The organism is Leifsonia sp. HAY1-4F, from assembly GCF_056755275.1.
In genome coordinates this window covers 1-52,238 of record NZ_JBNDHX010000016.1, presented here as the reverse complement: position 1 = coordinate 52,238, position 52,238 = coordinate 1, and the positions used below count along the sequence as shown (strand labels likewise).

General features: G+C 70.0%; 58 protein-coding genes and 2 pseudogenes. 32 read left to right on the top strand and 28 right to left on the bottom strand.

Features of this window, described 5'->3' with window-relative positions; genetic code table 11:
* Nucleotides 1–150: 150 nt before the first annotated feature.
* Complete coding sequence (locus tag ACPYOG_RS05520) at nucleotides 151–1,074, top strand: AEC family transporter (RefSeq protein ID WP_481293243.1); 924 nt, start codon at nucleotides 151–153, stop codon at nucleotides 1,072–1,074.
* A 7-nt stretch (nucleotides 1,075–1,081) separates the two neighbouring features.
* On the opposite strand, the gene ACPYOG_RS05515 is transcribed toward ACPYOG_RS05520, so the two are convergent.
* Nucleotides 1,082–1,597, bottom strand: a complete 516-nt coding sequence (locus ACPYOG_RS05515) for a tetratricopeptide repeat protein (protein ID WP_481293246.1) — start codon at nucleotides 1,595–1,597, stop codon at nucleotides 1,082–1,084.
* Between the two features lie 4 nt (nucleotides 1,598–1,601).
* Nucleotides 1,602–1,772, bottom strand: a complete 171-nt coding sequence (locus ACPYOG_RS05510; RefSeq protein ID WP_481293248.1) for a hypothetical protein — start codon at nucleotides 1,770–1,772, stop codon at nucleotides 1,602–1,604.
* A gap of 50 nt (nucleotides 1,773–1,822) precedes the next feature.
* On the opposite strand from ACPYOG_RS05510, the gene ACPYOG_RS05505 reads away from it, so the two are divergent.
* Nucleotides 1,823–1,948 (top strand): hypothetical protein, encoded by a 126-nt coding sequence (locus ACPYOG_RS05505; RefSeq protein ID WP_481293247.1) that lies wholly within the window; start codon nucleotides 1,823–1,825, stop codon nucleotides 1,946–1,948.
* A gap of 84 nt (nucleotides 1,949–2,032) precedes the next feature.
* On the opposite strand, the pseudogene ACPYOG_RS05500 reads toward ACPYOG_RS05505, so the two are convergent.
* Nucleotides 2,033–2,137, bottom strand: a pseudogene (locus tag ACPYOG_RS05500) (TOPRIM nucleotidyl transferase/hydrolase domain-containing protein); the annotation flags it as partial.
* Between the two features lie 66 nt (nucleotides 2,138–2,203).
* Between ACPYOG_RS05500 and ACPYOG_RS05495 the strand changes: the two are divergent.
* Nucleotides 2,204–2,527: a hypothetical protein gene (locus ACPYOG_RS05495; protein ID WP_481293242.1), complete on the top strand. Its 324-nt coding sequence runs from the start codon at nucleotides 2,204–2,206 to the stop codon at nucleotides 2,525–2,527.
* A gap of 28 nt (nucleotides 2,528–2,555) precedes the next feature.
* Here ACPYOG_RS05495 and ACPYOG_RS05490 read toward each other — a convergent pair whose 3' ends face one another.
* Together ACPYOG_RS05490 and ACPYOG_RS05485 are read right to left on the bottom strand one after the other, a co-directional pair.
* Nucleotides 2,556–3,089, bottom strand: a complete 534-nt coding sequence (locus ACPYOG_RS05490) for a hypothetical protein (protein WP_481293241.1) — start codon at nucleotides 3,087–3,089, stop codon at nucleotides 2,556–2,558.
* Nucleotides 3,090–3,118: 29 nt separating this feature from the next.
* A complete protein-coding gene (locus ACPYOG_RS05485) occupies nucleotides 3,119–3,388 on the bottom strand; it encodes a TetR family transcriptional regulator (protein ID WP_481293240.1) in 270 nt (89 codons plus the stop codon).
* A gap of 82 nt (nucleotides 3,389–3,470) precedes the next feature.
* Between ACPYOG_RS05485 and ACPYOG_RS05480 the strand changes: the two genes are divergently transcribed.
* Both ACPYOG_RS05480 and ACPYOG_RS05475 read left to right on the top strand, forming a co-directional pair.
* On the top strand, nucleotides 3,471–4,400 hold the full coding sequence (locus ACPYOG_RS05480; protein WP_481293239.1) for an aldo/keto reductase: 930 nt from the start codon (nucleotides 3,471–3,473) through the stop codon (nucleotides 4,398–4,400).
* Between the two features lie 103 nt (nucleotides 4,401–4,503).
* The gene (locus tag ACPYOG_RS05475) at nucleotides 4,504–5,712 is read left to right on the top strand and encodes a GDSL-type esterase/lipase family protein (protein WP_481293238.1); all 1,209 of its coding nucleotides are present in this window, start codon (nucleotides 4,504–4,506) and stop codon (nucleotides 5,710–5,712) included.
* Nucleotides 5,713–5,720: 8 nt separating this feature from the next.
* Here the strand turns inward: ACPYOG_RS05475 and ACPYOG_RS05470 are convergent, their stop codons facing one another.
* Complete coding sequence (locus ACPYOG_RS05470; RefSeq protein ID WP_481293245.1) at nucleotides 5,721–6,629, bottom strand: 5'-3' exonuclease; 909 nt, start codon at nucleotides 6,627–6,629, stop codon at nucleotides 5,721–5,723.
* A gap of 116 nt (nucleotides 6,630–6,745) precedes the next feature.
* Between ACPYOG_RS05470 and ACPYOG_RS05465 the strand changes: the two genes are divergently transcribed.
* A complete protein-coding gene (locus tag ACPYOG_RS05465) occupies nucleotides 6,746–7,150 on the top strand; it encodes an NUDIX hydrolase (RefSeq protein WP_481293237.1) in 405 nt (134 codons plus the stop codon).
* An 81-nt stretch (nucleotides 7,151–7,231) separates the two neighbouring features.
* Here the strand turns inward: ACPYOG_RS05465 and ACPYOG_RS05460 are convergent, their stop codons facing one another.
* The 3 genes and pseudogenes from ACPYOG_RS05460 to ACPYOG_RS05450 all read right to left on the bottom strand — a co-directional run bounded on the left by ACPYOG_RS05460 (nucleotide 7,232) and on the right by ACPYOG_RS05450 (nucleotide 11,399).
* On the bottom strand, nucleotides 7,232–8,920 hold the full coding sequence (locus ACPYOG_RS05460) for a phospholipase C (protein WP_481293236.1): 1,689 nt from the start codon (nucleotides 8,918–8,920) through the stop codon (nucleotides 7,232–7,234).
* 69 nt (nucleotides 8,921–8,989) lie between these two features.
* Nucleotides 8,990–10,212: pseudogene (gene efeB, locus ACPYOG_RS05455) on the bottom strand (iron uptake transporter deferrochelatase/peroxidase subunit).
* A gap of 5 nt (nucleotides 10,213–10,217) precedes the next feature.
* Nucleotides 10,218–11,399, bottom strand: a complete 1,182-nt coding sequence (locus tag ACPYOG_RS05450; protein ID WP_481293235.1) for an imelysin family protein — start codon at nucleotides 11,397–11,399, stop codon at nucleotides 10,218–10,220.
* Nucleotides 11,400–11,631: 232 nt separating this feature from the next.
* Here ACPYOG_RS05450 and ACPYOG_RS05445 point away from each other — a divergent pair, with 232 nt between their 5' ends.
* Nucleotides 11,632–11,847, top strand: a complete 216-nt coding sequence (locus ACPYOG_RS05445; protein WP_481293234.1) for a hypothetical protein — start codon at nucleotides 11,632–11,634, stop codon at nucleotides 11,845–11,847.
* Nucleotides 11,848–11,894: 47 nt separating this feature from the next.
* Here the strand turns inward: ACPYOG_RS05445 and ACPYOG_RS05440 are convergent, their stop codons facing one another.
* Nucleotides 11,895–12,542, bottom strand: a complete 648-nt coding sequence (locus tag ACPYOG_RS05440; RefSeq protein WP_481293233.1) for a response regulator — start codon at nucleotides 12,540–12,542, stop codon at nucleotides 11,895–11,897.
* Nucleotides 12,543–12,559: 17 nt separating this feature from the next.
* Complete coding sequence (locus ACPYOG_RS05435; RefSeq protein WP_481293232.1) at nucleotides 12,560–12,943, bottom strand: response regulator; 384 nt, start codon at nucleotides 12,941–12,943, stop codon at nucleotides 12,560–12,562.
* Nucleotides 12,944–13,014: 71 nt separating this feature from the next.
* Here ACPYOG_RS05435 and ACPYOG_RS05430 point away from each other — a divergent pair, with 71 nt between their 5' ends.
* From ACPYOG_RS05430 to ACPYOG_RS05375, 12 genes are all read left to right on the top strand, one after another.
* Complete coding sequence (locus ACPYOG_RS05430; RefSeq protein WP_481293231.1) at nucleotides 13,015–15,984, top strand: PAS domain-containing sensor histidine kinase; 2,970 nt, start codon at nucleotides 13,015–13,017, stop codon at nucleotides 15,982–15,984.
* A gap of 233 nt (nucleotides 15,985–16,217) precedes the next feature.
* The gene (locus tag ACPYOG_RS05425) at nucleotides 16,218–16,448 is read left to right on the top strand and encodes a hypothetical protein (RefSeq protein WP_481293230.1); all 231 of its coding nucleotides are present in this window, start codon (nucleotides 16,218–16,220) and stop codon (nucleotides 16,446–16,448) included.
* A 58-nt stretch (nucleotides 16,449–16,506) separates the two neighbouring features.
* A complete protein-coding gene (locus ACPYOG_RS05420; RefSeq protein ID WP_481293229.1) occupies nucleotides 16,507–16,968 on the top strand; it encodes a hypothetical protein in 462 nt (153 codons plus the stop codon).
* The gene (locus ACPYOG_RS05415) at nucleotides 16,965–18,197 is read left to right on the top strand and encodes an NRAMP family divalent metal transporter (protein ID WP_481293228.1); all 1,233 of its coding nucleotides are present in this window, start codon (nucleotides 16,965–16,967) and stop codon (nucleotides 18,195–18,197) included. The genes ACPYOG_RS05420 and ACPYOG_RS05415 overlap by 4 nt, the downstream gene beginning before the upstream one ends.
* Complete coding sequence (locus ACPYOG_RS05410) at nucleotides 18,194–18,598, top strand: hypothetical protein (RefSeq protein WP_481293227.1); 405 nt, start codon at nucleotides 18,194–18,196, stop codon at nucleotides 18,596–18,598. The genes ACPYOG_RS05415 and ACPYOG_RS05410 overlap by 4 nt, the downstream gene beginning before the upstream one ends.
* Nucleotides 18,585–18,929, top strand: a complete 345-nt coding sequence (locus ACPYOG_RS05405; protein WP_481293226.1) for a PRC-barrel domain-containing protein — start codon at nucleotides 18,585–18,587, stop codon at nucleotides 18,927–18,929. The genes ACPYOG_RS05410 and ACPYOG_RS05405 overlap by 14 nt, the downstream gene beginning before the upstream one ends.
* Before the next feature lie 90 nt (nucleotides 18,930–19,019).
* Entirely contained in the window at nucleotides 19,020–19,508 is a 489-nt protein-coding gene (locus ACPYOG_RS05400) for a DUF4383 domain-containing protein (RefSeq protein ID WP_481293225.1), read from the top strand.
* Nucleotides 19,505–20,476, top strand: a complete 972-nt coding sequence (locus ACPYOG_RS05395; RefSeq protein ID WP_481293224.1) for a glycosyltransferase family 2 protein — start codon at nucleotides 19,505–19,507, stop codon at nucleotides 20,474–20,476. Before ACPYOG_RS05400 ends, ACPYOG_RS05395 begins: the two co-directional genes overlap by 4 nt.
* A gap of 147 nt (nucleotides 20,477–20,623) precedes the next feature.
* A complete protein-coding gene (locus tag ACPYOG_RS05390) occupies nucleotides 20,624–21,661 on the top strand; it encodes an iron-containing redox enzyme family protein (RefSeq protein WP_481293223.1) in 1,038 nt (345 codons plus the stop codon).
* Nucleotides 21,658–21,864 carry a CDGSH iron-sulfur domain-containing protein gene (locus ACPYOG_RS05385; RefSeq protein ID WP_481293222.1) on the top strand — a complete coding sequence of 69 codons (207 nt, stop codon included), beginning with the start codon at nucleotides 21,658–21,660 and terminating at the stop codon, nucleotides 21,862–21,864. The genes ACPYOG_RS05390 and ACPYOG_RS05385 overlap by 4 nt, the downstream gene beginning before the upstream one ends.
* A 220-nt stretch (nucleotides 21,865–22,084) precedes the next feature.
* Entirely contained in the window at nucleotides 22,085–22,591 is a 507-nt protein-coding gene (locus tag ACPYOG_RS05380; protein WP_481293221.1) for a DUF6328 family protein, read from the top strand.
* A gap of 63 nt (nucleotides 22,592–22,654) precedes the next feature.
* Entirely contained in the window at nucleotides 22,655–22,894 is a 240-nt protein-coding gene (locus ACPYOG_RS05375; protein WP_481293220.1) for a DUF6457 domain-containing protein, read from the top strand.
* 156 nt (nucleotides 22,895–23,050) lie between these two features.
* Here the strand turns inward: ACPYOG_RS05375 and ACPYOG_RS05370 are convergent, their stop codons facing one another.
* From ACPYOG_RS05370 to ACPYOG_RS05360, 3 genes are read right to left on the bottom strand one after another with little or no spacing between them, the layout of a single operon-like run.
* The gene (locus ACPYOG_RS05370; RefSeq protein WP_481293219.1) at nucleotides 23,051–24,019 is read right to left on the bottom strand and encodes an AraC family transcriptional regulator; all 969 of its coding nucleotides are present in this window, start codon (nucleotides 24,017–24,019) and stop codon (nucleotides 23,051–23,053) included.
* 1 nt (nucleotide 24,020) lies between these two features.
* Nucleotides 24,021–24,194: a hypothetical protein gene (locus ACPYOG_RS05365; RefSeq protein WP_481293218.1), complete on the bottom strand. Its 174-nt coding sequence runs from the start codon at nucleotides 24,192–24,194 to the stop codon at nucleotides 24,021–24,023.
* Nucleotides 24,195–24,196: 2 nt separating this feature from the next.
* Entirely contained in the window at nucleotides 24,197–24,598 is a 402-nt protein-coding gene (locus ACPYOG_RS05360; RefSeq protein WP_192629762.1) for a ChaB family protein, read from the bottom strand.
* 103 nt (nucleotides 24,599–24,701) lie between these two features.
* Here ACPYOG_RS05360 and ACPYOG_RS05355 point away from each other — a divergent pair, with 103 nt between their 5' ends.
* Both ACPYOG_RS05355 and ACPYOG_RS05350 read left to right on the top strand, forming a co-directional pair.
* Nucleotides 24,702–25,544, top strand: coding sequence for an alpha/beta fold hydrolase (locus ACPYOG_RS05355; RefSeq protein WP_481293217.1), 843 nt, complete (start codon nucleotides 24,702–24,704; stop codon nucleotides 25,542–25,544).
* A complete protein-coding gene (locus tag ACPYOG_RS05350; RefSeq protein ID WP_481293216.1) occupies nucleotides 25,541–26,227 on the top strand; it encodes an esterase/lipase family protein in 687 nt (228 codons plus the stop codon). Before ACPYOG_RS05355 ends, ACPYOG_RS05350 begins: the two co-directional genes overlap by 4 nt.
* Before the next feature lie 9 nt (nucleotides 26,228–26,236).
* Here the strand turns inward: ACPYOG_RS05350 and ACPYOG_RS05345 are convergent, their stop codons facing one another.
* Nucleotides 26,237–26,896 carry a helix-turn-helix transcriptional regulator gene (locus ACPYOG_RS05345; protein WP_481293215.1) on the bottom strand — a complete coding sequence of 220 codons (660 nt, stop codon included), beginning with the start codon at nucleotides 26,894–26,896 and terminating at the stop codon, nucleotides 26,237–26,239.
* A gap of 82 nt (nucleotides 26,897–26,978) precedes the next feature.
* On the opposite strand from ACPYOG_RS05345, the gene folE reads away from it, so the two are divergent.
* Both folE and tal read left to right on the top strand, forming a co-directional pair.
* Nucleotides 26,979–27,629 (top strand): GTP cyclohydrolase I, encoded by a 651-nt coding sequence (folE, locus tag ACPYOG_RS05340; protein WP_481293214.1) that lies wholly within the window; start codon nucleotides 26,979–26,981, stop codon nucleotides 27,627–27,629.
* Nucleotides 27,630–27,687: 58 nt separating this feature from the next.
* A complete protein-coding gene (gene tal, locus ACPYOG_RS05335; protein ID WP_481293213.1) occupies nucleotides 27,688–28,791 on the top strand; it encodes a transaldolase in 1,104 nt (367 codons plus the stop codon).
* Between the two features lie 44 nt (nucleotides 28,792–28,835).
* On the opposite strand, the gene ACPYOG_RS05330 is transcribed toward tal, so the two are convergent.
* Nucleotides 28,836–31,085, bottom strand: coding sequence for a PEP/pyruvate-binding domain-containing protein (locus ACPYOG_RS05330; protein WP_481293244.1), 2,250 nt, complete (start codon nucleotides 31,083–31,085; stop codon nucleotides 28,836–28,838).
* Nucleotides 31,086–31,163: 78 nt separating this feature from the next.
* Here ACPYOG_RS05330 and ACPYOG_RS05325 point away from each other — a divergent pair, with 78 nt between their 5' ends.
* Both ACPYOG_RS05325 and ACPYOG_RS05320 read left to right on the top strand, forming a co-directional pair.
* Entirely contained in the window at nucleotides 31,164–31,502 is a 339-nt protein-coding gene (locus ACPYOG_RS05325; protein ID WP_481293212.1) for a PadR family transcriptional regulator, read from the top strand.
* The gene (locus ACPYOG_RS05320; RefSeq protein WP_481293211.1) at nucleotides 31,484–32,047 is read left to right on the top strand and encodes a permease prefix domain 1-containing protein; all 564 of its coding nucleotides are present in this window, start codon (nucleotides 31,484–31,486) and stop codon (nucleotides 32,045–32,047) included. Before ACPYOG_RS05325 ends, ACPYOG_RS05320 begins: the two co-directional genes overlap by 19 nt.
* A gap of 11 nt (nucleotides 32,048–32,058) precedes the next feature.
* On the opposite strand, the gene rimK is transcribed toward ACPYOG_RS05320, so the two are convergent.
* A complete protein-coding gene (rimK, locus tag ACPYOG_RS05315; RefSeq protein WP_481293210.1) occupies nucleotides 32,059–33,258 on the bottom strand; it encodes a 30S ribosomal protein S6--L-glutamate ligase in 1,200 nt (399 codons plus the stop codon).
* A 26-nt stretch (nucleotides 33,259–33,284) separates the two neighbouring features.
* On the opposite strand from rimK, the gene ACPYOG_RS05310 reads away from it, so the two are divergent.
* Complete coding sequence (locus ACPYOG_RS05310) at nucleotides 33,285–33,806, top strand: ATP-dependent zinc protease family protein (protein ID WP_481293209.1); 522 nt, start codon at nucleotides 33,285–33,287, stop codon at nucleotides 33,804–33,806.
* Nucleotides 33,807–34,196: 390 nt separating this feature from the next.
* On the opposite strand, the gene ACPYOG_RS05305 is transcribed toward ACPYOG_RS05310, so the two are convergent.
* Nucleotides 34,197–35,075 (bottom strand): hypothetical protein, encoded by an 879-nt coding sequence (locus tag ACPYOG_RS05305; RefSeq protein WP_481293208.1) that lies wholly within the window; start codon nucleotides 35,073–35,075, stop codon nucleotides 34,197–34,199.
* Nucleotides 35,076–35,127: 52 nt separating this feature from the next.
* Here ACPYOG_RS05305 and ACPYOG_RS05300 point away from each other — a divergent pair, with 52 nt between their 5' ends.
* Nucleotides 35,128–36,015, top strand: a complete 888-nt coding sequence (locus ACPYOG_RS05300; RefSeq protein WP_481293207.1) for a DNA-methyltransferase — start codon at nucleotides 35,128–35,130, stop codon at nucleotides 36,013–36,015.
* Between the two features lie 97 nt (nucleotides 36,016–36,112).
* A complete protein-coding gene (locus ACPYOG_RS05295) occupies nucleotides 36,113–36,937 on the top strand; it encodes a phosphatase PAP2 family protein (RefSeq protein WP_481293206.1) in 825 nt (274 codons plus the stop codon).
* Between the two features lie 99 nt (nucleotides 36,938–37,036).
* Here the strand turns inward: ACPYOG_RS05295 and ACPYOG_RS05290 are convergent, their stop codons facing one another.
* Nucleotides 37,037–37,567 carry a DoxX family membrane protein gene (locus ACPYOG_RS05290; RefSeq protein WP_481293205.1) on the bottom strand — a complete coding sequence of 177 codons (531 nt, stop codon included), beginning with the start codon at nucleotides 37,565–37,567 and terminating at the stop codon, nucleotides 37,037–37,039.
* Nucleotides 37,564–38,010 (bottom strand): DM13 domain-containing protein, encoded by a 447-nt coding sequence (locus tag ACPYOG_RS05285; protein ID WP_481293204.1) that lies wholly within the window; start codon nucleotides 38,008–38,010, stop codon nucleotides 37,564–37,566. Before ACPYOG_RS05285 ends, ACPYOG_RS05290 begins: the two co-directional genes overlap by 4 nt.
* A gap of 143 nt (nucleotides 38,011–38,153) precedes the next feature.
* Between ACPYOG_RS05285 and ACPYOG_RS05280 the strand changes: the two genes are divergently transcribed.
* Together ACPYOG_RS05280 and ACPYOG_RS05275 are read left to right on the top strand one after the other, a co-directional pair.
* Entirely contained in the window at nucleotides 38,154–38,858 is a 705-nt protein-coding gene (locus ACPYOG_RS05280) for a response regulator transcription factor (protein WP_481293203.1), read from the top strand.
* A gap of 13 nt (nucleotides 38,859–38,871) precedes the next feature.
* A complete protein-coding gene (locus ACPYOG_RS05275; protein WP_481293202.1) occupies nucleotides 38,872–40,002 on the top strand; it encodes a sensor histidine kinase in 1,131 nt (376 codons plus the stop codon).
* 100 nt (nucleotides 40,003–40,102) lie between these two features.
* Here ACPYOG_RS05275 and ACPYOG_RS05270 read toward each other — a convergent pair whose 3' ends face one another.
* Nucleotides 40,103–40,960 carry an alpha/beta fold hydrolase gene (locus ACPYOG_RS05270; RefSeq protein ID WP_481293201.1) on the bottom strand — a complete coding sequence of 286 codons (858 nt, stop codon included), beginning with the start codon at nucleotides 40,958–40,960 and terminating at the stop codon, nucleotides 40,103–40,105.
* A 12-nt stretch (nucleotides 40,961–40,972) separates the two neighbouring features.
* Nucleotides 40,973–42,226 carry an MFS transporter gene (locus tag ACPYOG_RS05265; protein WP_481293200.1) on the bottom strand — a complete coding sequence of 418 codons (1,254 nt, stop codon included), beginning with the start codon at nucleotides 42,224–42,226 and terminating at the stop codon, nucleotides 40,973–40,975.
* A gap of 45 nt (nucleotides 42,227–42,271) precedes the next feature.
* On the opposite strand from ACPYOG_RS05265, the gene ACPYOG_RS05260 reads away from it, so the two are divergent.
* A complete protein-coding gene (locus ACPYOG_RS05260; RefSeq protein WP_481293199.1) occupies nucleotides 42,272–42,817 on the top strand; it encodes a CGNR zinc finger domain-containing protein in 546 nt (181 codons plus the stop codon).
* A 112-nt stretch (nucleotides 42,818–42,929) separates the two neighbouring features.
* Here the strand turns inward: ACPYOG_RS05260 and ACPYOG_RS05255 are convergent, their stop codons facing one another.
* The 6 genes from ACPYOG_RS05255 to ACPYOG_RS05230 all read right to left on the bottom strand — a co-directional run bounded on the left by ACPYOG_RS05255 (nucleotide 42,930) and on the right by ACPYOG_RS05230 (nucleotide 51,091).
* Nucleotides 42,930–43,952 (bottom strand): LacI family DNA-binding transcriptional regulator, encoded by a 1,023-nt coding sequence (locus tag ACPYOG_RS05255; protein WP_090041043.1) that lies wholly within the window; start codon nucleotides 43,950–43,952, stop codon nucleotides 42,930–42,932.
* A 27-nt stretch (nucleotides 43,953–43,979) separates the two neighbouring features.
* Complete coding sequence (locus tag ACPYOG_RS05250; protein WP_481293198.1) at nucleotides 43,980–45,431, bottom strand: GH1 family beta-glucosidase; 1,452 nt, start codon at nucleotides 45,429–45,431, stop codon at nucleotides 43,980–43,982.
* A 2-nt stretch (nucleotides 45,432–45,433) separates the two neighbouring features.
* Entirely contained in the window at nucleotides 45,434–46,327 is an 894-nt protein-coding gene (locus ACPYOG_RS05245; protein WP_481293197.1) for a carbohydrate ABC transporter permease, read from the bottom strand.
* On the bottom strand, nucleotides 46,324–47,412 hold the full coding sequence (locus ACPYOG_RS05240; RefSeq protein ID WP_481293196.1) for a carbohydrate ABC transporter permease: 1,089 nt from the start codon (nucleotides 47,410–47,412) through the stop codon (nucleotides 46,324–46,326). The genes ACPYOG_RS05245 and ACPYOG_RS05240 overlap by 4 nt, the downstream gene beginning before the upstream one ends.
* Nucleotides 47,413–47,479: 67 nt before the next feature.
* Nucleotides 47,480–48,802: an ABC transporter substrate-binding protein gene (locus tag ACPYOG_RS05235; RefSeq protein ID WP_481293195.1), complete on the bottom strand. Its 1,323-nt coding sequence runs from the start codon at nucleotides 48,800–48,802 to the stop codon at nucleotides 47,480–47,482.
* A 225-nt stretch (nucleotides 48,803–49,027) separates the two neighbouring features.
* Complete coding sequence (locus tag ACPYOG_RS05230; protein ID WP_481293194.1) at nucleotides 49,028–51,091, bottom strand: MDR family MFS transporter; 2,064 nt, start codon at nucleotides 51,089–51,091, stop codon at nucleotides 49,028–49,030.
* Nucleotides 51,092–51,357: 266 nt separating this feature from the next.
* On the opposite strand from ACPYOG_RS05230, the gene ACPYOG_RS05225 reads away from it, so the two are divergent.
* A partial coding sequence (locus tag ACPYOG_RS05225; protein ID WP_481293193.1) for an amidase domain-containing protein occupies nucleotides 51,358–52,238 on the top strand: 881 nt, incomplete at its 3' end.

The window sequence follows — 52,238 nt, the reverse complement described above, 5'->3', positions numbered from 1 at the left end:
TCCGTCGTCGGCAGCGTCAGATGTGTATAAGAGACAGCCCCACCATCGAGTACACGAAGACTGCACGCTTCGGGCGCGGTTTGCGTGCAGTCTGTGCGTACTCGACGGTGGGGGCGGGGGCGCAGGGACGGGGTCCTCTAGGGTGGACGGGTGGGCGGCGTACTGACCGGGTTCGGCATCATCGCCTTCGTCATCGTGGTCGGGTACGGCGCGGCGCGGCTCGGCGTCGGCGGGCCTACGGCGCCGTTCGTGCTGAACCGGATCGCGTTCTTCGTGACCAATCCGGCTCTGCTGTTCGTCACGCTCGCCCATGCCGACCTGCGGGTGGTGTTCTCGACGCAGCTGCTGGTCGCCGCCGTTGCGGCACTCGTCTCGGCCGGCGTGTTCGTCGTGCTGTCGCGGCTGTTCTTCCGGCTGCCCGCGCCGGAGACGACGATCGGCGCCCTCGGCGCCGGTTACGTCAACGCCAACAACATCGGCCTGCCGGTCGCCGTCTACGTGCTGGGGAGCGCGTCCTTCGTGGCGCCCGTCCTGCTGCTCCAGCTGATCGTGTTCGCGCCGATCGCGCTCACCGTCCTCGACACGACGACGCGCGCAGCGGTGTCGGTCGGCTCGATCCTGACGCAGCCCGTCCGGAACCCGATGATCATCGCTTCGCTTCTCGGCATCCTCATCGATGTGAGCGGGCTGAAGCTGCCCGATGCGGTGTTCCAGCCGTTCGCTCTGCTGGGCGGGGCCGCCGTCCCGCTGGTGCTGATGGCGTTCGGGATGTCGCTGGTCGGCTCCCGTCCGCTGCGGCCGGGCACCGGGCGGGCTCCGATCGTCGCGGCGGTGATCCTGAAGTCCGCCGTGGCGCCCCTCCTGGCCTTCGCCGTCGCCCGCTTCGTGTTCGGACTGCACGGCCAGACGCTGTTCGCCGCCGTCGCGCTCGCAGCGCTGCCGACCGCGCAGAACGTCTACAACTTCGCCGCGCGCTACGAGCGCGGGATGCCGCTGGCGCGGGATGTGGTGCTGCTCACCACGATCTTCGCGGTCCCCGCGCTCCTGGTCATCGCGACGTTGCTCGCGCCCTGACGGCGGCTCAGCGCTCCGTGCCCAGCGAGCGCAGATACTCCACGTTGCCCCGGATTGCGGCCTGGTACCGCTGCAGGTCCGGGGACGGGATGTTGTCCGCGGCCACCTCCATCAGCTCCGCCACAGCGGCGTCGCTGCGGCCGGCCGCGTGCAGCGACAGGGCATGCCAGAGGCGGACGGATTCCGATTCCGGAAACAACGACAGGGCCCGGTCGAGCACGACGAGCGACTCGTCGAACCGGTCGAGGTTGCGCAGGGTGCTCCCGTACTGCAGCAGGCAGCGCCGGAGAGTGTCGCCTTCGAGCCCGGTGTCGAGGGCGCGCTCGTAGTATCCCGCTGCGGTCTCCTCCTCGCCCGCCGTGTCGTACGCCCCGCCGACCTCGTAGAGCACATACGGGTCGTCCGGATGTTCGGCGAGCACGTCGAGCAGGGCCCGGATGGTGGGCTGCATGTCGCCGCGGTCGCGGGCGTCGAAGAGGATGCGCAGTCGCTCCAGCAGGGCGGGATCAGTGGTCACCCGGATCACCCTAGTGCGACCACGCCAGCAGGCCGCGGAGCGGGTCCGGCAGCTCGTCGGGGGCGAGGGCCGCAGTGAGCGCGGCCCCGTAGTGCTCCTTGCGGCCGGAGGTGGTGCCGAGGAAGCGGTGAAGCTGCAGTTCCAGCGGGCGCGTCCGCTGCGCCGGCTGCTGCTGGAACATCCGGAACAGCGGAGGTCGCCTTCCTGCTCCAGCGCCGCTTCCACTCGGGCGTGTCCGAGGGCGCGGAGCAGCTCGCCCTCCAAGTCCGGCCGGCACACGAAGACCGCATCCGCCGGCAGGCCTGCGCGCTCGAAGAACCGGGCCTCGGCCGCGTCGCAGAGGCCGCGCAGGCGTAGCCCAGCGCCGGACGCACCGAGATCCGCGGCGAATCGCCGGACGCTCATCGCCCCGCCCATCGGCACCACGACCGTCCCCTCCGCGACCAGGTCCACCTCCAGGATCCGCGCGGCAGTCAGGACGGCGGCGCGGTCGCTCGCACCCTCGACGAGGATCGCCGAGCTGACGTCCGTCCACTGATCGGTCACGCTCACATTCTGCGCGCGCGACTGTGCCCCTGTCGCACTCCGGCCCTCGCGCGTACGGTGCACGCCATGAAGATCATCATCTTTGCCGCAGGAGTCGCTGTCGGATACGTGATCGGGTCGCGCGCCGGCCGTGGAGCCTACGAGGATCTGCGCCGCAAGTGGCACGGGTTCACCGAGTCCGACACCGTGCAGCACATGAAGGGGGACGTGAAGGACTTCGCCGGCCGCGCCGCCGCCGACGTGGGGGACCGCGTCAGCGAGACCGTGAGCAAGGTCACCGAAAAGGCGTCGGCCAAGATCGACGAGGTCACCGGGAAGGCCTCCGCCAAGATCGACGAGGTCACCGGGAAGAACGGGAACGGTTCGGCCACCGCGACTCCCGCGATCTGAGCGGACGCACCGCCGCCGGCCTCCCGGTTCACGCCCCTTCGGGCGGGTGGGCGAGCAGGTCCACCCGCTCGGAGAGGTAGCCGGCGAAGGGACGTGCGCCCGCATCGCCGGCCGCCGGACTCCAGCGCACCAGGGCCTCGCCGTCGCGCAGGAAGAGCGGGCCGTCCGCGTCGTGCAGCAGCGCAGCATCCAGAGGGATACGCGGAGCGTCGAAGTTCACCGTCTCGCCGTCGCGGAAACCGCCGCGCCGCGCCGCCGCCCGCAGCGACCGGCGATCCTCCACCGACCGTGAGAGATTCTGCGGCCGGCCCGGAGGTGTCGCACGGATCAGCGTCCCGGTCGCCCGCAGTGCGCCGTCCGGTTCCAGCAGGAGGACGCCCAGTCGCCAGACGGCACCGACGCGGCGGAGCACCGGCTCCCGGCGGATCAGGAACGACCGCCGTGCCGGTATCAGCTCGGCGAGAGCCTCCCGGCGGGCATCGCCGGCGGCCAGTGCAGCGATGGCGTCGGCGATGGCCGCGTGGATGCGCGCGATCCCATCCTCGTCGCTACCGGCTGCCACGCCTTGAGCCTACGGCGGGGCGGGGGCTCTCACGCCGCGTGGATCGAGTACGAGTTGTCGTCCGTGACCAGCAGCAGCTCGAGCCCGGCCTGATGCCGCAGGATCACGAGAGCTGACGGATCCGTCGCGGCCACCCGCTCGATCTGGTTCAGGAAGATCCGGGCCATCTCGTCGGTGACGCGGAAGTCGCGCCCGAGCGCGTGGACGAGATATCCCGGCTGGGCACCCCGATGATGACCCAGCCCGGTCTCCTCCGCGAAGTCCTCGACAGCGACACGGATATCAGACGTCATGGTCATCTGGAGCTCCTTCTCTAGCGTTGAGGACAGTAGTCCCGAATCCCGCGCCGTACAGGGGTTGACGAAGAGTTAGATGGACGTCATGAAAACGTTCACCTTCCCCCGCACCGGCATCTCCGCGTCGAACATCGTCCTCGGCCTGATGCGCATCTCCTCGCTCGACGACGAGCAGATCCGGAGGCTGGTCCGAACGGCCCGCGACGAGGGCGTGACGATGTTCGACCATGCGGACATCTACGGCACGGAGCTCCACGGTTGCGAGCGTCGCTTCGGCGCCGCCGCTGCCATCCCGGCCGCGGAGCGCGACCAGGTCGTCATCCAGTCGAAGGTCGGCATCCGGAACGGGTTCTTCGACTTCTCCCGCGACCACATCCTCGATTCCGTGGATAAGTCCCTCGCCGCCCTCAGGACGGACTACCTCGACCTCCTGCTCCTCCACCGCCCGGACACCCTCGTCGAGCCCGAGGAGGTCGCGCTCGCCTTCGACGAGCTGCAGAGCGCGGGGAAGGTCCGCGCGTTCGGAGTGTCCAATCAGACGCCGGGGCAGATCGAGCTCCTGCAGCGCTCCCTGTCGCAGCCGCTCGTGGCGAACCAGGTGCAGCTCAGCATCACCCACGCTCCGCTGATCGCGCAGGGCGTCGCGGCGAACATGGCGGGACTCGAGCAGTCCGCGTCCCGCGACAACGGCATCCTGGACTATGCCCGGCTGCACGACATCGTGCTCCAGGCCTGGTCACCGTTCCAGAAGGGCTTCTTCGACGGCGTGTTCCTCGGCGACCGGGAGAACTACGCCGAGCTCAACGACGTGATCGACGAGCTGGCCGAGAAGTACGACGTCACACCGACCGCGATCGCCGTGGCCTGGATCACGCGGCACCCGGCCGGGATGCAGGTGGTGCTGGGCACCACGAACGCCCAGCGGGTGCGTGACGCGGCGGCCGGTTCGGAGATCCCGCTGACGCGGCAGGAGTGGTACCGGCTGTTCACGTCGGCGGGCCACACCCTGCCGTAACCGGGGCCCGACATTCGTCACGAATGTGGCGTTCAGCGCGCTCGGAGTGAACATTCGTGACGAATCTTGCGCCGTTCTGTGCTCGACCCGGTACGGTCGAAAGGTGGACGACCAACGGCTGTCGCTGCTGCGCCGAGCGGCGATGCGGGTGTGGCTGGCGCGGGTCGCCGCCGTCCGCGCCGGGCTGGTGCGCCCGGTGGGCGGGCGCCAGTCGTTCGTCGCCGGACGTCGTCCGCTGCGGGTCCTGATCGTCGGATCCGGGCCGGCGGCCGGCTGGGGCGTCGGGAGCCACGATCTCGGGCTTGCCGGCGGGGTCGCTCGCGCGCTCGCCGCATCCACCGGGTCCGGAGCCGTCGTCGATGTGGTGCCGCATCCCTCCGCGGGCGTGCGGCGTCTGGGCCGGATTCTGGAGGCGACAGGCGACGACCGGTACGACGCGATCGTTCTGAGCGGCGCGGTGCCGGACGCTCTGCGGCTTCCCGAGCCTCACCGCTGGGGCCTGCGCTTGCGGCGGCTGATCGAGCGCGCCCAGGCGCTCGGGCCACGATCCGTGGTCTGGCTGGGTGCGCAGCCCATCCGATCCATCCGCCCCTACGACTCACCCATGGGCGAGGTGGCCGACCTTCACGCGCGACGGCTCAACGCGGTGGCCCGCGAGACCTGCGAGGAAGCCGGCGCCCTGTTCGTCGCCCTGGAGGCGCCTCCGCGAACCGACTCGCGGCGACATCGGAGCCCCGCCGACTACCTGTTCTGGGCGCGGCAGCTCGTGGATGTTCTGGCTCCCGCACTCGACGCGGACGCGACGGCGCGCGTCACGCCCGTGAACCCGGCCTCCGATCGGGTCGAGGCGATCGAGCGGCTGAGGCTGAGCAACCGGGGAGGGGACGAGCGGCTGGACGGCATCGTCGGCACCGCGAAGCGGACTCTCGGTACGGAGATCGCGATGTTCACCGTGCTCGACGATGTGCGGGAGTGGCCGCTGGCATCGACCACCGGGACCACCTTCGACATCCCGATCGAGCAGTCGGCGTGCATCCACACCATCCAGACGCCCGACGGCATGGTGGTCCTGAACGCCGTAGAGGACGAGCGTTTCGCCACGAATGCCCTGGTGATCGGGCCGGCCGGGCTGCGCTACTACGCCGGTTACCCCGTGGAGGCTCCCGACGGCACGCGCATCGGCGCGCTCTGCGTGTTCGGGCGGCTCCCGCGCGAGCAGGCCGACGGCGACGCCGATCTGGATGTGCTGCGCGAGCTCGCCCTGCTGGTGCAGCGCGAGCTGTGGCGGTGGGAGCCGGAGGAGCGGAGCTAGCGCGCGGTTCAGCCCTCGAGCGCGGTGAGGAGGCGGTCGAGCGAGCCGCCGAGGCCCCAGCGCTCGGCCAGGGGCGCGAGCGCAGCACGCTGTTCCGGTGTGGGATGGACGAGGGGCGCGTTCACCGCGGGCAACGGGAGGTCGCGCACGACCTCGACGACGCGCGGTGCGACCGCGAGATAATCGGCTGCCGCCAGGAAGCGGGCGCGCGCTGCCGGCTTTATGCCGCTGCCGGAATCTTGGGCTGCCGCGATGATGCCGTCGAGGTCGCCGTACTCGGCGAGCAGAGCGGCGGCCGTCTTCTCGCCGATCCCGGCGACGCCGGGCAAGCCATCCGAGGTGTCACCGCGCATCGCCGCGAAGTCGGCGTACTGGTCGGCGCGCACGCCGTACTTCTGCTCCAGGGTCTCGCCCGTGACGAGTTCCAGGTTGCTCATGCCGCGCGCGGTATAGATGACTCGCATGTCACGTGCATTGTCGACCAGCTGGAACAGGTCGCGGTCGCCGGTGACCACATCCACGGGGCCGTCCGCGCGCGTCGCGAGTGTGCCGATGACGTCGTCCGCCTCGTGGTCGGCCGCACCCACGATCGGGATGCCGACCGCGCCGAGCACCTCCCGGATGAGCGGCACCTGGGTGACGAGAGCTGCGGGCGTCTCCTCCACATCCACCCCGCCGGGCACCAGCTGCGCGACACGGTGCGCCTTGTAGCTCGGGATGAGGTCCACGCGCCAGCGCGGCCGCCAGGCGTCGTCCCAGCAGGCGACCAGGACATCCGGCCGGTAGTCCGTGACCAGCTTGGCGATGATGTCCAGGAAGCCCCGCACGGCGTTCACGGGCGTGCCGTCCGGCGCCTTCACCGTGTCGGGCACGCCGTAGAACGCGCGGAAGTAGAGCGAGGCGCTGTCGAGCAGCATGGTTCGGCGGGTCACGCCCCCGATCCTGCCATGGACGGATGCGCGCGTGCACGCATCGCGCCGCCGCCCGCGAGGACCGGAACCGCCGCCAGGCGACCGGGCGCTAGCGTGGTCGGGTGACCTCTGCCCCGCTCATCGTGTCCGCCGTCGCTGTCGTGCGCGATCGCTCCGTGCTCATGGTGACCGCCCGCGGCCGGGACGTGTACTACCTGCCCGGGGGCAAGGTCGACCCGGGCGAGACGGCGGAGCAGGCCGCCGCACGAGAGGCGTTCGAGGAGGTCTCCCTCCCGCTCGAGTCGGCGGACCTCGAGGAGCTCTTCGAAGTCCGGACGCAGGCCCACGGCGAGCCGGACGGGCGCCTGGTGCACATGCGCGTCTTCCGGGCGTGGACCACGGACAGCCCGGTTCCGTCGAATGAGGTGGGCGCCATCCACTGGACGACCAGCGCAGACGCCGGTCGTTGCCCTCCGGCCGGAGTCGAGGTCCTCCGGCGGCTCGTGGAGCTGGATCTCATCGACTGACGCACGCCGGCGCCCGGTGGAGCGACGAGGGGCGGCCCGTGTCGACGGACCGCCCCTTGCCACCGGTAACGCGGTGGGGCGTTATGGCCGCTCGGCCCAGCCGCCGCGCGGCGGCGTCGGCCAGTGAGGCCGCGTGGGCACGATCGAGCTGACCGCGCCGGTCGCCGGGTCGAGCAGCACCTGCCGGTGCTGCGGGTGCCGCCAGTCGAACAGCCCGCCGAGGGAGCCCGCGCGGGCGTCGAAGGACGCGTCGCCGATCCGCCCGGTCAGCCAGTTGTTCTCGATGAAGCGCAGCACACTGGTCTGCTCGATGGCGGTGTGGTCCACCGCGTTCTGCGCGGCCCAGGGCGAGATCAGCAGCAGCGGAAGGCGCTGGCTGGGGCCGCAACGGTCGGCGTAGCCGCCCGCGACCTGCGTGACGCTGGTGCACACGCTGGAGTCGAAGGCCGAGTCGTTCGAGCCGTTCAGAACCTTCGGCGCGACGTGGTCGTACCAGCCGTCCGAGTCGTCGTACGCGACGACGACCGCGGTGCTGGACCAGCTGTCGGACTTCTGGAGGGCGTTGATCTCGTTGACGAGGAACCTCTGCTCGTCGATCGGGTCCGAGTAGCCGGCATGACCGTCCTGCGCCGCCGGGGCCTTCAGGAAGGAGACCGCCGGCAGGTTGTCCGCCGTGAGCGCCGCGTCGAACGAGGTCAGGTCGTACTGGTGGTTGGCCTGGTCGGTGTGCCCGATCGCCTTCACCGAGGTGGGGGCGAGGTGGTGCGGGTTCGACGTCGACGCGTAGTACTGGAACGGCGAGTGGTGCGGCGAGTAGTCCTTCGGCGTCGCACCCGCGATGTTCGCGGTGGTCGCGTCGCACGTGGCGTACGAGCCGGCCTGGCCGTTCCAGGGGGTGGTCGGCGTGAAGCCGCCCTGGAACCAGCCCCAGCTGACGCCCTTCGCGTTCAGCAGGTCGCCGACATTGCGGCCCGACATCCCGACGACGGCCGAGGACGCCGTGTGGTCGTTGTCGGAGCAGTCGTCGTAGGCCGGGTCCGGGTCGCCGATGACGGTGCCGACGCCGTGTGCGTCAGGCGACTGGATGGCAGTGGACGCGGTGAGCACCGCTCCCGTCTTCGGGTCGTAGGCGGTTCCACCGTGGGTCTGGCCGGAGACCAGGTTGAGCGCTCCGGGCGTGGACGGGCCGAAGGTGGTGTCCCAGCTGTTGTCGCTCATGGCGTAGTTCTGGGCGTAGTTCCACAGACCGGTCACCGTGTTGCCGTCGTAGTAGTCCATGACGAGACCCGGAGCGCCGTACGCGCCGGTGCACGTGTCGGTCTCGGTCTTCTGGACGAACTGGTCCATCGCGCCGCCGTCGACGGCCTTCTGCTCCGCCGCGTAGCTGTGGTTCTGGTCGCAGGTGACAGCCTGGGCCGGGCTGAGGCGCTTCGGCGCGTACAGGTTCGGGTTGTTCGTCAGCGTTCCCGAGGTGGCGAGGGTGTCGGCCTTCGGGGTGTTGGCGGCGGCCTGGAAGGGCGTGCCGTCGGTGTTCGCCGCGTTCGGGTAGGTGCCGAAATAGTGGTCGAAGGAGACGTTCTCGTCGAAGATCACGACGAGGTGCTTGATCGGGGTGGTGGTCTGGTTGGAGTGGTCGCCGTGCTGGCCGCCGGCGGAGGCGACGGCGGGCGCGCCCGCGAGGACGCCGGCGCCCGCGAGGGCGGCCGCGCCGGCGAGCGCGACGCCGGCCAGAGCGACCGGGGAGCGGCGCAGACGAGAGGGTCTGAACACGATTCCTTCTTCCTTTTCTTCACTTCCCCGGCACGGGCGTGACGGGATGCCTCCGCTGGACGGGCCTGCTCAGGCGAGCATGGTGCGGCCGAGCCAGTCGGAGGAGTCGCGGGCTCCGGGGAGCGCGAAGTAGTACCCGCCGCCGAACGGCTGGATGTAGTCGGTCAGCGGCTCGCCCGCCAAGCGCTTCTGGACCGCGACGAACTGGCGGTCGAGGTCCTGGTTGAAGGCGACGAAGATCAGGCCCATGTCGAGGTTTCCGTTGACGTCGAGCCCGCCGTCGTAGTTGTATGCCCGGCGGAGCATGCGCCGCCGATCGGTGTCCTTCGTGCGGGGATTGGCGAGCCGGATGTGCGCATCCAGCTGGATGACATCTCCGGTGGCGTCGTTCTCGTAGTGAGGGTCGTCGAACTCGGACGAGGCCGTCAGCGGCGCCCCGGAGTCGCGGCGGCGCCCGATCATGTTCTCCTGCTCGTGCAGGTTCACGCGGTCCCAGAACTCGACCCGCATCCGGATGACGCGGACGACGTGGTAGCTCCCTCCGGCCACCCACGCGGGCTCGGCTCCTCCCGGCGTCGCCCAGACCAGGCGCGCCATCTCCGCGGCGTCACGGGCGTCGGGGTTGCTGGTGCCGTCAGGTTGCGTGGCGTGCCGCTGGGGCGCGGGGGCGAGACGAACCCGTCCTGCCGCCAGCGCACCTGCATGCCGCCTCGCGTCGCGCGCGCGATCTCCCGGACCGCGTGCGTGACCGCATCCCGGTCGTCGGCGCACACCTGGAGCAGCAGATCGCCGTCGCAGACGTCCCTGCGGAGGGCGTCGTCGGGGAACTCGTCCATGGTCCGCAGCCGCGCGGGCTTGGCGCGGGCCAGCCCGAAGCGGTCGTCGAACAGCGTGGCGCCGGCCGAGACGGTGACGGTCAAGGAGTCGGGCACCACCGTCGGGCCGAGGACCCCGGAGTCCCGGGGAGGAGCGGTGAGGCCGGGGTCGGGCGGTGTGCCGCCGGTGGTGAGGAAGCGCGCTCGCTCGGTGACCGTCTTGAACAGGTCGGCGAGCTCGGCGCGGGAGGTGGCCGTCACGTCCAGCGCGACGAAGGAGGCGGCGCGCTGCGGCGGCGTCAGGATGCCCTGCTGGTGCGGGCCGTGAAACGGGACAGCGGCGCGGGTCGCGGCATGGGGACGACCGCCTGCCGCACCGAGACCGCCCGCCGCAGTGAGGGCCGTCGCCGCTGTCGCCGCCGTCGCCGCTGTCGCCGCCGTCGCAGCGCTCGCCTGCAGGAAGCCGCGGCGTCCCATCCCGTTCATGAGTCCCTCCTCGGATCGCACAGCGCAGCCACCGGCGCCAGCAGTTCCGCGGCTCGGTCGAGGGCCGCATCCACTCGCTCGCGAGCCGGGCGATCGAGTCCGCTCAATGTGGTCCAGCTGCCGTCGGCTGCGCGGTGGGACTCGACGAGCGCCTCCGCCTCCGACAGCGCCCGCTGCGTCTCCGCGAGCCGGTCGTAGCGACTCGTGAGCACCTCGTGCAGCGGCGCGAGTGCCGCCGCGGCTCCCGCGAGATTCGCGTCGACAGTCGCGAGCGACGTCCCCGATCCGGCGTCATCGGCGCCGGTCAGGGTGTTCTGGATGGCGTCCTCCACGATCTCGTGCGCGCGCAGCCCCACCTGGCCGGGATCGAGTTGCTCGCCGGCGAACGTCGTCACCAGCCGGTCCACCAGTCCGCTGAGGACGTGCGCCGACGCGGCGACCGCTTGTGCCGTCCCTCCCTGCCAGAGCTGCGACTCGACCAGGTGGAAGCCGGTCAGCCCGTGCCGCGGGAGCCCGTCGAGCTGGTCGCCGACATCGCCGAAGGCGCTGTACGCACCGCCGAGCGTCTCGTACGTGGTGTGTGCGGTCAGCCAGTCACGCTTCGCGGCTGCTAGGTCGCCCTCCTCGGCGTCGGCGGCCACCGCGGCGACCTGACGCTGGAGCACCGGGAGGCGCGCGGCGACCCAGGCCGTGTAGGTCTTCGCGACCGGGATGAGGTCGTTCCGGGTCACCGGGACGACGCCCGGCGTCAGCTGCGCGCCCGGCGGAGCCTTCCCCACGGTGACGGTCGGACCGCGAACCGGGTCGGCGTCGGCCGGCAGGCAGACGAAGCGGTAGCGTCCGGCGCCCAGCGAGACCCGGGCGGTGGCGTGGGCGCCGGCTCCGAGACTCTCGAGGTCGAGGTACACGCGCGTGCTGCCGACGGACTCCAGGTAGACCTCGATGCCGTCCACCGTCGTGTTGGTCACTGTGAAGCTCTGGTCTCCCCCGTCGGCGCGGGATGCGCTCCCGCCCCATCCGTGGCCGCAGTCGTCGAGGCCCGCGGAGACGTCGAAGGACCCGGCAGCCGATCCCGCTGTCGCCGGCACCGGCCGCAGCACCGCGGTCAGCACACCGGCCACGACTACCAGCGTTCCGATCGCCGCAAAGAGCGCGGCCAGCCGGGCGCGAGTCGACATCGGCGGATGCCTCCAGAAGGGGATGCGGGGATCCGGGCGAGCGCCCGGCGTGAGCGATCCTAGAAGCGTGCCGGAGACTGTGGAGGCGCCTTCACGCGGAGTTCACCCGACGGACATCCGAGCGCCACCGCACGGGGGACAGAGCCGTCGTTCGGGACGCGAACAGGGGCCGGACACCCGCTCGCGCCCGGGCGCATCATAGGAGAGTCGGACGGGGACGGAAGGGGGACCGATGCGCGAGGCCCGCTGCCCGCAGTGCCGGAGCGTCGCCCGGCTCGTGCGCAATCCCTACTACGGCGCCGGGCTCGCGGTGCACGCCGACCTTCTCGTGTGCGACGCCTGCGGCTACGCGGCGCTGGCCGACGACATCCCGGACGACGAACTCGAGGAGGCGCCACCGCCTCCCGGCCGCCTCCGCCGCTTCCTCCGCCGTCTCCTCCGACGCTGAGCGTCGCTGAGCGTCGCTCAGCGGCGCTCAGCGGCACTCAGCGGCACTCAGCGGATACGCACGCGCCCTTGCTGCCACATCCGCGCAGCCGTGACCCGCGGATTCGCCTGCTCGTCCGCATCCACGCCCAGCGCCGCATACAACCGGGCGAGGATCGTCTCGACCGCACGCACGCTCGTCCCGCGCTCGGCAGCGATCCGACGCGTGGATGCGCCCGACGCGACCAGCCGCAGCACCTCGGCCTGCGCGCGGGTGACCGTGCGCACATCCTCGTCGGGTTCTGCGACCCGGTGCTCGCCGCCGACGATGGCGGCATCCACAGCGGCGACCAGCACGTCCACATCCTTCACCTGCGATTTCACCAGGTACACGACGGACGGCGGGAGGGCGTCGTCGCCGACCGCCAGCTCGGGCGACAGGTGCGAGGTGAGCACGACGAGCCCGACCCAGGGGAGCTCGCGGTGGACACGCCAGAGCAGCTCGGCGCCCGAGTCGCCGCCGCCGAAGTCGAGGTCCGTCACGATCGCGTTCGGCTCCACCTCGACGATGGTGGCCCAGGCGTCGGCGGCGCTCGTCGCCTGCGACGCCTCGATGCCCGTGGAGCGGAGGGCGGACGCGACCATCGACGCGGTGAAGACGTCGTCATCGGCCACCACGGCACGGAGCGTGCGGGTTCTCGCGGAGGTATCGGTCATCGTTCTGGGTCTGTCCCTTACGTTTCCGCCCGAGAGGTGGACGCCACGAGTTCTGCGACGGCGTCGAGGAACACGCTGAGGGGGATGGGCTTGCTCAGGTAGCCGATCCCGGTTCCTGCGAGGTCGACCGGTGGGGTCAGGGAGCCGCTCAGAACCAGTATCGGTCGGCGGCTGCCGTCACTCCGGTGGCCGAGCAGCGCCAAGCATTCGCTGAGCGAACATTTCGGAAGGATCGCATCGAGCACCACTGCGTCCGGATCCACCTCGGCCGAGACCGCACGCGGGTCGTCCGTGGAGGTCGCCCGATACCCGCGGCTTCTCAGAGCCGCGGTCAAGGTGGCCCGGATGAGCGGGTCGTCATCGACGACGAGGATGTCCGCACCGGAGGTTTCGGCGACCATGGCGGCCAGTGTAGGCCGATCTCTGCCTACAATCCCCCCATGCCCTCGCAGCTCCGACCGCGCCCAGGCGCATGACGACGCCGTCCGAAGCGCTGCGCCGAGGCGGACTGGATGCCCTGTTCCACGGCCATCCGGACGGCGTCTGCGTCGTCGACATCTCCGGAACCTTCGTCGACTGCAACAGCGCCCTTGCCGCACTGACCGGCTACCCGCTGGAGGAGCTGGCCGGGATGACGTTCTCGCGGCTCCTGCACCCCGAGGCAGTCGATCACACCATGGCGCGATTCGGTGAGGCGCTCGCCGGGGAGAACCGCCGGTACGTCACGCGCATCGTGACGGCCAAGGGCCGCATCCGCTCGCTCGATGTGACGCTCATCCCGCTGCGCGGCGATGACGGCGAGGTGGTCGGCGTGCTCTCGATCGCTCGCGACATCGGCGACGTGGAGCGTGCCGCTGTGGCTGCGGCCGGCAACGAAGCGCTGGTGCGGATGGCCGCCCGGATCGCCGGATTCGCCGGCTGGGTCGTCGACGTCGAGACGGGCCAGATCGAGTGGAGCGAGGGCCTGTTCGGGCTGCTCGGGATGGAGCCGGGGCCGGTCCCGCTCGACGACGACGCCCTGGCGCTGTTCCTGCCCGAGGACCGGCGGGCCGTGCGCACGGCCTTCCAGCGGACGACGTTCCATGGCGCTCCGCTCGATGTCCGGGCGACCATCGTGACCGCCGGCGGTCGCTCGATGCACGTCCACATCGTCGGCGAGCCGGAGCTGAACGAGAACGGCCAGGTGGTCCGGATCCACGGCGCGTTCCACGACGTGACCGCTCTGGTGCGCCACCGGGAGGAGCAGCGGGCGATGGCCCGGCTGCTGCGCGACTCCCTCGACCAGGTGCACGACGCGATCGGCTTCGTCGACCGGTCCTGGAGATTCACGTTCGCGAACACGTGGGCGTTGCAGCTCGCGGGCATCGACGAGCAGCAGTTGCGCGCTCGTCCCCTGTGGGAGATGTTCCCCACCGCTCTCGGCAGCGCCTACGAGGGCATCTACCGGGACGCGATGGAACGCGGCGTCGCCGGAAGCGCCCGCGCCTTCTCGCCCGAGTGGGGGCGGTGGTTCGAGGTGGACGCGCATCCCACCGAGGAGGGCATCGCGATCATCGTGCGCGATGTGACCGACGATCAGGAATCGCGGCGCAAGCTCGACGAGTACACGCGTCGGGTGGCGTCGCAGGCGGCGCTCCTGGACGCAGCGCGCGATGCCATCCTCGTGCGGGACCTCGACGGCGTCGTGCGCTACTGGAACCGCGGCGCCGAGACGATCTACGGCATCACGGCGGTGGACGCGGTCGGCCGTTCCGTGCGTGGCCTCCTCTACGACGACCCGGCCGAGTTCGACGCGGCCTCCGCCGCGCTGCTTCGGGACGGGTTCTGGGTGGGAGAGCTACGGCAGCGGCGGGCGGACGGCTCGCAGCTCATCGCCGACTGCCGCTGGCAGCTCTCGCGCGCAGAGGACGGCGAGGTCACCGTTTTCGCCGTCAACTCCGACATCACGGAGCACCGGCGGCAGGAGGAGCAGCGCATCCGCACGCAGCGGATGGAGAGCCTCGGGACCCTCGCCGGCGGCATCGCGCACGACCTCAACAACGTGCTCACGCCCATCCTGATGTCGGTGCAGCTGCTGCGCCAGGACGAGCCGGACGCCCGGCGCCGCGACATGCTGGACGCTCTGGATGCTGCGGCCCAGCGCGGTGCGGCGATGATCCGTCAGGTGCTGTCGTTCGCCCGCGGGTCGGAGGGGCGAAGGGAGCCGGTCGACCTGGTGGCGTTGCTGCAGGAGGTCGGCCGGTTCTGCCGGGAGACGCTTCCGAAGTCGATCGACCTCCGGCTGGACATCCCCGACCGGCTGCCCGCGGTGGCGGGCGACGACACCGAGCTCTTCCAGGTACTGGTGAACCTGATCACGAACGCGCGCGACGCGATGCCCGAGGGCGGGGTGCTGAGCGTCCGCGCAACGGAGGAGGGCGACGGCGTCCGGCTCGAGGTCCGCGACTCCGGTTGCGGGATGGACGGGCCGACCGTCGGCCGCATCCTGGAGCCGTTCTTCACCACGAAGCAGACGGGCACCGGCCTCGGGCTGCCGACCTCCGCCGCCATCGTGAAGGCGCACGGCGGCGAGCTCGAGGTCGAGACCGCGCCCGGCGCGGGCACCGCGATCGGCTTCGCGCTGCCCGCCACTGCCGGGGATGCACCCGTGCGGCTGCGCGCTGGTGCGCCGGTTCCGGGGCGCGGGCGTGGGCGGCGGGTCCTCGTGGTGGACGACGAGTCGGCCATCTGCGAGCTGGTCCGCCAGACGCTCGACCGCGACGGCTTCGTCACCGAGGTCGCCCACGGGCGGGATGCGCTCCGCCTGCTCACGGCCGATCGCCCCTTCGACGCCGTGATCACCGACATCATGATGCCGGGCGTGAGCGGAGACGAGATCGCTCGGCATGTCTCCACGGAGCAGCCGCAGGCCGCGATCGTGCTGATGAGCGGGCTGCTGCCCGGTCCGGCTGCTCGGGCGGCCGTCGAGCGCGACGGAGCGCACTTCCTGCCGAAGCCGTTCACGCCGACCGCCTTGCTGGCGACGCTGGACGCGGCGCTGCAGCGGCAACCGGATCCCGCGGCACTGCTGCGGGCGATTCTCGAGCCGGCCCTCCAGGAGGCTGCGGCGGCGTTCGCGGCGCTCGCGGCAGAGCGGACGGAGCCAGGTGGCGAAGCGGGCGATGAGCCCGTCCCGCTCGCCGCGGCCGAGCGGAAGCGGCTGAGCACCCTCCTGGCGACGGCCGCCGAAGCCGCGCAGCAGGCGCTCGGCGATCGGGCGAGCGAGCCGCGCATCCACCGGATCGTCGGTGCCGCTGCCTCTGCGGCCATGGCGCTGTCGTTCGGCGCCGAGGTCGTGCCGGTCTCGGAGGTGCGGCGGCAGCTCGACGAGGGCCTGAGGATCCTGGCGGCGGGATCCTGGTCACCCGAAGACCAGGATCCCGCCGAATGGATGTCGCGCTGACGCCGCCGGGACCGGGGGGACGGGGGAGGCGGCGCGAGCACGCAACGCATCGATCATCCGCGCTGCGTCGTCGCGCGTGCAATGCCCTACACAGGCAGGTGTGCGTTCCGCGAACAAGAAAAGTAGCTGACGAGAGCGCTCTCCTATGCGAAGCTTCAGACATGAAGGAATCTCAGAGTGCGGAAGTGACGGAGCCGGCATCCGTCGGTGGGCCGGGCCGAGCCCCGGCTGGGATGCCTATCACGATCCGTTTGGGCGAGCGGGAGTACGCCGCCCTGGTCCGGATCGCGCGAGCGCGCGACACCACAGCAGCAACCCTGGTGGAGCAGCTGGTCCTGCATGCCCTCGGCAAGGCGAGCATTCCGCCGCCGGCCGATTCGCATCCCGCACGCCGCCATACCACCTACGAAGAGGCGACCGCGGGGTTCCGGCGGGATACGCCCCGATTGGCTCCCGAGCTGTAACCGAGCACCGTCGCCTCACCCGTTTCACCGTTCTCACAGCGGGCGTACAGTCCGGGGCGTGATTCATCGACTGCTCGCCGTACGTGTGGCATCCGGGGCACTCGCGCTGCTCCTGGCCGCCGCCCTCGCCGGGTGCTCCGCGGACGCGAACGCGCGCGGGAGCCTCTCGCAATCCGCCACCACTGCGGCCTCCGCCTCGCGTGCCGCCGGCCTGCTCCTCGGCCAGAACGAGAACGGCCAGATCCTGCCGACGGTCCTCGACACGGGGCTGTCCGATGCGGCCGCCCGCCTGGCCGCACAGGCCCAGAACGTCGTGACCCTCACGGCGATCGGCGGCATCGGCGCCAGCCGGGCGCGCGTGCTCTCGGACATCCGGGCCGCTCAGGATGCGGTCGCTTCGGCCCAGGAGGCCTCCGCGGCGGGTCACGACTCCGGCCGCGCGTTGGAGCGGCAGCGCCAGGAGCTCGATCGCGTCGCGCAGCAGCTCGCCGCGAGCTCGAAGCGGCTGGAACAGCAGTGAAGGGCATTTTCGCTGTCGCCCTCGGAGTCTTGACGGCGATCGGCGGCTTCGTCGACATCGGGGACCTGGTGACGAGCAGCCTCGTTGGGTCGCGGTTCGGGCTCACCCTCGGCTGGGTGCTGATCGTCGGCGCGGTGGGCATCTGCCTGTTCGCCCAGATGTCGGGCCGGGTCGCCGCCGTCAGCGGGCGGGCCACCTTCGAGATCATCCGGGAGCGGCTCGGCGCCCGGATGGCCCTCGCCAACCTGTCGGCCTCGTTCCTCATCAACCTGCTCACCCTCGCGGCCGAGGTCGGCGGCATCGCGCTCTCCCTGCAGCTCGCCTCCAGCATCGAGCCGGCGCTGTGGTTCCCGGTCGCCGCGATCGCGCTCTGGATCGTGATCTGGCGGGTGAAGTTCTCGATCCTCGAGAACGTGACCGGACTGCTGGGCCTCGCCCTCCTGGTCTTCGCCGTCGCCGTCTTCTTCCTCCACCCCGACTGGTCGGCGCTCGGCTCCCAATTCCTGCTCCAGCCGTCGCCGCACTCCGACGAGGCTCCCGCGACGTACTGGTACTACGCGATCGGACTCTTCGGGTCCTCGATGACCCCCTACGAGGTCTTCTTCTACTCCTCGGGGGCCATCGAGGAGAAGTGGACCGCGAAGGACCTCAAGCAGTCGCGCCTGAACGTCCTCGTCGGCTTCCCGCTCGGCGCCATCCTGTCGCTGTCGATCGTCGCGTGTTCGGCGATCGTCCTGCTCCCGAAAGGCATCGGGGTGGCATCGCTGTTCGAGACGGCGCTCCCGGTGGCGCAGGCGTTCGGGAAGATCGGCCTGATCATCGCGATCCTCGGGTTCGTCGCCGTGACGTTCGGGGCGGCACTGGAGGTCACCCTCTCGAGCGGGTACGCGCTCTCGCAGTTCTTCGGATGGCCGTGGGGCAAGTTCCGGCGCCCGGCTGCAGCCTCCCGGTTCCACGTCGTGATGATCCTCTCCCTCCTCGCGGCGATCGGGATCCTGTTCACCGGCGTCGACCCGGTGCAGCTCACCGAGTTCTCCGTGGTCTTCTCGGCGATCGCGCTGCCCCTGACGTACCTTCCGATCCTCATCGTCGCGAACGACCCCGGGTACATGGGCGACCGGGTGAACGGCAAGCTGACCAACTTCTTCGGGCTGGTCTTCCTGGGCATCGTCCTGCTCGCGTCGATCGCCGCCATTCCTTTGATGATCATCTCGGGAGCAGGAGCATGAGAAACGATCGCGAACTTCCCACGCCGCCGCGGGTCGCCGGCCGCGTCCTCGACGCCGACCTAGAGCTGCTCGACCGGCAGATCCTCGACCCGGACGGCGTCCCGATCAGCGCCGTCGACGACCTGGAGTTGAGCACGCCGGCCGATCTCGCGCGGCTGGATCCCCAACATCCACCCGTGGTCCAGGCGCTCCTGACCGGGCCCATCCTGATGACGCGCATCTTCGGGGGCCGGCTACCCGAATCGCGATTCATCCGCATCCCCTGGAGCATCGTCACGCGGGTCGGCACCGTCGTGAGCGTCGGTGCCGCCGCGGACTCGCTCGACGCCAGCTGGACGGAGCGGTGGATGCGCGACCACGTCATCAGCCGCATCCCGGGAGGTCGCCATGATCCTGAGTGACCTGCTGGGCAGCCCGGTCCTCACCGCCGACGGCGAGCGGGTGGGCCAGGTGGTGGATGCGCGCCTCGCGCTCGACGGGCCGCCGGACGGATTCATGGTGACCACGCGGGTGTACGGACTGGTGGTCAGCCCGCACGCGCACCGGTCGTTCGCGGGCTACGAGCGGACGGGGGTGGACGCCCCGGCGCTGATCGCCCGGTTCCTGAGCTGGCGGGCGCGCGGGTCGGTTCTCGTGCTGTGGACCGACCTGGCGTCGTTCACCGACGATGTCGTGCGGCTGCGTCCTGGAGCCCGGCTGTACTCCCCGCGTCTGGAGGATTCCGGCCCCTGACGAGCGGTTTTGTCAAGGACTGACGGCTTCGGGGAGTCGTTGGTTTCGTACGGGGCAGGAAACCTCACCAGTTCACCGAAGGGGGTCACCATGACGACCGTCAACCCGTCCGACCGGAGGTTCGCCGACCGCGACGACCACCGTTACGCCGCCACGGCGTCGCAGAAGGCGTCGCTCATCGCGGGGATCGTCTTCCTCGTCGTCGGCATCGCCGGCTTCATTCCGGGGCTGACGACGGACTACGGCGATCTGAGGTTCGCCGGGAACGACTCCATGGCCATGCTGCTCGGGATCTTCCAGGTCTCGGTGCTGCACAACATCGTCCACCTGCTGTACGGCGTGGCCGGCCTGGCCTTCGCGGCATCCCGCCTGGGATCGCGCAACTATCTGGTCATCGGCGGAATCGTCTACGCGGTGATCTGGGTGTACGGCCTCTTCTTCGGCGGCGACCACCCGGCGGACTTCGTGCCGCTCAACAGCGCCGACAACTGGCTGCACCTGATCCTCGCGGTCGTCATGATCGGACTCGGAATCTTCCTCAGCCCGCGCGGTGCGGGCGTCGACCGTCCCGCGAGGTGACCGTCGACGCGGAGTATGTGCTGCCGCTGCGCTGGGTGGACGACGCCGGGTTGCCGGAGCTCGTCGGCTATCTGACGCGGCTGCGTGAGCTGGTCGACGTGACCGTGGTCGACGGCTCCGCTCCGGAGCGGTTCGCGGTGCACGCGCGGGCGCTCCCTGCAGGAGTCCGCCATCTCCCGGTCGAGCCGTGGCCCGGGGCCAACGGAAAGGTCGCCGGGGTCATGACCGGTCTCCGCACCGCGCGCCACGAGCGGGTCGTGCTCGCCGACGACGACGTCCGTTACGACGAGGGCGCTCTGCGCGCGGTGGTCGGGATGCTGGACCGCGCCGACCTGGTGCGCCCGCAGAACGTGTTCGTCCCGGCTCCGTGGCACGCTCGCTGGGACACCGGGCGCAGCCTCCTGAATCGCGCCCTCGGGCACGACTACCCCGGGACGCTGGCGGTCCGCCGCCGGGTGGTGATCGAGGCGGGCGGGTACGACGGCGACGTGCTCTTCGAGAACCTGGAGTTGATCCGGACCGTGCGGGCGGCGGGCGGCCGCGCGTTGGCGGCGGACGGGATCGGCGTGGCCCGCCGCCCGCCGGACGTGCGCCACTTCGCGGGCCAGCGGGTGCGGCAGGCGTACGACGACTTCGCGCAGCCGGGACGCCTCCTCGCCGAGCTCACGGTGCTTCCCCTGGTGCTGGTGTGGATGCGCCGGCCGGCCCGGCTCCTGGCCGCGGCAGTCGCAGTGGTCGCGCTCGCCGAGTGCGGCCGTCGGCGCGCGGGCGGCCGCCTCCTTTTCCCGGCGACGGCATCGCTGTGGGCGCCCCTCTGGCTGGCCGAGCGGGCGGTCTGCGTGTGGCTGGCCGTCGGCGCCCGACTGCGCGGCGGCGTCCGCTACTCCGACGGCCGCCTGCGGCGGGCCGCGACCCCGCTGCGCACCCTCCGCCGCCGATTCGTGACGAATGTCCCCCGACGCCGCTAACGCAACATTCGTCACGAATGTTGCCCCGGAGCGCCGGGAACGCAACATTCGTGACGAATCTTGGACCCCTCGCGGAGCCCGGGACGCACCGAAGGGGCGCGGAGGCAAGCACTTGACCGCCGGCCCTCTCGCCGGTTCTCTCGGGATATGACACCACGCATCACCCCGCGGGGGCCGGTGAGCGAGGCGCTGCTGGATGCACTGCGGACCGAGCCGTCCGACGCATCCGGCGACGCCGCCCGGTTCTCCCAGAACGCCGCCCGAGCTCTCCGGGCCCAGCCGGACCTCCTCACCGACGAGGACCTCCAACTGACCCTCTTCGTGCTGTACGGACTCCACTACGGCGAAACCGTCGACGCCGACGACGAGTGGGAGTGGCATCCCGAGCTCCTGCGCACGCGTCGCACCATCGAGCGGGAGTTCGAGCGGCAGCTGCGCCGGCGGGTCCAGCTCGGCGAGCTCCCGGAGCCCGACGCCGAAGCCGTCGCCGCCTACCTGTTCGATCTCACCTCGGACGATGGCGGGCCCAGCCTCTCCCGCTACCTCGCGAAGAAGGCGACAGAGGAGCAGGCGGTGGAGTTCGTCATCCACCGCTCGATCTACACGCGCAAGGAGGCGGACCCGCACTCCTGGGCGATCCCGCGCCTGACCGGCCGCCCGAAGGCCGCCCTGGTGGAGGTCCAGGCAGACGAGTACGGAGGTGGACGCCCGGAGCGCATCCACGCCGAGATCTTCGGCCGCACCATGCGCGAGCTGGGCCTCGATGACAGCTACGGGGCGTACATCGACCATGTCCCGGCGATCACACTCGCGTCGTTCACGATGATGTCGATGTTCGGCCTCAACAGGAGTCTGCGCGGCGCCATCGTCGGGCACCTGGCGGCCTTCGAGATGACCTCGTCCATCCCGAACCGGTTCTACGGCAACGGCTTCCGGCGCCTCGGCCACGACGACGACCTCACCTGGTACTACGACGAGCATGTGGAGGCGGATGCCGTGCACGAGCAGATCGCCGGCCGCGACCTCGCCGGGGGGCTGGCGGAGCAGCATCCCGAGCTTCTCCCGGACATCGTGTTCGGAGCAGCCGCCTGCCTCTACGTCGACGGTCTCGCCGGGCAGCACCTGCTGGAGAGCTTCGAGGCGGGCCGCAGTTCGCTGCGCCGGCCGCTGGCGGTGGCCGCATGACCGCGCACGAGGAGCAGCCCGTCATCGTCGCCTGCCCGGACGGTCCGCTGCTGGTCCGCGGGCACATCGACCTGACGGCGCCGGACGGGACGCCGATCGAGCAGCACCGCCGCACGGTTGCACTCTGCCGCTGCGGCGTGTCGACGATCAAGCCGTTCTGCGACGGGAGTCACAAGGCCGTGCATTTCCGGACCGAGAGCTGAGCGACGGCGACCGCTCACTGGCCCACCGGCAACAGACCACCACAAGAGAAGGAGCGGAGATGTCCGACCAGAAGAACACCGAAGGCGACCGCGAAAAGGAGAACGAGGAGGCGAAGGAGCAGATCATCGACAAGCCGTCGCAGGCGGAAGGCGACGAGGGCGACAGCGACCAGGGCTAAGGTTCGTGCATGAGGACGGAGTTGCTCGCGGAGGTGCGGCGTTGAGTGAGAAGGCGGATGCCGCCCCGGACGACGGCCGAGATGAGACCCCGACCGAGCGGGCGGACCGCAATTGGCAGGAGCTGCTGCAGGAGTTCCGCGTCTTCCAGACCGGCACCCAGATCCTCGCGGCCTTCCTCCTGTCGCTGCCCTTCCAGCAACGCTTCGCCCGGCTGCCCCCCTTCGACGTGGGGGTCTACCTCGTCCTGGTGTTCCTCGCGGTGATGATCACGCTGCTGGCCCTCGCCCCGGTGAGCCTGCACCGCCTGCTCTTCCGTCAGCGCGCGAAGGCCGAGCTCGTGGGCCTCGGAAGCAAGATCCTCATCGTGTGCCTTGCCGCGGCATCCCTGCTCTTCACCGGAATCGTGCTGTTCATCGTCGACTTCCTGCTGCACCCTCCCGCGGGGATCATCGCGGCGACCTGCGTCTTCGTGGTGCTGCTCGTCATCTGGGTCGTGCTGCCGCTGGTGGTCCGCGCGCAGCGCCACCGGCACGCGCGGGGTCGCTGAGGCCCCCGCCAACTGCGGTGCGCGAGAATTGCCGGACACGTTGCGCCCACCGAGGAGGAGCCCATGGAACCGTCCGAACTCGACGAATGGGCTGCCGCCGCGGCCGCCGCGGTGGATGCGAGCATCCAGCCGGGTGACGTCGCCGCCATTCTCGACCTGGCCCGGGATGCGGCGCACGGCGTCGCCCGTCCGGCCGCCCCGCTCACGACCTTCATCGCCGGGATCGCCGTCGGCCAGGGCAGGCCGCTCGCGGCCGTGATCGCCGCGCTCAACGCCGCGATCGCCGAGCGCTCGGCCCCCTGACCCGGCGCCCCTCACGCCCCGTCCCCTCTCCCGCCACCTCCCCTCTGCCTCCGCCTTCGCCGAGGTGCTCGACGTTGCATCCGACACGCCGTGCCGCCCTGCAACTACGAGCACCTCGGCAGGGGGTGGACCGGCGGGCGCTGTCTGGGAGGGGGCTCACGGATCGTCGGCATCGCTCGGCGCGCCGCTGCGCTCGACCGTGGGCGCCACCCCGTAGGCGCTGCGGTAGCGGCGCGTGAACCGGTCGAGGTCGGCGAAGCCCCAGCGGGCCGCGAGATCCGTCAGATCGGTGGATGCGGGGTCCGACACGAGCAGGTCGGCGTGCGCGGCGGAGAGGCGGACGCGCTGCAGGTAGCCCTGCGCCGTCGTGCCGCTGTGGGTGCGGAACGCCGTATTCAGCTGAGCGAGGGTCACTCCCGCCGAGCCGGCGATGTCGGCCACGGTGATCGGGAGCGACGCGTAGTCCTCGATGAAGGTCGCGGCACGGCGGAACTTCCTCCGCTTCCCCGCGGTCGTCAGGGTCCGCTCGCGCGGGTCCGTGCTCACCGGGAAGGACTGGAGGACAGCCATCGACAGGCTGTGGAAGAGGCTCGCGCGCACCAGGGGATGCCGGAAGGTTCCCGCCTCCATGTATTCGGCGGCAGCGGTGGATGCGGTGAGCATGAACTCGGCGTGGCGCGGGGTGATCGTCTGCGCGGAGTCGAACACGAGGTTCAGGTCCTCGTCGCCGGAGGTGGTTCGCGCGACATCCTGCAGCATCCCGGGTGGGAGGAAGATGCTCACGGCCTCACTGCCCTCCGCGTAGCAGGCGAAGTCGTGGCCAGGACGGATCAGGAACGGCGACCCCGCTGCGTCGCCGCGCTGGCCGTCGATCTCCCAGCGGTAGTCGCCGCCGGTCACGCTCACCACGACGAGGTCCTCGAACTCGCCGGAGGCCTCCCACCTCCCGCCGATGGCGTACCGGGCCACCGAGAATGCGGCATCGGTGGCCTGGTCGACCGCGAACGAGAAGCCGGCGCCGGGCTCCGACGCGACCGCGAAACGCCCGCCGGCGGCCGCGAGCAGGGCGTCGGCCTCGGCGGGATCGAAGGTGTGGCTGTGCTGCCGGGTGAAATCAGCGGCCACGTCACTCCGTATGTCCGAGCACCCCCACGGGGATGCCGAAGGACAGCGCGATGCAGATGACGCCGCCGAAGAAGACGACGCCCTCCCAGGCCGGAAGGGTCGAAGCGAGTCCCAGCAGGAAGAGCCCGAACAGGAACAGGATGAAGCACCCGATGAACGCGAGCACATCGCTCATGGCTAGCCCTTCTTTCGTGCGGCCGCGGTCTCGCGACGGTTGGCCCGCTTGATCTCGTCGACCAGTTCGTCCTTCGACATGCGGGTGCGGCCGGAGATGTCGAGCCGCTTGGCGACGTCGAGCAGGTGCGCCTTGGAGGCGTTGGCGTCGACTCCCTCCTCCGTCTCGGCGCGGGTGTTCCGGCCGCCCGCAGCCTTCCGGTCCGAAGGGCCGTTCTCGGCCTTGCGCTCCCAGTGGTCGCCGACCTTCTCGTACTCGTGCTTGAGCGCGGCGAACGCCGTCCGGTGGGCGCGTTCGCCCTCGCCGTACTCCTTCACGGCGGAGTCGTGCGCCTTCGACCAGAGCGCTTGCGCATGCTTCTCCGAGCGTTCAAGGGTGGAGGGCAGCTCCTCTGATGCTGGCATGATCCTGTGCTACTCCTTCCGCAGCTCCCGGGTCTAGTACTCGTCCACAGTTCTGCTTCTCCACAGTTACGCTCCTCGCCTCCGTTTTCAAGGAGTGGCGGGGATGCGCGAGTACGTTCGAGGAGTGACCCGTCGCCGCCCGTCCCCGCCGCCACCGAGCGCGGTCGTGACCGTGGACACCGGCACGGGTGCCGGAGCGGTCGAGGCGGGCGTGGATGCGGCGGCGATGGATGCGGCGGCGATGGATGCGGCGGGCCCCGTCGCGAGCGGCCCGGTGTTCGTCCTCGTGCATGGCATCGGCGTCAGTTCGCGGTACTTCGAGCGGCTGGTCCCCGCCCTGTCCGGCGAGGGCAGGGTCTTCGCCGTCGACCTTCCCGGCTTCGGCAGGGCCACGCGGCGGCGGCCGGCGCATCCCCTCTCCATCGACGACTTCGCCGACGCGGTCGCGGAGGCGATGGACCGTGCGGGCATCGCGGACGCCGTGGTGGTGGGGCACTCCATGGGCACCCAGGTCGCGGTGTCCCTCGCGGTGCGCCGGCCGGACCTGGTGCGTGGTCTGGCCCTGCTCGGGCCGGTGACGGATCCGTCGGATCGAAACGCGCTGAAATCCGGGATGCTGCTGGGCGTCGACACCCTGCGGGAGAGCCCGCGCGGAAATCTGCTCGTCGCCGCGGACTACCTGCGCTGCGGACTGCGCTGGTACCTGGCGACCCTCCCGGCGATGCTGGAGTACCCCATCGAGCGGGAACTCGAGGCGGTCCGCGTTCCGACGCTGGTCGTGCGCGGCGCCCGGGACCCGATCGCCCGCACCGACTGGGTCGCCGAGCTCGCCCGCCGCGCCGGCGGCCGCGCGGTCACGGTTCCGTCCGTCGCTCACCTGGTCATGCACGGCGCGCCGTGGCGCACGGGCGCCCTCATCGCACAGGTCGCCGAGGTCGCAGCGTGAGGCGCACGGTGCTGCGGCGGGCGTCCGTCCTCCTCCTCGACTACCTCTATGCCGGCCGGTACCAGCTGCGGGCCGCCTTCGATCGGAGCACGCCCGACGCCATGGTGGCCGGGGCCGGCGACCGCGCACCGGTGGTGCTGCTGCCCGGGATCTTCGAGACCTGGCGATTCCTGCGGCCGCTGAGCGAGCACATCCATGCCGCCGGCCACCCGGTGCATGTCGTCACCGGCCTCGAGCGCAACCGGATGTCCGTCCCGGAGGCCGCAGCCCGGGTCCGTCGCCACCTGGAGGAGCACGACCTCACCGACGTCGTGATCGTGGCCCACAGCAAAGGCGGCCTCGTCGCCAAGTACCTGATGGGGATGCCGGGCGCAGGTCACCGGATCCGCGCGGTCGTCGCCGTCGGCACGCCGTTCGCCGGGTCGGCACTGGCCCGGTTCATCCCGCTGCCGAGCGTGCGGGCGCTCACACCGAGTGCGCCCGAGGTACGACGGCTCGCCCTCAGCCAGGCGGCCAATGCGCGGATCGTCTCGGTCTGGGGCTGGTTCGACCCGCACGTCCCCGGCGGAAGCCGCCTCGAGGGCGCCAGGAACATCGAACTGGAGGTGGGAGGCCACTTCCGCATCCTCGCCCGCCCGGAGCTGCTGTCGATCGTCGACGGGGTGCTCGCCGGCGGCCGCTGACCCCTGTCGTCAGGATGTGGAGCGCACCACGACGCAGCAGTGCGGCTCCGGGGGGACCAGCTCCGCTCGTTCCGGGTCGTCCTCGTGCCCGGCGAGGACGCCGCGCAGTAGAGCGTGGTTCACGCTGCAGACCACGTCGGCGTGGCGCTGCGCGAGGTGGTGGAACGGGCAGTTGCGGAGGACGACGTCGTCGTTCTCCGCCACGGCCGGCTCGTAGCCGCGGTCGCGGAGGTCGTCGAGCAGGTCCCTCTCGGGCGTTGCGCTGCGGCGGCCCTCGGCCTCCGCCGCGGTGAGCAGGGCATCGCGGAGGTGGCCGGTGGAGTCCGCCGCGACAGCGTCGGTCAGGAGGTGCGCGAGCAACCGGTAGTCGCGTTCGGGCACGGACACGGTCGTCTCGGTCCGGCTGCGGACGTATCGCTTGGCGGGTCGTCCCGCTCCCGGCCCCGTGCGGCCGTCCTCGCGGGCGTAGCTCGTCTCCAGCAGCCCCGCCTCGGCGAGGCGATCGAGGTGGTAGGCGGCGAGGCTCCGGCTCATGCCGGTGGCCGTGGCGGCCTCTTCCCTGCCCACCGGCAGGTCCCGCGAGCCGACGTACTCGTAGAGCCGGCGGCGCGCGGGATCGGAGAGGGCACCGATGCCCTCCAGTGCGCTTTCGCGGCTCCGCTCATCCATACCGCGATTCTATCAACAATGCATCTTGACAAAAAGGGCTTTGTCGTCGCAGGCTGGAGAAAAGCCGACAGGGAGGCTCACCATGAACGGCGCTGTGCACGCGGTGGAGATGGCGGAGCGCGACGAGCGTGCGGAGCGGCCCGAACGCCCGGAGCTGCATGCCGTCACCTCGCCCGGGCGGATCGACGCGGCAGCGGCGGAGGCGGCCGCCGCCCAGTTCCTGACCGCCCTCGGTGTCCCCCTCGAGTCCGAGCACCTGCACGCGACGCCTGGCCGGATGGCGCGGGCCTGGGCCGAGATGCTCACGCCGCGGCCGTTCGAGATGACGACGTTCCCGAACGACGAGGGGTACGACGAGCTGGTCGTCGCCCGCGACATCCCCGTCCGCTCCCTCTGCGAGCACCACCTGCTGCCGTTCACCGGCCGGGCCTGGGTGGCCTACCTGCCGGGCGATCGCATCCTCGGCCTGTCCAAGCTCGCCCGGGTGGTCGAGCTGTTCGCGTGTCGTCCGCAGACGCAGGAGCGGCTGACCAAGCAGGTGGCCGACTGGCTGCAGGAGCAACTGCAGCCGCGCGCCGTCGGTGTGGTCATCGCCGCGGAGCACTCGTGCATGACCCTGCGGGGCGCCAACGCGGTCGGATCGAGCACCGTCACCTCCACGCTGCTCGGCAGTCTGCGCGACGACCCGCGGTCGCGCGCCGAATTCCTGGCCGTCACCGGTATCGCGTCCTGAGCTTCCCGGCGATCATGGAAGTGTCGCCGCCTGCATCACCGAGAAGGGAGCACCGATCATGTCCGATCCGCTGTCCGCACTGGCCGACGCCGGAGTCTCGATCTGGCTCGACGATCTGAGCAGGGAGATGCTCCGCTCGGGCCGTCTCGCCTCCCTCGTCGAGAATCGCTACGTCACCGGGGTCACCACCAATCCGACGATCTTCGCCGCCGCCATCGGAAAGCGGGAGACGTACGAGACGCAGCTCCAAGACCTCGCCGCACGGGGCGCCGAGGTCGGCGAAGCGCTGCGCGAACTGACCACCCACGACGTCAGGGAGGCGTGCGACGTCCTCCGGCCCTGCTACGACGCGACGGGCGGCGTCGACGGACGCGTCTCCATCGAGGTGGATGCGCGGCTCGCCCACGACGCGGCCGGAATGATCGCCGAGGCGCGCTCGCTCTGGTGGAGCGTCGACCGGCCGAACCTCTTCATCAAGATCCCGGCAACGCTCGAAGGCCTTCCGGCGATCACCGCGTGCCTCGCCGAGGGCATCAGCATCAACGTGACGCTCATCTTCTCGCTGGCCCGCTACGGCCAGGTGATGGATGCGTTCCTCGAGGGCATGCGCCAGGCCGTGCGCAACGGCCATGATCCGTCGCGGATGGCGTCGGTCGCCTCCTTCTTCGTGTCACGTGTGGACACCGAAGTCGACAAGCGGCTCGACGCCATCGGCACCCCGGAGGCCGACCGCCTCCGCGGCCGGGCCGCCGTCGCGAACGCGCGGCTCGCGTTCCAGGCGTTCGAGGAGGTGCTCGCGGGCGACGCCTGGCGGGAGCTCTCGGCGGCCGGTGTCCGTCCGCAGCGGCCGCTGTGGGCATCCACGTCGACGAAGAACCCCGACTATCCGGACACCCGCTACGTCGTCGAGCTCGTCACCCGCGGTGTGGTGAACACGATGACCGAATCCACTCTGGATGCGGTGGCCGACCACGGGGTCATCCCAGCCGACTCGGTGCGCGACGGCTACGGCGAGGCCCGGGCCGTTCTCGACGAGCTCGCCGCGGTCGGAGTCGACTACGACGACGTGGTGGCCGTGCTCGAGGACGAAGGGATCGAGAAGTTCGCCGACTCGTGGAGCACCCTCTCCGACGAGCTGGAGGGCGCCCTCCGGCCCCGGTGAGCCCGGGGCGGCGGGTGAAGTCGTCGGTTTCTACGATCAACGCCTCACTCACGTCTTTGATCGACGTGAATTGCTTCCTCGCCGAGCACACGAACGTATCCGGACGTGCCATCGACGGTGACGAGTTGCCCGGTTCTCAGCTGTCGTGTCGCGTCGACGGTTCCGACGACGGCGGGGATCCCGTACTCGCGGGCGACGAGCGACGCATGAGCCGCAAGTGTTCCTCCGTCTGTGACTACGGCGGCGGCGCGGGAGAAGAGCGGTGTCCAGGCGGGGGCGGTAGCCCGGGCCAGCAGGATTTCGCCGTCTGCGAAGCTGGCGAAATCCGCTGGGCTGTCGATGAGCCGGACCCGTCCGGTAGCGCGGCCGGCGCTGGCCGGCTGGCCGACGATTGCTCCTTCGGGAAGCCGCGTCTGCCCTCGAGCGTTCTCGATCGTTTTAGCGACGAGATCGCCGATGAGGCGCGGGGGGTGCCCGAGTGTGAGGGGCGGCGAGAAGCGCGTTCGTCTGTTCCAGAGTGTTCGCTGCTTCTCGACCTGATCGGTCAAGGGAGTTGCGGTTGCGAGTTGTCGGCGAGTCAGAAAGAACACGTCGTCCGGCTCGGTGATGAGGCCGTCTGCCGCCATGAGTTCGCCCAATCGCCTGACGCAGCGGCGGAGTAGTGGCCAGCCCAGGGTGAGGTCCCTTGCCTGCTCTTCTCGGATGGCGGCATAGCGTTGCGTCACCTCGAGGAGGGCATCGAACTGTCGAAGGATTCTGGGTCGTCCCACGAGGGCATTTCGACAAACCTCCTCCGCGCGCTCCCGTTGTCCCCTCAGTTCTGCCTGCCGACCCGTAGGAGGTGTCGTCCGAATCGGTCCAAGCTCGCCCGCGGTTGGCCGGTACCAGTCGAGGCTGTGAACAGCGTGGCCGGGAAGGCTAGGTTCTGACCCGGCTAGGCCGCGTAGCAGGATCTGGGCGCTGCCATCCAATCGGGTCTCGAGCACCGTGGCCAAATGGGTGCGACAGAATTTGGTGAGCCGAGACTCCATCTTCCAGGCCGAACCACCGACGATCGCCAAGAACCACAGGTATTCCCCCGCCGCCTGACCGACGCGGTCGATGGTCGCTATGAGATCGGTCGGATCCGCTTGCTCGAGGACGGGCTCCGAGCGCTCGATCAGGTCGCGGTAGGTGGGCAATTGGTGATGCTTCCACTGCCGGTACAGGCCGGCGAGCACGGCACGGTCAGCGCGGGCCGGGTTACGGCCCACCTGCACGAGCGCGTTGAAGAGCACGCGCACGATTCGTCCTCGGCTTTGTATCAGCGCGTGTGCGACGAGTCGGGGACCAGGGATGGGTGCGGCGTTGAAGTACCAGCCGTTGACGTTCGCATACCGGAACGGCACCACGGTACCGATCGTTGCCTTCATGCCGTCGAGGTATCCGCTCTCGAGCACGGGAACCAACCACTCACCGAACAACGGCGTCATCGCATCGGGGAGCCACTCACCGATGCGGAAGTTCCGCATCCAGAGACCGGGTCCGGGCGGATTCCACTCGACCGCTGGGGGAACGGCGGTCATGTGGCGGGCCTGCAGCAGAAACAGTTTGCCGTCCTCGTATGCCCACTCGACGTCCTGCGGCGAACCGTATCGGCTCGCGATCCGTGCGGCCATGGCCGCGACCGCTTCTGCTTGACGCTCCGCCAAGACAGGAGAGCTCTGGCTGCGAGTGCGTTGCGCATCCTGGGCAGTGATCGTCCATTCCTCGCCGACCGCCTCACCGCCGACTAGTGGCTCACCAAGCCCGGTCACGGCCGTCACCACGGCTTCATCGGCTCCGGTGACCGGGTTCACGGTAAAAGCCACACCGGCTGTATCGGCATCGACCATCGTTTGGACGAGTGCCGCCATGGACTGCCTTCCCGGTGCCGACCCGCGCTGGGCGCGATAGCCCCTTACGCGCTCGCTGCGAGCGGAGGCGAAGCAGCGCTCGACCGCGTCGATGAGGTCCTTCGCAGTGACATTGAGAATCGTCTCGTAGAGCCCGGCATACGACGCATCGGGCAAGTCCTCTGCAGCCCCCGACGATCTCACCGCAAAACGGCGAGCCCCGACGCGGGCTGCCGACTCGAGCAGAGCCGACGTGTCGATGACCTTGCCGGCCTCATCGATGGCGGCTTCCGTCACGACAAACCCCGAGGGCACGGGAAACCCGGCCGAAAGGAGATCCGCAAGAGTCGCCGCTTTGCCGCCGACGACGTCACGGTCCGTGAGACCCGCATCCTTCAAACCGATGAATGGCGTTTGCATGATCACCCGACTTTACGTAGCGAGACTACCTGTCGGCACACTACTCTTTCCCGGCCTCGAAGAGTAGCGTTGCTACCTATGAGGGCCGAGACGCTGAAAGGGCACCTCGATGCGTTGCTTCTGGCATCGCTCGAAGGCGGTCCCCTCCATGGTTACGCGATCATCGATGGCCTGCGCCAGGGCAGCGGCGGGACCTTCGACCTTCCCACCGGAACGGTGTACCCCGCGCTACACCGCCTGGAACGAGGCGGACTCATTGCGGGCACCTGGGACGTGTCCGGCGGTCGTCGGCGGCGTACCTATCAGCTGACGCGTGCCGGCCGCGACGCGCTCGGTGCAGAACGGGCAACCTGGACCGAGTTCTCCACCGCGGTAACCGGCCTCCTCGGAGGTGGGACGTGGCACGCAGCGACCTAGCGACCGGAGATCAGACGGCCCAGGCCGCCATTGACGGGTACATCGGGGATGTAGAGGAAGAACTGCGTGGCCCTCGGAGAGCCCGCTCCAGGGTGTTGTCCGAAATACGCGACGGCCTCGAGGAGGCGACACGAACGCGGATGGACGCCGGCCTTCCGGCGGCCGACGCCAGTGCGGCCGCGATCGAAGAGTTCGGGGCGCCCGCGTTGACGGCACACGCGTTTGCAGGTGAACTCGGCACGGCCAGAGCGCGACGCATCGTCTTTGCCTTACTCCTGACCGGGCCCTGTGTCGGCATCTGGTGGCTCATTCTTCTTGTTCCGCAGCCCTGGCGATTCGACCCGCAGTCGTTATGGCGAACCATCCCGGTGTTGCCATCGGTGGTCGTAGGAGTCAGCGCCGGGATCGCCGTGGTCGCGATGACCGGCCGTTTCACGCGATGGATCCCGAGGGTGGGAGCCGCCGCCGCCCTCTCGACCGCGGCTGCCGTCACCATACTGTGCGCGCTCGGTGAGCCTCAGGACCCGCCTGCAGCTCCGCCATGACGATGGCGAGGTCAGTCCTCGGTGAGCGCCTCCTTCGCGGCCTTCGGCAGCTTCCGCACTTTCGCGCGGCGCCGGCGGCGGTCGGGGATCATCGACCGCATCTCCTCCAGCCGCCCGAAGCAGAGCAGGCGGTCGCCCGACTCCAGCACGACTCCGCTGCGCGGGTTCGGGATGACGGACGCGCCGCGGTGCAGCGTGAGCACCGTGATGTCGCGCTCCCACAGTCCCGAGTCGCGCAGCGACTTGCCGACGACGTCCGCGTTGGAGTGCACCACGAGCTCCGCCACTCCGTAACCGGTGGAGACGCTGAGCCGCTGCCGCACGTCGATCTCGGGGAATCCGACCTGGTTGTCGATGAAGTCGATGATGGCGCCCGCCACATCCAGTCCGGTCGCCCGCTCGATGCCTTCGAGTCCCGGCGAGGAGTTGACCTCCATCACCAGCGGACCGTCCTTGCCCTCGAGCATGTCCACGCCCGCCACGCGGAGGCCCATGATCTGCGCCGACCGGACCGCCGCCTCCTCGAACTCGGGAGTCAGCTCCACCTTCTCGACCGTGCCGCCGCGGTGCACGTTCGAGCGGAACTCGTCGCCGCTGGCCACCCGCCGCATCGCCGCCACCACGCGGTCGCCGACGACGAGCGCGCGGATGTCGCGGCCGCGGCTCTCCGCGACGAAGCTCTGGATGAGGACGTTCTGCTTCGTCGAGTGCAACGTCTCGATGATGGACTCTGCGATCTTCGCCTCCGGCGCGAGGATCACACCGATCCCCTGCGTCCCCTCCAGCAGCTTGATGACAACCGGTGCGCCGCCGACGCGCTCGATCGCCATGCGCACGTCGGCCCGGCTGTTCACGAAGGCCGTGCGCGGCATCCCGATGTTGTGCCGGGAGAGGATCTGCGTGGCCCGCAGCTTGTCGCGCGAGTTCGTGATCCCGTTCGCGGTGTTCGGTGTGTAGACGTCCATCTGCTCGAACTGCCGCACCACGGCCGTGCCGTAGTAGGTGATCGAGTTGCCGATGCGCGGCAGGATGGCGTCGTAATCGGAAAGCAGGCGCCCGCGGTACTGCAGGTCCGGCTCATCCCCGGAGAGGTCGATCGCGAACCGCAGTGTGTTGAGCACCTTGACCGTGTGACCGCGGTCCTCGGCAGCCGATCGCAGCCGCTGCGTCGAGTACGCGTGCGGGGCGCGCGAGAGGATGGCGAGTTTCACGGGGATGCTCCTGCGAAGATGGGGGAATGGCCGACCTCCATCCAACCACCGAGACGGCCGGCGCCGACACGGAAAGTGCCGATCCGCTCGGCGCCCGCACGGTCGGCTGGCGTGAGTGGGTGAGCCTTCCCGGCATCGGCGTGCCGTGGATCAAGGTGAAGGTGGACACCGGGGCCCGCAGCTCCTCCCTCCACGCCTTCGACATCGAGGAGCTTCCCGGCGACCGCGTGCGTTTCCGGGTGCAGCCGTGGCAGGACTCCGATCGGGATGCGGTGACCGCCGAGTGCGACGTGCACGACCGCCGCGTGGTGCGCAGTTCTTCCGGACACACGGAGGAGCGCATCGTCGTGCTGCTCGACCTCGTGCTGGGCGGCCGGCCGGTGCACGCCGAGACGACCCTGACGAACCGGGATCAGATGGGGTTCCGGATGCTCGTCGGCCGGGAGGCGCTGCGCCAGGGGTTCCTGGTCGACCCGGCGCGCTCCTTCCTCGGGGGCCGCGCGCCGCGTGAGATCCGCCGCCGCAATCGCGGCAGCGAGCTCGGCTGAGGTCAGCGCCCCGTCCCTGCTCTCGTCCCTCCCTCGTCCTCGCACAGACCCCGGTGCCGTGCGTTCGGTGGGAACGGAGGTGTTTCTGGGCCATTCCGCTCGGCACGTCCTCCCTTTCCCATCGAGACGCCGGTCCCGCGCACGTTCCTCCTCCGTTTCCGACTGCTGCGACGGGGTGTCGGAAACGGAGGAGAAGGGCACGGGACTCGTCGGCTGGGCCGCGAAAGGGAGGCGTCTCCGTCTCCAGATTCGCCGATTCTCCTCCGTTTGCGACAGCGAGAGACGGGATCCGGCAGGGCGCGACGGGAGCGACGGGAGGGAGGGAACCGGCCGGGAGGGACGGGAGGGAGGGAACCGGCCGGGAGGGAGGGGAGGGAGCCGGCCGGGAGGTCAGGTGAGGCCCAGTTCCCGCCGCCAGTGGGCCAGGAACTCGGCGCCCGCGTCGTCGTGGATGGCGTCGCCGATCGTGATCACCTCGTAGGGGCGGTCGAGCAGGCCATCGGCGGGGCGCACATCCACGTGGGCGACCTCGTAGCCGGCGTCGTGGACGAAGTCGGCCATCTTGTAGTCGCTGCGGGAGTCGCCGACCGACCGCCAGCGGCGCGGGAGCGGACCGCGGGCGGCGAAGTAGTCGAAGGCGCGTTGCGCGCCGCGGTCCTTGTCGAGCAGCACCGACTCGATGTCCGTGGAGATGATCGTCGGGTCGATCCGGTACGGCACCTGTCCGCCCCGGTCGGGGACGGTGCGCTCGCCGTAGCGCAGACCGACGCCGAGGCCGGTCAGGATGTCGAACGCCGCATCCTCGAAGCGGGACTGCGCCTCGGTGTAGGTCTCGGCATCCACGTCGGTCCGCTGCTCGACCGAGATCATCGCGCGCTTCGTCTCGTCGAAGAACATGGTGTCGGCGAAGCAGTCGCGGACGAGCTGCCGGATGGCGTCGACGGCTTCCGGGGTGAAGGCGACCGTCTCATCCACCGTCACCTCGCCCATCCCCTCGCCCGTGATGGGCGCCCAGGCACCGCCCTTCTCGAACACGCCGAACATGCGCGCGCCGTGCTGGTCGAGGGCGTCACCGAGTCCGGCGTCGCGGAGGGGAGCGACCACCTGGTTGCGGATGAAGTCGCCCGACCTCCCCGTGATGAACGCGATCGGGACGCCCGCCGCCGCGATGGCGACCAGGTCCGTGACGATGCTGCGGATGGCGATGGTTCGGGTGACGGGACTCGCGAGGGGTCCGTCCACATCGAAGAGGAGACCGAGATTGTGCACAGTCCATTCTGGCGGCTCGGCCGAGCGGCTCCGACTGCGACACAATGGACCCATGTCCCAGCCCGTTCCCGCAGCCGCTCCGCTGTGGAATCCGGACGGGCCGAACACGGTGGCGCTGGGGGACAATCTCGACGTGCTCGCCGGGTTGCCGGACGCATCGTTCCGGCTGATCTATCTCGATCCGCCGTTCAACACCGGCAGGCCGCAGGCGCGGCAGACGTTGACCTCGGTGCGCTCCGCGGGTGGCGCCGGCAGCGTGATCGGCTTCAAGGGCCGCAGCTACGAGCGCATCAAGGGCGACCTGCTCAAGTACGACGATCGCTTCGAGGACTACTGGGGGTTCCTCGAGCCACGTCTCATCGAGGCATGGCGCGTGCTGGCCGCCGACGGGACGCTGTACCTCCATCTCGACTACCGCGAGGCGCACTACGCCAAGGTGCTGCTGGATGCGCTGTTCGGCCGCGAGTCGTTCCTCAACGAGATCATCTGGGCGTACGACTACGGGGCCAAGCCGAAGAACCGCTGGCCGGCGAAGCACGACACGATCCTCGTCTACGTCAAGGATCCGGCGGCGTACCTGTTCGACTCAGCCGCCGTCGAACGCGAGCCCTACATGGCGCCGGGCCTCGTCACGCCCGAGAAGGCGCAGCTGGGCAAGCTGCCGACGGACGTCTGGTGGCACACCATCGTGTCGCCCACCGGACGCGAGAAGACCGGCTATCCCACGCAGAAGCCGGAGGGTGTGCTCCGCCGCATCGTGCAGGCGTCGAGCCGCGAGGGGGACTGGGTGCTCGACTTCTTCGCGGGCAGCGGGACGACGGGAGCGGTCGCAGCCGGCCTCGGCCGGCGCTTCCTGCTGGTCGACAGCAACCCCGAAGCGGTGGCCGTGATGCGGGCGCGGCTGGCCGCCTGCGAGCCCGCGGTGCGCTTCGTCGGCTGACCGCGCTACGCCCGACGCGGTCACCGGGAAGGCTCTTCGCGTTCGCTCGGCGTTCGTCGGGAAATCTCAGAGTCGCGTGTGGAAGGGTGGTTGCACCATGCGTTCGAGCCTCCGCCCTCTCCCCTTCCTCTGGGGTGCGCTCGTCTGCGCCGCGCTTTTCGTCGCGGTCTACTTCGTCTTCGTGCGCAGCCGGATCGGCCAGGTGATCGACGAACGCGCCTTCGCCGGCGCCGATGCGTGGAAGGGCGGCGTGATCGAGTTCGCGCAAGCCTTCCTGAACGCCCTCCCGGTCGTCTCCGTCATCATCGGGGCGATCCTCGCACTGGTGATCGTGCTCGTCCGCCGCAACTGGCTCGTGTTCGCGGTAGCCGTCGGTGCTGCTATCGGCGCGAACGTGAGCACGCAGGTGCTGAAGTACACCATCCTCTCCCGGCCGGAGAAGGGAGTGGATGCGGGGCTCGCCAACTCGCTCCCGTCCGGGCACACGGCGGTCGCCGCCTCCGCCGCCCTCGTGGTGTTCCTGCTCGCCGCCCCGCGTTTCCGTCCGCTCGCCGCGGTCATCGGGTCGATCTTCGCGATCGCCGCCGGCGCGTCCACCCTCGTGGAGCAGTGGCATCGTCCGAGCGATGTGGTCGCCGGGATGCTGGTCGTCGCCTTCTGGGGCTGCCTGGCGGGCCTGGTGCTGTCGGGGCTCCGGCTGCCCAGTGCCGAGCCGCCGGTGCGCACCGCGCTCTGGCCGCTGGTGTGGATCGGTGCGGTGTGCGCCGCGGGATCCATCACCGCCCTGCTGGTCACGTACTTCTCGACCCAGTCCGGCACCGAGCACCTCTTCATCGCCTACGCAGGCGGTGTCGCGGCGATCGTGGCCACCGGCTTCGTGCTCGCCGCGCTCGGCAACCGGCTGTACCGCCGCCTCGCCTGAGCGCGGCGGCACATCCCGGTCATCGCCACCCGCCGCGGCCGACCGACCATCGCCACCCGCCGCGGCCGACCGACCATCGCCGCCCGTCGCGGCCGGCCGTCACAGCCAGGCGCGCACCGCCTCCGGCACCCTCCCGAACCTCGGATTGAGCCGCTCCACCATCGTCGTGAGCGAGAATCGCCGGGCCGCCGAAGGCCAGGCCACGACGACCACCGTCAGGAGCGCCATCAGCGGGTACTCCCAGATCAGCTGGTCCGCCGACCAGTACAGCGCCAGGGTCAGGGCGGAGACCAGTGCGGCCACACGCGTGAAGGCTCCCAGGATGAGGGCCACGCCGAGGCTGGTCTCCAGCAGGGGGATCCCGATCCCGAAGAGCCAGGGTGCCTGCTCGAGCGTCGCATGGGCGAACGCGGTGAAGTAGCCGGGGACGCGCGAGTTGGAGTCACCGGCATGGGCGACGAGCAGGATGTCCGCAGAGCCGAATCCCGCCTGGTACTTCACCAGCCCCTCGAGGAAGAGCCACATGACGCCGAGGGCGACCCTCGCCGCACCGACCAGGGCCGATGCGACGAGGGGCGGCGCCACGACCGGCGGTGCGACGCGAGGCGCCGGCGCGAGCTGCCCGGTCATGACAGGGTCGCTGCTCCGAAGACGGCCTTCGCCTTGTCGCAGTGGATGACGACGTCCGTGTACGACGACGAGTCGATGCCGCTCAGCGAGAAGGTCTGGTCGGCCTTGTCGAAGGCGACGGCCTTGATCTCCTTGCCCGCGCCGACAGCGGCCTCGTCTGTTCCGGAGGTCAGGTAGACATGCAGGTCAGGGCCTTCATCCGAGGAGAAGCCCGCGAGGGTGAGGGTGCCGCCGCTGATCGAGACCGTGCCGGACACCTTCTTGCCATTGAGCCCGGCGAACATGCCTGTGCGGCTGTCCGACGAGGAGGACGAGGCCGACGAGGAGGACGAGGACGACGACGAGGGGCTGGAGCTCGTGCCGGCGTCTGCGCCCGCACTGCAAGCGGTGAGGCCGGCGGCGAGGGCCAGAGCGGCGGCTGCGAGGGTGATCTTCTTGCGCATGGGGAAGGTGCTCCTTGTTCGTTTCGCTGGGCGTTCTGCCGGCAGCGGAACGAACGTAACAACCGCGAGAGCCACAGGGATCAGTCATTTCAGATCTGTAAGAATTGCTGCGCAGTCCCCTGGCTGTGGAGAAGACTCGGACCATGACCCCCGCTCACCCGTCGCACGTGATGGTCGTCGAAGACGACCGCACGGTCCTGACCGTGGTGCGCGACTACCTCCGCACGGCCGGGTACGTCGTCTCCGGCTACACCGACGGAGTGAGCGCTCTCCGGGCCCTGCGCGAGCGGCTCCCGGACATCCTCATCCTCGACCGGATGCTGCCCGGGATCAGCGGCGACGAGCTCTGCCGGGAGGCCCGCGAGCTGGCCGCCCAGCTGCCGATCATCATGCTGACCGCCCTCGATCACGTCGACGACCGGATCGAGGGGCTGGAGCACGGCGCCGACGACTACCTCCCCAAGCCCTTCGCCCTGCGCGAGCTCGTGCTCCGCGTGCACGGGATGGTGCGGCGCACCGCGGCTGCGGGCCCGCCGGAAGTGTTCTCGGCCGGGCCGTTCCGCGTGGATCCGGTCCGCCGGCTGGTGTGGGCGTCGGGCAGCCCGGTCCTGCTCACGGGGCGCGAGTACGAGCTTCTCGTGTTCTTCCTCGAGAACGCGGACCGGGTCGTCACCCGCGACGAAGTGCTGCGGGAGGTGTGGGGCTGGAACCGGGGCGACCCGTCGACCGTCACCGTGCACATCCGCCGTCTCCGCGAGAAGATCGAGCCCGAACCCCACGACCCGCGCACCCTGCTCACGGTCTGGGGCCAGGGCTATCGGTTCGCCGTGAACGGCGACCCCGCATGAACGGAGCGTCGAGGTGAAGGACTCGGACCTCTGGATCATCCTCCTCACCACCCTCGGCTGCACCTCGGTCGTGTTCCTGGTGGCCGCCGTGGTGCTGCGCACCGCTCGCCGCGCATCCATCGGCTGGCGGATCGCCGTCATCGTGGCCGCCGCCATCGCATCCATCGCCGGATCGACGGTGGCGATTTCGGCCGGGATGTACATCTCGGCGCACGACGTCGAGGCCCTGTTCTGGATCGTGTCCGTCTCGAGCGTCTTCAGTCTCGTCGGCGCCTGGCTGGTGGCCCGCGGCGTCCGGCGGTCGATCGCGGGCCTGACCGAGTCGGCGAGGCGCATCGCCGACGGGGAGGTCGTCCTCCGGCGTTCGGGCGAGGCGAAGGAGCTCGCCGGGATGTCGGCACAGCTCGCCGAGACCTCCGAGCGCTTGGCGGCGGCCCGGGCGGAGCTGGAGCGATTGGATGCTGCCCGCCGCACCTTCTTCTCCTGGATCTCCCACGACCTGCGCACCCCGCTGACCGGCGTGCGGGCGCTGGCGGAAGCACTGGAGGACGGCGTGGTCGCCGATCCTGCCGACTACGTGAGCCGCATCCGGCAGCAGGCCGACACCATGAGCCGCATGGTGGACGACCTCTTCGAGCTGTCGCGCCTGCAGAGCGGGACGCTGCGGCCGCGCTGCGAGCACGTCGGGCTGCTGGATCTCGTGTCGGACGCGGTCTCGGACGTGCGCACGCTGGCGGAGGCGCGCGACATCTCGATCGCGCACGGCGAGGTGGGTCCGGACACGGTCTGGGCCGACCCGTACCTTCTCGGACGCGTCCTCGTGAACCTGGTCGGGAACGCCGTGCGGCACGCTCCCATGGGCAGCACCATCGTGGTCTCCGCCCTGCGCACGCCGACGGCGACCGTGATCGGCGTGCTCGACCGGGGCGCCGGCGTGCCGGAGGACGACCTCGACCGGATGTTCGAGGTCGGCTGGCTGGCGGACTCCGCGCGGACGCCGGAGCGAACCCCGGGCGCGTCCGGGGCGGGACTGGGCCTCGCGATCGTCCGCGCCATCGTGGAAGCCCACGAGGGAACGGTCCGCGCAGAGCACCGGCCCGAGGGCTTCCAGCTCGCGGTCGAGCTGCCCAACTCTCCCGCCTGACGCGCGCTCGCTCTGCCGAAGTGCTCGTTGTTGCACGGCCGTCCGGCGTGTCGACGGCAACAACGAGCACCTCGGCGGCCGGCGGCTAGCGGACCGGCGGTTAGCGGAGGAAGTCCACGAGGGCGGTGGTGAGGAGGAGGGGCGCCTCCTCAGCGACGTGGTGACCCGAGTGGATGCCGTGGCCGCGCACATCCACGGCCCAGTCGCGCCAGATGGCGAGGGGATCGCCGAACAGCTCCTCCAGGTCGTCGCGGAGCGACCAGAGCACCAGCAGCGGCATCGTCAGGCGACGGCCGGCGGCCCGGTCCGCCTCCTCGTCCGCCCTGTCGACGGTGAGGCCGGCGCGGTAGTCCTCGAGCATCGCGCGGACCACCTCCGGGCGGTGGATCGCCTCCCGCCGTTCGGCGAAGTTCTCCGTCCCCATCGCTTCGGGATCGCCGTGGTACCAGGCGTCGGGATCCGCCCCGATCACCCGTTCCGGGGTGTCCGGCTGGGCGAAGAAGAACCAGTGGTACCAGGCGGTCGCGAACTCCGGCGTGATGCGGTCGAGATGCTCCACGATCGGGATGCTGTCCAGCAGCACCAGCCGGCGCACGGCCTCCGGGTGGTCCATGCCCAAGCGGAACGCCGCGTAGCTGCCGCGGTCATGGCCGACGAGGTCGAAGCGGTCGTGGCCGAGGGCACGCATCAGCGCGAGGACGTCCTCAGCCATCGCGCGCTTGGACGCCTGCGCATGGTCGGGCCGCGGCGCGGGAGCCGTCGACCGGCCGTAGCCGCGCAGATCCGGCACCACCACCGTGAAGCCGCGTTCCACGAGCAGCGGCGCCACGCGATGCCAGGTCGCTCCGGTGCGGGGATGCCCGTGCAGCAGCACGACGGGCGGCCCGTCCCCGCCGCGACGGACGTGGATGGTCGCCTCGCCGACCTCCACCCGTGCGGTCTCGAATCCCTCGAACATGCGATCCCCGGGTCAGCGCTTCTCGCGCAGTGCGGACATGGCGCGACCATACGCCTCCGGCGGCTGCTCGCCGATTGCGTGTCGCCGGGATGCGACGGCCGACACGGCAGCATCCACTCGGACGACCACCAGCGTCAGCGCGCAGAACGCGGCAGCGCAGAGAACGAGGACTCCTGCTCCCAGTGGAGCGACGAGCCCGGCCGCCGCGACGCCGATTGCGCTGCCGGCGACCTTGACGCCGGCCACCGTCGCGAACACTCGGGCCGCCGCGCCGGGCGGCGAGTACTCGGTGCGCGCGGCCAGGGTCGCGGCGAAGAGGGCGGAGCTCGCCGCTCCGACGACGGCGAACGCGAGGCCACCCACGAGAGCGCCCACGCTCGGGAACGCGAGCGCCAGGAGGGGCGACAGAAGAGCCACAGCTGCCACGGCCACTCCGAGGCGCACCAGCCGCTCCGGCCGGCCGGTCAAAGGCCGCGCGATCAGCAGCAGTGCCGCGATCAGGCCGCCCCCTCCGTACAGCGACATCAGGACGGCGGCGCTCGACGGCGGCGCACCCCGTTGCGCAGCCAGGCCGGCCGCGATCACCGGTGCGGCTGCGAGGGCCGTCGCCGAGCCGATGGTCGCGACGGTGGTCCGGCGGAGCGGCGCGAAGACGATCAGCAGGCGGAGCACGCTCTGGCGCGTGGGCCGCATCTTCGTCCGGGATTCGGCCGGCAGCCACAGCACCGGGATGGCCCCGGCCAGGAGCAGCGCGCCGGTCGCGGCGAGGGCGCCACGCGGGGTCAGGACGGCTGCGGCCACCGCGATCGCAGCGGGCCCGACGGTCCCCGCGACGCCGTACGTCAGCGCATCGAGGGCCTGCCCCCGGCGCTGCGCGGAGTCGCCCGCGCTCTGCCGGGCCAGCAGCCCCGCCAGCCGACTGCTCAGGCCACCCGTCACCAGCGGGCCCGCGCATCCCGCCGCCGCAAGGGCCAGGGCGGCTCCCGGGATGCTCGCGGGCAGCACGACCGCGGTGACGGCGACGAAGAGGGCGTACCAGGTGAACGCGACGGCCAGCACGGGCCCCGGCCGTCGCCGCGCATCCAGCAGCCGTCCGGCGAGCGGCCCGATCAGGTGAGGAATCGTGAGCGCGGCGGCGAGGAGTCCGCCCGCAGCAGGCCCCGCGGCGGAGGTCCCAGCGAGAACCGCCGCCACGACCGCGCCCGCGGCCCGGGCAGGAACCGCGGCGGCGACGTACACGCCGAGTGCACCAGTCCGCTCCTTCACCCCGCATACGTTGCCCTCGTGAACGTCACCTGTCAAGATGGTGACGTGACGTTCGAGTTCGTGGCGGGAAACCTGGCCCTCGACTTCGTCGCGACGGTTGCCGAGCGGCGCACCACGGCGGTGGAGCGGGTGTCCACGCCTGCTGCCCTGGCCCAGTGGTTCCTCGAAGCCGGAATCGTGGATGCGCTTCCCGCCGTCGACGACGCCGGCCACGCCCGGGCGCTACGACTCCGGGAGACGATCTGGGGGCTGCTCACGACCGACCCGGCGCAGCTGCTGGACGCAGCCTCCGTCGAGGAGCTCGACCGCTACGCCACCGCGCCCGCCCCGACCGCGGTCCTGCGCACCGACCGCAGGGTCGCCACCACCGGCGACCTTGCAGCCTGCCTCAGCCTCGTCGCGCGAGCAGCGGTCGACGCGTTCCGGCCCGAGAACGCAGCTCACCTCAAGTGGTGTGAGGGCGTGGACTGCACGCGCCCGTTCCTCGATGCCTCGCGGGCCGGCAACCGCCGCTGGTGCGGAATGGCCGGATGCGGCGACCGCGCCAAAGCCGCCGCCTACCGAGCCCGCAAGCGCTCCGCCCGCCCCTGACCCCCCGCCCCACTATCGAGTACACAAAGACTGCACGCAACACGCCGTGCGAGCGTCCAATCTCTGCGGACTCGACGGTGGGGCTGAGGGGGCGCGACGGCGGGACTGGAGGTCAGGTGCTCTGGCGGACCACGAGCTCGGTGGGCAGCAGCGTCACGCGTTCGACGGACTCGCCGGCCATCCGGCGCACCAGCACGCGTGCCATGGTCTCGCCGAGCCGGATCGACGGCTGGTGCACCGTCGTCAGCGGCGGCGTCGACATCAGGCCGAAGTTGTCGTCGTCGTAGCCGACCACGGCGATGTCACCGGGGATGCTCAGGCCGGCCTCGTGGATCGCCGAATAGGCTCCGGCCGCCATCTGGTCGTTCGCGGCGAAGAGCCCGTCGATCGGACGCCCGTCGGCGAGCAGCCGGCGCATCGCCTCCATCCCGGAGGCCGGCGAGAAGTCGCCGAAGGCGACCAGCGAGGTGTCCAGTCCGGCCGCCTCCAGCGCCTGCGCCCACCCGGTGAGCCGGTCGAGGCCGGCGGGCATGTCCTGGGGACCGGTGATGAGCGCGATGTTCCGCCGCCCGCGGTCGATGAGGTGCTGGGCGGCGACCCGCGCCCCTGCGACGTTGTCCACATCCACGTAGTACGACTCGTGCTCGCTCACGCTCACCGGGCGCCCGCCGAACACCAGCGGGAGGGAGGCGCCGAGCTGCGCGTACGAGTGGTCGCCCGAGTGGTGCGACACGACCAGCGCGCCATCCACGTTGCCGCCCATCAGGTAGCGCCGGGTCTTGTCGGGCGTGGTCTCCGACGAGATGACCATGTTCAGCGTGTACTCGGTGTCGGCCAGGCTGAGCGCGACCCCCTGCACGATGGAGGCGAAGAACGGGTCCGCGAACACCTTCGCCGTCGACTCCGGCACCACCAGCGCGACCACCTGCGTCCGGCGCGACGCCAGCGAGCGGGCGGCGCGATTGGGCACGTAGTTGAGGTCGGCGATGGCCCTCTCGACGACGGCCACCACTTCGGCAGTGACCTTCGGCGAGCCGTTGACGACGCGGGACACGGTCGCCCGGGAGACTCCGGCGCGCGCGGCCACCGCCTCCAGGGTGGGCACCGTGCGGCCCGCCACCTGCTCCGTCGTCATCGGGCCTCCTCCTCGCCTGCGTCCATGCTAGACGCGGGATGCGGCGGTCTCTTCCAGCGCCTCCCCGGCCCGCGCGTGCGCGATCACCTGAGCGAACGCGCGTCCCGAGTCCTTCACCGTGCGGACCTGCGTCTCGTAGTCCACCCGCACGATGCCGAACCGCTTCGCGTATCCCCACGCCCACTCGAAGTTGTCGAGCAGTGACCAGACGAAGTAGCCGCGCACGTCCACTCCCGCGTCGATCGCCCGGCCGACGGCGTCGATGTGCGCGAGGATGTAGTCCTCGCGCTCGCTGTCGTGCACGCTCCCGTCCTCCGCCACCACGTCGTCGTAGGAGGCGCCGTTCTCCGTGATGTACAGCGGCGGGAGGGTCGGGTAGTCCCTGTCGAGCCGCACCAGCATCTCGCGCAGCCCGTCCGCGTTGACCTCCCATCCCATCGCTGTCGTGGGCAAGTGCCGCGACGGGAAGGTCACGTACTCGCTGCCCACGAACGGGGACGACGTCGGACGATCGGTCGGTGTCACGCCCTCAGGCGCATCGGCGGGGAGGGGATGTCCGCTGACGTTGTCGTCGTGGTAATAGTTCACGCCGAGAAAGTCGATGGGCTGGGCGATGGCGGCCAGATCCCCGTCGTGGACGAGCTCCTCGAAGCGGTGCTCGCGCACATCCTCCAGCACGTCGGCGGGGTAGGCGCCGAGCAGCAGCGGCTCGAGGTACATCCGGTTCCACAGCCCGTCGATGCGTCGCGCCGCTTCCACATCCGCGGGGTCGCCCGGGTCGTTCGGCACGGCGGTCGTCAGGTTGAGCGTGATGCCGAGACGCAGGGTAGCCTCCCGCCCCTCAGCCTCAGCCCGCTCGCGGATCACTTCGGCAGCGAGACCGTGCGCGAGGTGCTGGTGGTGGAGGGCGGCGAGCCCGGCGCGCGGCTCCTGGCGGCCGGGTGCGTGCTCGCCCCCGGCGTACCCGATGAGGGAGGAGCACAGCGGCTCGTTGAAGGTGGTCCAGTGGTCGACCCGGTCGCCGAGCGCGTCGTACACGGCGATCGCGTAGTCGCGGAACCGGTACGCCGTGTCGCGCGACGCCCATCCACCCCTCTCTTCGAGGGCCTGCGGCAGGTCCCAGTGGTAGAGCGTCAGCCAGGGCAGGATGCCGGCCTGGAGGAGCTCATCGACCAGCCGGTCGTAGAACGCCAGCCCGGCCGGATTTACCGACCGGTCGCCGGGCTTCACCCGCGCCCAAGAGGTCGAGAAGCGGTACGACTGCAGCCCGAGCGAGGCCATCAGCGCGACGTCCGCCGGCATCCGGTGGTAGTGGTCGACCGCCGCTTCCGGAGTGTCGCCGCCGGCGATCGCTCCGGGCACGCGTGCGAACGCATCCCAGATCGAGTCCTCTTTTCCGTCTTCGTGGGCGGCGCCTTCGATCTGCGCGGCCGCGGTGGCCGACCCCCAGAGGAAGCCATCGGGCCAGGTGCGTTTCATTCTCAACCTTTCACCGCGCCCGCCATGATGCCGGAGACCAGCTGCCGGCCGGCGAGCACGAAGAGGATCAACAGGGGGATGGTGGCGAGCACGGCTCCGGCGAGCACGATCGAGTAGTCGACGTACTTCGCCGACTGCAACTGACTGAGAGCGACCTGCAGGGTCGGGTTCTGCGGCGCGACGAGCAGCGGCCAGAGGTAGTCCGTCCAGGCGGTCATGAAGGTGAACAGGCCGAGGATCGCCATGGCCGGGCGTGCGGCCGGGACACCGACGTGCCAGAACGTGCCGATCATGGTCGCGCCGTCCACCCGCGCGGCTTCGATCAGCTCGTCGGGGATCACATCCACCAGGTACTGTCGCATGAAGAACACGCCGAACGCCGTGACCAGCGTCGGCACCATGACGGCGCCCAGCGTGCCCGTCCAGCCGAACTGCTTCATCACCATGAACAGCGGGATGATGCCGAGCTGCGTGGGCACGGCCAGCGTCGCGACGACGAACACCATGAGCCCTTCACGCCCGCGGAACCGCAGCTTCGCGAAGGCGTAGCCGGCGAGCGTCGAGAAGGTGACGACCGAGAGCGTGATCACGGACGCGACGATGAGCGAGTTGCCGAGCGCGAGCCAGAACGGGACCGTGTCGAGGACCTGGCCGACGTTCGTCCAGAACTGTCCGCCCGGCAGCAGCGGCGGCCAGGTCGAGGTCAGCACCGTGCTGTTGCTCGATCCTGCGACGAACGACCACCACAGCGGGTAGGCGCCGCCGAGGAAGATCGCGAGCAGGATGCCGTACGTCAGGAAGCCGGGGCGGCGGTCGATGCCGAGCGCCCGGCGCTTCGGAGAGCGGGACGGCCGGGCGGCGCGGGACGGCCGGAGGTCGCGGGTCGTGGCGGTCATACGTTCTTCTCCTCGCTCGAAGCGGCCAGGATGCGGGAGGCCTGGAGTCGTCTCGCGGTGCGCCGTCGAAGGACCCGGGCCTCGGTGGAGGCGATCCGGCGCGAGATCAGGAAGTTCAGTACGCCGAAGATGACGATGAGCAGGAACAGGAGCCAGGCGATCGCCGACGCCTTGCCGAAGTTCTGGCGGTTGAACGCCATGTCCCAGAGGTAGAGCACGGTCGTCTGGTACTGCCGCTGCGGCCCGCCGGGCACGGCGCTCGAGGGATTGAACAGCTTGGGCTCGGTGAAGATCTGCAGTCCGCCGATCGTCGCCGTGACGATGACGAAGATCATGGTGGGACGAATGCTCGGCAGCGTGATCGAGAAGAAGCGGCGGAACGACCCGGCGCCGTCCAGCGCGGCCGACTCGTGGATGTCGCGCGGCACCGCCTGCATGGCCGCGAGCAGGATGAGCGCGTTGTAGCCCGTCCACCGCCAGTTGACCATGGATGCGATGGCGATGTGCGAGGGAAACGTCTCGGTCTTCCACATCACCGGATGGAGCCCGACGGCCTGCAGCATGTTGTTGATGAGTCCGTACTTCTCGTCGAACGCGCTGGAGAAGATCAGCGTCACGGCCACGGGCGTGACGACGTAGGGGAGGAGGACGCTCATCCGCCAGAACGTCTTGGCCCGCAGGTTCTGGTCGAGGATCGCGGCGATGAACACGGCGGCGATCAGCTGCGGGATGGCGGAGAGCAGGAAGATGCTGAGCGTGTTGAACAGGGAGTTCCAGAAGAACGGATCGCTCAGCTCGGACGCGTAGTTCTTGAAGCCCACCCAGTCGCCGGGGCCGGTCAGCAGGTTCCAGTTGTTGAGCGACACGACGAACGTGTAGACGAGTGGGAACAGCCCGACGAGTCCGAAGAGGACGAAGAAGGGGGCGACGTAGAAGTAGGGCGACGCTTTCACGTCGAAGCGGCTCAGTCGCTGCGCGAAGGTGAGGTCGGCGCGGGGGCCGCGGCCGCGCCGGGAGGCGGAGGCGGAGGCAGAGGTGACCGGGACGGCCGGTGGCTCTTCCCGGGTGGTGGCGGTGGTGGTCATGGCGGTTCTCCCGTGGAGCGGGCCCCCGCCGCTTCAGCTGCAGCGGGGGCCCGGGTGCGGATTCGGGTTACTTGTTGACGACCAGCTGGTTGAGCAGCTTCATGGCGTTGGTCCACGCCTGGTCGCCGTTCGCCTTGCCGGAGTCGAGCTGCTGCACCGACGGTCCGAACACCTGCGACTGGATCACGGAGTCGTCCGGTCCCTTGTACTGGGCGACGACGCCCTTCGCGCGCTCGCTGAGGATCTGACCGACCGGAGCGTTGTTGAAGAACTTCGTCAGGTCGCTCGAGCCGGTGACCCCGGGGTCGCTCTGCGCAGCCGTGACCGACGGGAACGTGCCGGCGGCCTGGAAGGTCTGGACCTGCGACTTGGCGGTGGTCAGCCAGGCGGCGAGGGCAGCGGCCTCCTTCGGGTGCTTGGACTGCTTCGGGACCGTCAGGAACGATCCGCCCCAGTTGGCTGCGCCGCCCGGGAACACGTTGGCGAAGTCCCAGCCGGTGGTGGCGTCGCCGCCGCCGGCCTTGACCTGTCCCTGCACGACACCGAGCATCCAGCCCGGGCAGACGAACGTGGCGAAGGAGCCGTCCGTGAACGCCTTGCCCTTGCCCCAGTCCCACTGGGTCTGGTTGGACGAGAGACCGGCAGCTGCGCCACCGGCGAGCTTCGACCACAGCGTCTTGAGGTCGCTGTTGTTCTCGATGTTGAGCTTGCCGTCCGTGGTGTAGTAGCCCTCCTTCTGCTGGTTCACCATGGCGTTCCAGATGAAGCCGGACTGGTCGTACCAGGCCTTGCCGGTGGCCTTGTGGTACTGCTCGCCGACCTTGAAGAAGTCGTCCCACGTGGCGTTGTCGCCGCCGAACAGCTTCGCGACCGACTCCCGGTCGCTGGGGAGGCCCGCCGCAGCGAAGAGCTTGCCGTTGTAGCAGAGGCCCTCGGGGCCGATGTCGGTGCCGTAGCCGATGATGCGGCCGTTCTTGTCGGTGGCCTGCTTCAGCTTCCAGTCGACCCAGCGGCTCTTGATGTCGTTGGCGCCGTAGTCCTTCAGATCGTTGAACTGGTCCGAGACCTGCATGACTTTGCTGAGCCAGCCTTCCTCGACGGCCTGGACGTCGGGGAGGCCGCTGCCGGCGGCCTGCTTCGTCTGCCAGTCGGTGAGCGCGTTGTCACCGGTGTCGATGTTGGTGGCCTTGATCGTGATATTCGGGTGCTCTTTCTCGTACTGCGCGTAGAGCTTGTCGAAACCCATGGTGCCGAACGTGGTGACGGTCAGCGTGACGGGGCCCGAGGTGGATCCGCCGCCGCCGCTGGATGAGCATCCGGCTGCGATGAGGGCGAAGGATGCTGCGCCGGCGACGGCCGCGGCGATCCTGGTGCGTCGTGAGAGCTTCACGGGTCACTCCTTTGTGCGTGTCTGTGCGTCTGGTGCGGTGAGAGCGCTCTCACGTGAAACGGTGAGAGCGCTCTCACGCGTTGGAACAGAATCTAAGCCGGGCCGCACGGTCCTGTCAAGTCTTTTGTGATCGCGCTCTCATCCGCGTCTTTCCGGACATCTCATGTCAGACGCGAACGGCCGCCGCCCGCTAAGGGCGACGGCCGTTCGTCGATGCGCGAAGCGCTACTCGGTCGCGGGCCGAGGGCGCTGTGCCCGAGTGGATGCGGTGTCCGCACCCGGCTCGATGAGCGCCCCGAACTCCGACGCCGCCCGATTGGCCAGGAGGCCCGTGTCGTACTCCTCGTCGTCGTCGTCCGAGACGGAGGCGTAGACGCCGACCGGCTCCCGGGCCTCCTCCTCGGCCTTCGCGGCGGCGGCCGCGTCGGCGGCGTTGTCCGCCGCCTCCTGCAGAGCCGACTTCGCGCGCAGCGGCGGCGCCTTGAAGAACAGGGTCAGAACGAAGGCGAGCAGCACCACGAACATGGCGACCCAGTACACCAGCACCGACGAGTCGTTGAAGGCCACCAGGAACGGCTTCGACAGGCGGGGGTCCGCATTGTTCAGGAACGACGTGTCGTTGACCGCCGAACTGTTCGACCCGCCGGCGGAGGTCTTGAGCTTCGTCTGGACCGTCGGCACGACCGTGTCGACGACCCGCTTGCGCTTGTCGGCATTCGAGAAATCGATCGGCGCGGCAGGAACCTGCTGCTCCGCGACGTCCCGCGGGATGCCCTTGGCAACCAGCGCCTGGACGCCCTGCTCATGGGCCGCGGCCTGGGCGCCCTTCGCGAGCGGGGTGACGATCGGGTCGTAGATCTGCTTCATGATCAGCTTGTTGCCGGGAGCGCTGGCGACGGACGGCGTGAGGGCCGCATCCAGGGCGCTGGTCAGCGTCGGGGTGTCCGCCAGCTGCGTCTTGATGTTCGTCGGGAAGACCGTGAACAGCAGGGAGATCAGTACCGCCGTGCCGAGCGTTCCACCGATCTGGCGGAAGAACGTGGATGCGCTGGTCGCCACACCCATGTCGCGCAGCCCGACGGAGTTCTGGCTCGCGATCGTCAGCGTCTGCATCAGCTGGCCGAGGCCCAAGCCGATCAGCAGCATCGCGCCGGCGATGAACCAGTACGAGTCGCCCACCTTGATGAACGTCAGATACAGGAAGCCGCCGGCGAGCATGGCCGTTCCGATGATCGGGAACTGCCGGTAGCGACCGGTCCGCGCGATGATCTGACCGGAGGCGATCGACGACACCATGAGACCGAGGATCATCGGCAGCAGCTGAAGGCCCGACACGGTCGGGCTCGAGCCGAGGACGAGCTGCAGGTAGAGCGGCAGAGTCAGCATGGCGCCGAACATCCCGAAGCCGACGAAGACGCCGATGACGGTCGCCATCGAGAACGTGCTGGAGCGGAACAGCTTGATCGGGATCAGCGCGTCGTCCTTCATCGCGATCTCGATGATGACGAACGCGACGATGCCGATGCCGCCGATGATGTAGCAGGCGAGCGCCGCTGCGCTGCCCCAGCCCCAGTCGCGGCCCTGCTCGGCCACGAGGAGGAGCGGGACGAGAGCCACGATGACGCCGGCGGCGCCCCACCAGTCGATGCGGGCGGACCCGCGCTCGCGCTTGGGGAGGTGCAGGAATCGCAGCACCATCGCCAGCGCGATGACGCCGATCGGCACGTTGATCAGGAACACCCACCGCCAGCCGGCGATCCAGAGGATCTGGCTCGCACCGGCGAAGAGGCCGCCGATCAGCGGGCCGATGAGGCTCGAGATGCCGAACACGGCGAGGAAGTACCCCTGGTACTTCGCGCGCTCACGCGGCGCGAGCATGTCGCCCATGATCGCCAGCGGCATGGACATGAGGCCACCGGCGCCGAGCCCCTGGATCGCACGGAATGCGGCCAGCTCGATCATCGAGGTCGAGAACGAAGCGAAGATCGACCCTGCGATGAAGATGAAGATGGCGATCACGAACAGCGGACGACGCCCGAAGATATCGGAGAGCTTGCCGTAGATCGGTGTCGCGATGGTCGAGACGATCAGATAGCCCGTGGTGACCCAGGCCTGCTCGCTGAGGCCGTGGAGGTCGTCGCCGATCGTCCGGATGGCCGTTCCGACGACGGTCTGGTCGAGAGCGGAGAGGAACATGCCGGCCATGAGGCCGAAGATCACGAACAGGATCTGCCGATGCGACATGATCGGTTGTGGGCCGGCGGGCGGCGCGCTGGTCTGTGTAGACATTTGTCTCCGGAGGTCGAGAGTCGGGTGGGGACGCCCGGCACGCGGATCGTCACACCGGTGTGGGGCAAAAGAATTTTGCGGAGACTGCAAAGTTACACCCTCTGCCGGGTTTCTGACAACGCGACGCCGGTCGATTCGGCCCTGTGGTTCGCCAGCGGCGAACGACATCGCGGACGCGGTGGCCCCCATCCAGGTCACGCATAACTTCCTGGCGTAGCGTGGGAAGCGGCCGACCGGTCCCTCTCCGAACCTGCTTCGAAAGTCGTATGAGCCCCTTCAGTCGCACTCGCCGCATCCTCGCCGTCACCGCGGTGGCCGCGTCGGCGACCCTCGCGTTCACCGCGTGCGCCGGTGAGCCGTCGCCCATCACGAAAGCCGTCGCGCAGGCGGCCGCTCCGTCACCCGCCGCATCGGTCGTGTCCTCCATCCAGCCTGCAGCGGGAAGCGTCTCCGGGGGTACCGTCACCCTCACCGGCGACAACCTCGACAAGGTCGGGACGGTGCAGATCGGTGGGCAGCCTGCGACCGTGACGAAGGCGACGGACGACAAGGTGGTGGTCAGCGTCCCCGCAGCCGCGGACTTCCAGGCCGGCAGCGTTCCCATCACCGTCACCGACAAGAACGGCAAGCCCGTGAGCACCACGGGCAAGACGTACGACTACCAGGTGCAGACCCCGGTCGACAAGCAGCTCGCCTACGCGCTGACGTACTGGAAGAACTACAACACCGCCCAGTACGGCGACCTCAACCCGGTCGGGGGAGACTGCGCCAACTTCGTCAGCCAGACGCTGATCGCTCGCGGCTGGCAGATGAACGCCGACTGGTACAACCGCGACGCAGCGGCCGAATGGAGTCCCGCCTGGGGATACGTGCCGTCCATGGACGAGTACTTCCGCGAGAACGCGGCGAAGCTCGGTCTGACCGAGTACTCCTTCGACCAGCGCGACAAGATCAAGGTCGGTGACATCGTCATGTTCGACTGGAACGACAACGACTCCCTCGACCACGTGCAGATCGTGTCCGCCGTGCAGAACGTGAACGGCCAGATCAAGATCAAGATGGTGGGCCACAACGAGGACAGCGACTATCGCGACCTCGACCAGGCCATCACCGTCGACCACCCCGGCGCCGTCGGTCACTTCTGGAG

What these genes read in the sequence shown, in the direction of transcription:
- ACPYOG_RS05330 (WP_481293244.1), bottom strand. Translation starts at nt 31,085, where the DNA reads ATGCAAACGCCATTCATCGGTTTGAAGGATGCGGGTCTCACGGACCGT.
- ACPYOG_RS05430 (WP_481293231.1), top strand. Translation starts at nt 13,015, where the DNA reads ATGACGACGCCGTCCGAAGCGCTGCGCCGAGGCGGACTGGATGCCCTG.
- ACPYOG_RS05405 (WP_481293226.1), top strand. Translation starts at nt 18,585, where the DNA reads ATGATCCTGAGTGACCTGCTGGGCAGCCCGGTCCTCACCGCCGACGGC.
- ACPYOG_RS05435 (WP_481293232.1), bottom strand. Translation starts at nt 12,943, where the DNA reads ATGGTCGCCGAAACCTCCGGTGCGGACATCCTCGTCGTCGATGACGAC.
- ACPYOG_RS05230 (WP_481293194.1), bottom strand. Translation starts at nt 51,091, where the DNA reads ATGTCTACACAGACCAGCGCGCCGCCCGCCGGCCCACAACCGATCATG.
- ACPYOG_RS05255 (WP_090041043.1), bottom strand. Translation starts at nt 43,952, where the DNA reads ATGACGACGGAGCAGGTGGCGGGCCGCACGGTGCCCACCCTGGAGGCG.
- ACPYOG_RS05270 (WP_481293201.1), bottom strand. Translation starts at nt 40,960, where the DNA reads ATGTTCGAGGGATTCGAGACCGCACGGGTGGAGGTCGGCGAGGCGACC.
- ACPYOG_RS05300 (WP_481293207.1), top strand. Translation starts at nt 35,128, where the DNA reads ATGTCCCAGCCCGTTCCCGCAGCCGCTCCGCTGTGGAATCCGGACGGG.
- ACPYOG_RS05365 (WP_481293218.1), bottom strand. Translation starts at nt 24,194, where the DNA reads ATGAGCGATGTGCTCGCGTTCATCGGGTGCTTCATCCTGTTCCTGTTC.
- ACPYOG_RS05285 (WP_481293204.1), bottom strand. Translation starts at nt 38,010, where the DNA reads ATGCGCAAGAAGATCACCCTCGCAGCCGCCGCTCTGGCCCTCGCCGCC.
- ACPYOG_RS05470 (WP_481293245.1), bottom strand. Translation starts at nt 6,629, where the DNA reads ATGCTGCTCGACAGCGCCTCGCTCTACTTCCGCGCGTTCTACGGCGTG.
- ACPYOG_RS05355 (WP_481293217.1), top strand. Translation starts at nt 24,702, where the DNA reads ATGCGCGAGTACGTTCGAGGAGTGACCCGTCGCCGCCCGTCCCCGCCG.
- ACPYOG_RS05290 (WP_481293205.1), bottom strand. Translation starts at nt 37,567, where the DNA reads ATGACCGGGCAGCTCGCGCCGGCGCCTCGCGTCGCACCGCCGGTCGTG.
- ACPYOG_RS05425 (WP_481293230.1), top strand. Translation starts at nt 16,218, where the DNA reads ATGCCTATCACGATCCGTTTGGGCGAGCGGGAGTACGCCGCCCTGGTC.
- ACPYOG_RS05310 (WP_481293209.1), top strand. Translation starts at nt 33,285, where the DNA reads ATGGCCGACCTCCATCCAACCACCGAGACGGCCGGCGCCGACACGGAA.
- ACPYOG_RS05325 (WP_481293212.1), top strand. Translation starts at nt 31,164, where the DNA reads ATGAGGGCCGAGACGCTGAAAGGGCACCTCGATGCGTTGCTTCTGGCA.
- ACPYOG_RS05385 (WP_481293222.1), top strand. Translation starts at nt 21,658, where the DNA reads ATGACCGCGCACGAGGAGCAGCCCGTCATCGTCGCCTGCCCGGACGGT.
- ACPYOG_RS05400 (WP_481293225.1), top strand. Translation starts at nt 19,020, where the DNA reads ATGACGACCGTCAACCCGTCCGACCGGAGGTTCGCCGACCGCGACGAC.
- ACPYOG_RS05390 (WP_481293223.1), top strand. Translation starts at nt 20,624, where the DNA reads ATGACACCACGCATCACCCCGCGGGGGCCGGTGAGCGAGGCGCTGCTG.
- tal (WP_481293213.1), top strand. Translation starts at nt 27,688, where the DNA reads ATGTCCGATCCGCTGTCCGCACTGGCCGACGCCGGAGTCTCGATCTGG.
- folE (WP_481293214.1), top strand. Translation starts at nt 26,979, where the DNA reads ATGAACGGCGCTGTGCACGCGGTGGAGATGGCGGAGCGCGACGAGCGT.
- ACPYOG_RS05245 (WP_481293197.1), bottom strand. Translation starts at nt 46,327, where the DNA reads ATGACCGCCACGACCCGCGACCTCCGGCCGTCCCGCGCCGCCCGGCCG.
- ACPYOG_RS05360 (WP_192629762.1), bottom strand. Translation starts at nt 24,598, where the DNA reads ATGCCAGCATCAGAGGAGCTGCCCTCCACCCTTGAACGCTCGGAGAAG.
- ACPYOG_RS05280 (WP_481293203.1), top strand. Translation starts at nt 38,154, where the DNA reads ATGACCCCCGCTCACCCGTCGCACGTGATGGTCGTCGAAGACGACCGC.
- ACPYOG_RS05375 (WP_481293220.1), top strand. Translation starts at nt 22,655, where the DNA reads ATGGAACCGTCCGAACTCGACGAATGGGCTGCCGCCGCGGCCGCCGCG.
- ACPYOG_RS05495 (WP_481293242.1), top strand. Translation starts at nt 2,204, where the DNA reads ATGAAGATCATCATCTTTGCCGCAGGAGTCGCTGTCGGATACGTGATC.
- ACPYOG_RS05510 (WP_481293248.1), bottom strand. Translation starts at nt 1,772, where the DNA reads ATGTTCCAGCAGCAGCCGGCGCAGCGGACGCGCCCGCTGGAACTGCAG.
- ACPYOG_RS05240 (WP_481293196.1), bottom strand. Translation starts at nt 47,412, where the DNA reads ATGACCACCACCGCCACCACCCGGGAAGAGCCACCGGCCGTCCCGGTC.
- ACPYOG_RS05295 (WP_481293206.1), top strand. Translation starts at nt 36,113, where the DNA reads ATGCGTTCGAGCCTCCGCCCTCTCCCCTTCCTCTGGGGTGCGCTCGTC.
- ACPYOG_RS05485 (WP_481293240.1), bottom strand. Translation starts at nt 3,388, where the DNA reads ATGACCATGACGTCTGATATCCGTGTCGCTGTCGAGGACTTCGCGGAG.
- ACPYOG_RS05440 (WP_481293233.1), bottom strand. Translation starts at nt 12,542, where the DNA reads ATGACCGATACCTCCGCGAGAACCCGCACGCTCCGTGCCGTGGTGGCC.
- ACPYOG_RS05410 (WP_481293227.1), top strand. Translation starts at nt 18,194, where the DNA reads ATGAGAAACGATCGCGAACTTCCCACGCCGCCGCGGGTCGCCGGCCGC.
- ACPYOG_RS05345 (WP_481293215.1), bottom strand. Translation starts at nt 26,896, where the DNA reads ATGGATGAGCGGAGCCGCGAAAGCGCACTGGAGGGCATCGGTGCCCTC.
- ACPYOG_RS05445 (WP_481293234.1), top strand. Translation starts at nt 11,632, where the DNA reads ATGCGCGAGGCCCGCTGCCCGCAGTGCCGGAGCGTCGCCCGGCTCGTG.
- ACPYOG_RS05250 (WP_481293198.1), bottom strand. Translation starts at nt 45,431, where the DNA reads ATGAAACGCACCTGGCCCGATGGCTTCCTCTGGGGGTCGGCCACCGCG.
- ACPYOG_RS05450 (WP_481293235.1), bottom strand. Translation starts at nt 11,399, where the DNA reads ATGTCGACTCGCGCCCGGCTGGCCGCGCTCTTTGCGGCGATCGGAACG.
- ACPYOG_RS05480 (WP_481293239.1), top strand. Translation starts at nt 3,471, where the DNA reads ATGAAAACGTTCACCTTCCCCCGCACCGGCATCTCCGCGTCGAACATC.